This window comes from Echinicola arenosa, from assembly GCF_014841125.1.
GTDB classification, from domain to species: Bacteria; Bacteroidota; Bacteroidia; order Cytophagales; family Cyclobacteriaceae; genus Echinicola; species Echinicola arenosa.
Genome location: NZ_JACYTQ010000007.1, coordinates 1 through 57,671, shown reverse-complemented (window position 1 = coordinate 57,671; position 57,671 = coordinate 1). Strand labels below are relative to the sequence as shown.

General features: G+C 36.6%; 54 protein-coding genes (1 of these 54 running past the window's edge). 24 read left to right on the top strand and 30 right to left on the bottom strand.

The genetic code is table 11. The features are described from left to right. The 15 genes from IFO69_RS17170 to IFO69_RS17100 form a co-directional block, all read left to right on the top strand. A protein-coding gene (locus IFO69_RS17170) for a hypothetical protein (RefSeq protein WP_192011365.1) crosses the window boundary here: on the top strand, positions 1-86 show its end. 1,003 nt of this gene lie to the left of the window's left edge; the window shows 86 of its 1,089 coding nt (coding positions 1,004-1,089); its start codon lies off the left edge, out of view; the stop codon is at positions 84-86. Between the two features lie 53 nt (positions 87-139). Next, positions 140-1,051 (top strand): glycosyltransferase family 2 protein, encoded by a 912-nt coding sequence (locus IFO69_RS17165; protein ID WP_317173483.1) that lies wholly within the window; start codon positions 140-142, stop codon positions 1,049-1,051. Positions 1,052-1,069: 18 nt separating this feature from the next. Continuing rightward, positions 1,070-2,284, top strand: coding sequence for a polysaccharide pyruvyl transferase family protein (locus IFO69_RS17160; RefSeq protein WP_192011364.1), 1,215 nt, complete (start codon positions 1,070-1,072; stop codon positions 2,282-2,284). Positions 2,285-2,352: 68 nt separating this feature from the next. Further along, on the top strand, positions 2,353-3,909 hold the full coding sequence (locus IFO69_RS17155) for an oligosaccharide flippase family protein (protein WP_192011363.1): 1,557 nt from the start codon (positions 2,353-2,355) through the stop codon (positions 3,907-3,909). 60 nt (positions 3,910-3,969) lie between these two features. Further along, a complete protein-coding gene (locus IFO69_RS17150) occupies positions 3,970-5,496 on the top strand; it encodes a GNAT family N-acetyltransferase (RefSeq protein ID WP_192011362.1) in 1,527 nt (508 codons plus the stop codon). Positions 5,497-5,550: 54 nt separating this feature from the next. Continuing rightward, on the top strand, positions 5,551-7,206 hold the full coding sequence (locus IFO69_RS17145) for a GNAT family N-acetyltransferase (RefSeq protein WP_192011361.1): 1,656 nt from the start codon (positions 5,551-5,553) through the stop codon (positions 7,204-7,206). A gap of 11 nt (positions 7,207-7,217) precedes the next feature. Next, positions 7,218-8,126 carry a polysaccharide deacetylase family protein gene (locus IFO69_RS17140; RefSeq protein WP_192011360.1) on the top strand — a complete coding sequence of 303 codons (909 nt, stop codon included), beginning with the start codon at positions 7,218-7,220 and terminating at the stop codon, positions 8,124-8,126. A gap of 147 nt (positions 8,127-8,273) precedes the next feature. Continuing rightward, positions 8,274-9,353, top strand: coding sequence for a glycosyltransferase (locus IFO69_RS17135; protein WP_192011359.1), 1,080 nt, complete (start codon positions 8,274-8,276; stop codon positions 9,351-9,353). A gap of 170 nt (positions 9,354-9,523) precedes the next feature. Continuing rightward, positions 9,524-10,534, top strand: a complete 1,011-nt coding sequence (locus IFO69_RS17130) for a glycosyltransferase family 4 protein (RefSeq protein ID WP_225444183.1) — start codon at positions 9,524-9,526, stop codon at positions 10,532-10,534. Positions 10,535-10,688: 154 nt separating this feature from the next. Next, positions 10,689-12,002 carry a UDP-N-acetylglucosamine 1-carboxyvinyltransferase gene (locus IFO69_RS17125; protein ID WP_192011357.1) on the top strand — a complete coding sequence of 438 codons (1,314 nt, stop codon included), beginning with the start codon at positions 10,689-10,691 and terminating at the stop codon, positions 12,000-12,002. Beyond that, complete coding sequence (locus IFO69_RS17120) at positions 11,987-13,285, top strand: flippase (RefSeq protein ID WP_192011356.1); 1,299 nt, start codon at positions 11,987-11,989, stop codon at positions 13,283-13,285. The genes IFO69_RS17125 and IFO69_RS17120 overlap by 16 nt, the downstream gene beginning before the upstream one ends. Before the next feature lie 53 nt (positions 13,286-13,338). Beyond that, positions 13,339-14,196 (top strand): UDP-N-acetylmuramate dehydrogenase, encoded by an 858-nt coding sequence (gene murB / locus IFO69_RS17115; protein WP_192011355.1) that lies wholly within the window; start codon positions 13,339-13,341, stop codon positions 14,194-14,196. A gap of 187 nt (positions 14,197-14,383) precedes the next feature. Next, entirely contained in the window at positions 14,384-15,370 is a 987-nt protein-coding gene (locus IFO69_RS17110) for a glycosyltransferase family 2 protein (RefSeq protein ID WP_192011354.1), read from the top strand. 194 nt (positions 15,371-15,564) lie between these two features. Continuing rightward, positions 15,565-16,584, top strand: a complete 1,020-nt coding sequence (locus IFO69_RS17105) for a DUF354 domain-containing protein (protein WP_192011353.1) — start codon at positions 15,565-15,567, stop codon at positions 16,582-16,584. 5 nt (positions 16,585-16,589) lie between these two features. Continuing rightward, a complete protein-coding gene (locus IFO69_RS17100; protein ID WP_192011352.1) occupies positions 16,590-17,897 on the top strand; it encodes a UDP-glucose dehydrogenase family protein in 1,308 nt (435 codons plus the stop codon). Between the two features lie 65 nt (positions 17,898-17,962). Here IFO69_RS17100 and IFO69_RS17095 read toward each other — a convergent pair whose 3' ends face one another. Further along, complete coding sequence (locus tag IFO69_RS17095; RefSeq protein ID WP_225444182.1) at positions 17,963-19,102, bottom strand: polysaccharide lyase; 1,140 nt, start codon at positions 19,100-19,102, stop codon at positions 17,963-17,965. An 844-nt stretch (positions 19,103-19,946) separates the two neighbouring features. Next, complete coding sequence (locus tag IFO69_RS17090) at positions 19,947-21,332, bottom strand: undecaprenyl-phosphate glucose phosphotransferase (protein ID WP_192011350.1); 1,386 nt, start codon at positions 21,330-21,332, stop codon at positions 19,947-19,949. Between the two features lie 509 nt (positions 21,333-21,841). Between IFO69_RS17090 and IFO69_RS17085 the strand changes: the two genes are divergently transcribed. From IFO69_RS17085 to IFO69_RS17075, 3 genes are all read left to right on the top strand, one after another. Next, a complete protein-coding gene (locus IFO69_RS17085) occupies positions 21,842-22,198 on the top strand; it encodes a response regulator (RefSeq protein WP_192011349.1) in 357 nt (118 codons plus the stop codon). Between the two features lie 97 nt (positions 22,199-22,295). Beyond that, positions 22,296-22,499 carry a hypothetical protein gene (locus tag IFO69_RS17080; protein WP_192011348.1) on the top strand — a complete coding sequence of 68 codons (204 nt, stop codon included), beginning with the start codon at positions 22,296-22,298 and terminating at the stop codon, positions 22,497-22,499. A 119-nt stretch (positions 22,500-22,618) separates the two neighbouring features. Beyond that, positions 22,619-22,765 (top strand): hypothetical protein, encoded by a 147-nt coding sequence (locus IFO69_RS17075; RefSeq protein WP_192011347.1) that lies wholly within the window; start codon positions 22,619-22,621, stop codon positions 22,763-22,765. Positions 22,766-22,824: 59 nt separating this feature from the next. Here IFO69_RS17075 and IFO69_RS17070 read toward each other — a convergent pair whose 3' ends face one another. Continuing rightward, positions 22,825-24,408: a peptide MFS transporter gene (locus tag IFO69_RS17070; RefSeq protein ID WP_192011346.1), complete on the bottom strand. Its 1,584-nt coding sequence runs from the start codon at positions 24,406-24,408 to the stop codon at positions 22,825-22,827. 300 nt (positions 24,409-24,708) lie between these two features. On the opposite strand from IFO69_RS17070, the gene pckA reads away from it, so the two are divergent. Then, positions 24,709-26,307 carry a phosphoenolpyruvate carboxykinase (ATP) gene (pckA, locus tag IFO69_RS17065; protein ID WP_192011345.1) on the top strand — a complete coding sequence of 533 codons (1,599 nt, stop codon included), beginning with the start codon at positions 24,709-24,711 and terminating at the stop codon, positions 26,305-26,307. 32 nt (positions 26,308-26,339) lie between these two features. Here pckA and IFO69_RS17060 read toward each other — a convergent pair whose 3' ends face one another. Next, positions 26,340-26,609, bottom strand: coding sequence for a hypothetical protein (locus IFO69_RS17060; protein WP_192011344.1), 270 nt, complete (start codon positions 26,607-26,609; stop codon positions 26,340-26,342). A 162-nt stretch (positions 26,610-26,771) separates the two neighbouring features. Between IFO69_RS17060 and IFO69_RS17055 the strand changes: the two genes are divergently transcribed. After that, a complete protein-coding gene (locus IFO69_RS17055) occupies positions 26,772-27,209 on the top strand; it encodes a peptidylprolyl isomerase (RefSeq protein WP_192011343.1) in 438 nt (145 codons plus the stop codon). 229 nt (positions 27,210-27,438) lie between these two features. On the opposite strand, the gene IFO69_RS17050 is transcribed toward IFO69_RS17055, so the two are convergent. From IFO69_RS17050 to IFO69_RS17035, 4 genes are all read right to left on the bottom strand, one after another. Further along, positions 27,439-28,725, bottom strand: coding sequence for a NupC/NupG family nucleoside CNT transporter (locus IFO69_RS17050; protein WP_192011342.1), 1,287 nt, complete (start codon positions 28,723-28,725; stop codon positions 27,439-27,441). A 128-nt stretch (positions 28,726-28,853) separates the two neighbouring features. Continuing rightward, positions 28,854-29,459, bottom strand: coding sequence for a bifunctional nuclease family protein (locus tag IFO69_RS17045; protein ID WP_192011341.1), 606 nt, complete (start codon positions 29,457-29,459; stop codon positions 28,854-28,856). A gap of 11 nt (positions 29,460-29,470) precedes the next feature. Next, positions 29,471-30,436, bottom strand: coding sequence for an electron transfer flavoprotein subunit alpha/FixB family protein (locus tag IFO69_RS17040; protein ID WP_192011340.1), 966 nt, complete (start codon positions 30,434-30,436; stop codon positions 29,471-29,473). 26 nt (positions 30,437-30,462) lie between these two features. Further along, a complete protein-coding gene (locus IFO69_RS17035) occupies positions 30,463-31,200 on the bottom strand; it encodes an electron transfer flavoprotein subunit beta/FixA family protein (protein ID WP_192011339.1) in 738 nt (245 codons plus the stop codon). A 74-nt stretch (positions 31,201-31,274) separates the two neighbouring features. On the opposite strand from IFO69_RS17035, the gene IFO69_RS17030 reads away from it, so the two are divergent. Then, on the top strand, positions 31,275-31,607 hold the full coding sequence (locus tag IFO69_RS17030) for a tetratricopeptide repeat protein (RefSeq protein WP_192011338.1): 333 nt from the start codon (positions 31,275-31,277) through the stop codon (positions 31,605-31,607). Positions 31,608-31,627: 20 nt separating this feature from the next. On the opposite strand, the gene IFO69_RS17025 is transcribed toward IFO69_RS17030, so the two are convergent. From IFO69_RS17025 to IFO69_RS17015, 3 genes are all read right to left on the bottom strand, one after another. Beyond that, the gene (locus tag IFO69_RS17025; RefSeq protein ID WP_192011337.1) at positions 31,628-32,629 is read right to left on the bottom strand and encodes a quinone oxidoreductase family protein; all 1,002 of its coding nucleotides are present in this window, start codon (positions 32,627-32,629) and stop codon (positions 31,628-31,630) included. A gap of 40 nt (positions 32,630-32,669) precedes the next feature. Beyond that, the gene (gene dnaB / locus IFO69_RS17020; protein ID WP_192011336.1) at positions 32,670-34,268 is read right to left on the bottom strand and encodes a replicative DNA helicase; all 1,599 of its coding nucleotides are present in this window, start codon (positions 34,266-34,268) and stop codon (positions 32,670-32,672) included. A 592-nt stretch (positions 34,269-34,860) separates the two neighbouring features. After that, on the bottom strand, positions 34,861-35,031 hold the full coding sequence (locus IFO69_RS17015; RefSeq protein ID WP_192011335.1) for a hypothetical protein: 171 nt from the start codon (positions 35,029-35,031) through the stop codon (positions 34,861-34,863). A gap of 311 nt (positions 35,032-35,342) precedes the next feature. On the opposite strand from IFO69_RS17015, the gene IFO69_RS17010 reads away from it, so the two are divergent. After that, positions 35,343-35,726, top strand: coding sequence for a hypothetical protein (locus IFO69_RS17010; RefSeq protein WP_192011334.1), 384 nt, complete (start codon positions 35,343-35,345; stop codon positions 35,724-35,726). Between the two features lie 791 nt (positions 35,727-36,517). On the opposite strand, the gene IFO69_RS17005 is transcribed toward IFO69_RS17010, so the two are convergent. Continuing rightward, complete coding sequence (locus IFO69_RS17005) at positions 36,518-37,663, bottom strand: hypothetical protein (RefSeq protein WP_192011333.1); 1,146 nt, start codon at positions 37,661-37,663, stop codon at positions 36,518-36,520. Between the two features lie 97 nt (positions 37,664-37,760). Here IFO69_RS17005 and IFO69_RS17000 point away from each other — a divergent pair, with 97 nt between their 5' ends. Further along, the gene (locus IFO69_RS17000; protein WP_192011332.1) at positions 37,761-38,732 is read left to right on the top strand and encodes a GNAT family N-acetyltransferase; all 972 of its coding nucleotides are present in this window, start codon (positions 37,761-37,763) and stop codon (positions 38,730-38,732) included. A 17-nt stretch (positions 38,733-38,749) separates the two neighbouring features. Here the strand turns inward: IFO69_RS17000 and IFO69_RS16995 are convergent, their stop codons facing one another. The 18 genes from IFO69_RS16995 to IFO69_RS16910 all read right to left on the bottom strand — a co-directional run bounded on the left by IFO69_RS16995 (position 38,750) and on the right by IFO69_RS16910 (position 56,806). Then, positions 38,750-38,911, bottom strand: coding sequence for a hypothetical protein (locus IFO69_RS16995; protein WP_192011331.1), 162 nt, complete (start codon positions 38,909-38,911; stop codon positions 38,750-38,752). Further along, positions 38,904-39,884 carry a polysaccharide deacetylase family protein gene (locus IFO69_RS16990; RefSeq protein ID WP_192011330.1) on the bottom strand — a complete coding sequence of 327 codons (981 nt, stop codon included), beginning with the start codon at positions 39,882-39,884 and terminating at the stop codon, positions 38,904-38,906. The genes IFO69_RS16995 and IFO69_RS16990 overlap by 8 nt, the downstream gene beginning before the upstream one ends. Before the next feature lie 92 nt (positions 39,885-39,976). After that, positions 39,977-41,212, bottom strand: coding sequence for a hypothetical protein (locus IFO69_RS16985; RefSeq protein ID WP_192011329.1), 1,236 nt, complete (start codon positions 41,210-41,212; stop codon positions 39,977-39,979). A 661-nt stretch (positions 41,213-41,873) separates the two neighbouring features. Then, positions 41,874-43,004 (bottom strand): glycosyltransferase, encoded by a 1,131-nt coding sequence (locus IFO69_RS16980; RefSeq protein ID WP_192011328.1) that lies wholly within the window; start codon positions 43,002-43,004, stop codon positions 41,874-41,876. Positions 43,005-43,008: 4 nt separating this feature from the next. Further along, positions 43,009-44,124, bottom strand: coding sequence for a glycosyltransferase (locus IFO69_RS16975; protein ID WP_192011327.1), 1,116 nt, complete (start codon positions 44,122-44,124; stop codon positions 43,009-43,011). Continuing rightward, on the bottom strand, positions 44,121-45,236 hold the full coding sequence (locus IFO69_RS16970) for a glycosyltransferase family 4 protein (protein ID WP_192011326.1): 1,116 nt from the start codon (positions 45,234-45,236) through the stop codon (positions 44,121-44,123). The genes IFO69_RS16975 and IFO69_RS16970 overlap by 4 nt, the downstream gene beginning before the upstream one ends. Beyond that, entirely contained in the window at positions 45,233-46,138 is a 906-nt protein-coding gene (locus IFO69_RS16965) for a glycosyltransferase family 2 protein (RefSeq protein WP_192011325.1), read from the bottom strand. The genes IFO69_RS16970 and IFO69_RS16965 overlap by 4 nt, the downstream gene beginning before the upstream one ends. Further along, positions 46,128-47,039: a glycosyltransferase gene (locus IFO69_RS16960; RefSeq protein WP_192011324.1), complete on the bottom strand. Its 912-nt coding sequence runs from the start codon at positions 47,037-47,039 to the stop codon at positions 46,128-46,130. Before IFO69_RS16960 ends, IFO69_RS16965 begins: the two co-directional genes overlap by 11 nt. Beyond that, the gene (locus tag IFO69_RS16955; protein WP_192011323.1) at positions 47,036-47,887 is read right to left on the bottom strand and encodes a glycosyltransferase family 2 protein; all 852 of its coding nucleotides are present in this window, start codon (positions 47,885-47,887) and stop codon (positions 47,036-47,038) included. Before IFO69_RS16955 ends, IFO69_RS16960 begins: the two co-directional genes overlap by 4 nt. An 8-nt stretch (positions 47,888-47,895) precedes the next feature. Continuing rightward, the gene (locus IFO69_RS16950; RefSeq protein WP_192011322.1) at positions 47,896-48,882 is read right to left on the bottom strand and encodes a glycosyltransferase; all 987 of its coding nucleotides are present in this window, start codon (positions 48,880-48,882) and stop codon (positions 47,896-47,898) included. Between the two features lies 1 nt (position 48,883). Beyond that, a complete protein-coding gene (locus tag IFO69_RS16945; RefSeq protein ID WP_192011321.1) occupies positions 48,884-49,870 on the bottom strand; it encodes a glycosyl transferase in 987 nt (328 codons plus the stop codon). Between the two features lie 5 nt (positions 49,871-49,875). Then, positions 49,876-50,691 (bottom strand): glycosyltransferase family 2 protein, encoded by an 816-nt coding sequence (locus tag IFO69_RS16940; RefSeq protein ID WP_192011320.1) that lies wholly within the window; start codon positions 50,689-50,691, stop codon positions 49,876-49,878. Then, positions 50,688-51,650: a hypothetical protein gene (locus IFO69_RS16935; RefSeq protein ID WP_192011319.1), complete on the bottom strand. Its 963-nt coding sequence runs from the start codon at positions 51,648-51,650 to the stop codon at positions 50,688-50,690. Before IFO69_RS16935 ends, IFO69_RS16940 begins: the two co-directional genes overlap by 4 nt. Next, positions 51,640-52,755, bottom strand: coding sequence for a glycosyltransferase family 2 protein (locus IFO69_RS16930; protein WP_192011318.1), 1,116 nt, complete (start codon positions 52,753-52,755; stop codon positions 51,640-51,642). The genes IFO69_RS16935 and IFO69_RS16930 overlap by 11 nt, the downstream gene beginning before the upstream one ends. After that, positions 52,752-53,474 carry a hypothetical protein gene (locus tag IFO69_RS16925; RefSeq protein ID WP_192011317.1) on the bottom strand — a complete coding sequence of 241 codons (723 nt, stop codon included), beginning with the start codon at positions 53,472-53,474 and terminating at the stop codon, positions 52,752-52,754. The genes IFO69_RS16930 and IFO69_RS16925 overlap by 4 nt, the downstream gene beginning before the upstream one ends. Next, positions 53,471-54,742 carry an ABC transporter ATP-binding protein gene (locus tag IFO69_RS16920; protein ID WP_192011316.1) on the bottom strand — a complete coding sequence of 424 codons (1,272 nt, stop codon included), beginning with the start codon at positions 54,740-54,742 and terminating at the stop codon, positions 53,471-53,473. The genes IFO69_RS16925 and IFO69_RS16920 overlap by 4 nt, the downstream gene beginning before the upstream one ends. A gap of 358 nt (positions 54,743-55,100) precedes the next feature. Next, positions 55,101-55,904: a sulfotransferase family 2 domain-containing protein gene (locus IFO69_RS16915; RefSeq protein WP_192011315.1), complete on the bottom strand. Its 804-nt coding sequence runs from the start codon at positions 55,902-55,904 to the stop codon at positions 55,101-55,103. Between the two features lie 86 nt (positions 55,905-55,990). Next, positions 55,991-56,806 carry an ABC transporter permease gene (locus tag IFO69_RS16910; protein WP_192011314.1) on the bottom strand — a complete coding sequence of 272 codons (816 nt, stop codon included), beginning with the start codon at positions 56,804-56,806 and terminating at the stop codon, positions 55,991-55,993. 646 nt (positions 56,807-57,452) lie between these two features. On the opposite strand from IFO69_RS16910, the gene IFO69_RS16905 reads away from it, so the two are divergent. Continuing rightward, positions 57,453-57,671, top strand: a 219-nt coding sequence (locus IFO69_RS16905) for a transposase (protein WP_394354475.1), incomplete at its 3' end; no start/stop codon positions are given.

The following is a 57,671-nucleotide window of genomic DNA, read 5'->3' as shown; positions in this document are numbered from 1 at the left end:
GTGTCAAACTCAAAAAAACTCGCTATAGACAATTAGTTCCTCCTGTGCCACATGAAAAGACTGTCGCAAAAAGCCTTAGTAATTAAATCAATCCCAACTTTTCTAATTAAAAAAATAACTAACCAAAAATTCTTCAAAGGTGCAGTTTGATGGTAAAATGTTCAGTGTAGTAATTCCTTTATTCAATAAAGAACAACATATAGAAAAAACCATAAGGTCAGTTCTCAACCAAACTTATAAGGAATTTGAAATCATCATTGTAAATGATGGATCAACGGACAAAAGTTTAGAAGTATTAAAAAAATTTAATGACAATAGAATTAGAATCTTTTCCAAAGAGAATGGAGGTGTCTCGAGCGCTAGAAATTACGGTATAAAAAAAAGCAGTTATCAGTACATTGCTTTCTTGGATGCCGATGATACATGGTTTGAAAAATATTTGGAAAAAATGCATTCTCTAATCGTTCAGTACCCTCAAGCCGGAATGTTTAATAGTTCTTATGAGATGGAATTCAAAAAAAGGCTCATAACACCTAATTCTCATCTCGAGGAAGGTTTAGTGGCAAATTATTTCAAACTATCTATTTCTAGCCCTATCTCTTGGACATCAGCCACAATTGTAAAAAAAGAAGTATTTGAAGAGGTTGGATATTTTCCAGAAGGTATGATTGGGGGGGAAGATGTATTCATGTGGACCAAAGTTGCAATTTCCTATCCTGTTGTTTTTACTCCTGAAGTATTGGTTCTATATAATAAAGAACAAAGTAATATTGCTTTAAGGGCAGGCAAAAAAGACACTTGTAAGGAATCATGGAGCGACCTCTATTCGGAATCCAATAAAGACTTAAATAAATTCATTGCCCAAAAAGCAATTATGAAAGGGAAGCGATACTCTTGGGGTGGATTTACAAATGAAAGTCGCAAAATTGAAAAAGAGTTTAAATACATAAATCAATATGAGGATATTAGCCATAAATGGAAAACTTTATACATCCTAAACAGAACCCCCAACTTTATTAAAAAGCTGATTTTAAAAATTAAACAAAACTAACTTTATTCCTTATTTTTTATGACCAAGAAAATTTTGATCACACACATTGCCACCACCCTTAATTATGGAAGCGCAATGATGGCAATCAATTTGATAAGCAGAATTAAGCCATTTCTCAATGACACTGAGATATATTGTGAATGTGATAATTACAATTTAGATAGAATAAAAAAAGGAACTCAACTAGAGGATATAAAACCTTTTGAATCTCAGCACAGCAGAGATATTTCTATTGGACAGAAATTCAAAAAGTACATTCTTGGAAAAGATCCATCTATATCAAGTATAACAGACCATTTTGACATGATGATCATTCTTGGGGGAGATGACCTATCAGAAACTTATAAAAAGGGAGCTATTTTAAGAGGTTCAATTTATCACTCAATCAATAAAAAATGCAGAGTGATATTGGCAGGTCAATCATTCGGTCCATTTTCAGGTACAACCAAATTAATCACCAAAAGGCTGTACAAAAATATCCCTATCATCACAAGGGATGACAATAGTTTTGAATTCTCTAAAGGATTGGGGATCAAAGACGTTATCAAAAGTAGAGATCTTGCTCTTTTGGCCCTCCCCAACCAAGGACAGTTTGGTGAAATTATAGAACAATTGCCTACAGAAGGTAAAGAATATATTACACTAGTTCCATCTGGTTTATGGAGCAAATATACCTCAGACCAAAGAGGTTATACTGAAACTTGGATAGGAATTATCAATCTTGTAAAACAAAAGTTCCCTAAGCACATGATCATTTTGCTAGGACATGTCTTAGGGCCACCTAAATCTGATGATCGAGTAAGTATCAATAAAATCCTTCAAGGCCTTTCGAAACAGGAATCCCAAAATGTCGTGCCGATAACCAACGAATTACAGCCAGCAGAAGCTCGACAGATACTAGGTGGTTCTAAATTGGTGATTACTGGTAGGATGCATGCCGCTGTATCTACATTTTTTATGAGAAAACCGGCCATTTCTCTAGCATATAGTGAGAAGTATTCAGGTGTGATCGGAAGAGGACTGGATTTAGCAGATCTCATCATTGAGTCTAGAAACCGCAATTGGGGAAAAAATTCAGAAATCATTGATGAAATAGATGCAAAGGTGGATTATATCTTAAACTCATATGGAGGTTTAGTAAAAAAGATTGACCAAAAAGTTGATGAATGCAGCAAAATGGTTGAAGATCAAATCAACTTTATCCTTAAAGAAATCAATGCACTACCAGCATGATAATTTCTTTCTAACACAATTTCACAAGACGTATTCTTCACCAATTTGCACCTAATAATTGAATCAAAATGAATAACAAGCCTTTTAAAAGACAGTTCCCTAAAAACCTCACAATGAATGTTATTTCATTTGGGGTAAATATCGTCATAGGACTTTGGCTTGTCCCCTATCTCATTAAATACATAGGAGTAGCTGCATATGGTCTTGTTCCTCTGGCTATGGTTTTTACCGAGTACATTAGTATTATAACCATATCCATTAATGGAGCCATTACAAGGTTTATTACCATTGATATTCAAAAGAAAAACTGGATAAGTGCAAATCAGACTTTTAACACAGCATTCTTTGCAATGGTTACTCTTATCCTTGTCCAAATACCACTACTTTTTTATATCACTTTAGATTTGACCAATATTTTTGAAGTTCCTAATGAACTAGTTACTGATGCATACTATTTATTCAGTTTCACATTTGCAGGGTACTTGCTCTCCCTAATGAGTAGCATATTTAGCACATCTATGTATGCTTATAACAGATTGGATTTAAGAAAGATTGTGGACATAAACAGGGTTGTTTTTAGGATAATAACTATCGTACTATGTTTTAGCATATTTGAGCCATCATTAAAGTATGTGGGGATTGCAAACTTTGTGGGAGCAGTAACATCATTCCTATACGCTACAAACTATTGGAAAAAGCTAACTCCTGACCTAATCATTTCAATGAAACATTTCAGGCTTCCAATACTAAAAAAATTGGTTAGCATGGGAGGTTGGCTTATTGTGAATCAAATTGGTTTTTTACTTTTTCTTAAGGTAGACATATTTGTGGTAAACAAATTTTTTGGGGCAGAAGCTACTGGAAAGTATTCAGCCGTCCTGCAATGGAACGTCTTGATCAGAACAATGGCCAGTGTGCTTAGTAATCTAATAGGACCAATGCTTTTAATATCTTTCGCCAATAACCGAATTGATGATGTTATTAAAATAGGGAAATTAGGTGTGAAATTTCTTGCAATTGGCGTGGGGATAATGACTGGGATTATCTGTGGATTATCCAACCAATTACTCACGCTTTGGTTAGGCCCAGAGTATGCTCAATATTCATCATTGATGATCATCATGCTGTGTCATCTAGTCATTAATTTAGGGGTCCTGCCTTTGTTTCCAATTAATACTTCTTTGAATAAAGTGAGAGTTCCTGGATTGGTAACGGCAGGAATGGGAATCGTAAACCTTATTTTAGCAATCCTATTCGTTACTTATTTTGATTTTGGCTTTTGGGGAGTAGCTCTTGCAGGAGCAATAGCCGTTACGGCAAAAAATGGAATTTTCACTCCTTGGTACTCTAGTAAAATATTAAATATTAGCAAATTAGAATTCTACATACCTCTACTTGGGGGTATTTTCCTATTCATTTGCTCTTTTTTCTTTGCTTCGATTGGTAATCAGTTGGTTAACATATCCAATTGGTTTATCATGTTTGTAGTTGGCACAATTGTCTTTTTAATTGTGACAATTATGTCCTGGTTTATTTTTATGAATAGCTCTGACAAAGAAATGGTTACATCTATGATCGGCCCTAAATTGAGAGCAATAACCAATAAGTCAAGCAGCAATTCTTGATAAAGTAGGCCCATAACCTATCGCTAAATTTTATCATCTTAATTTCTAACTTTAATGAAAATGTTAAGTTATATTTTTAGTAATAAGACCAGCATTGAACACCAACCTCAAGTTTACATCCAAGATAACGCTTGTTCACTTTTGAATGACAACATCTTCCAAGAAAAGTGGGACAAACTATATGAAGACTGTGAGTGGGCTACAGTATTTCAAAAGAAGGAATTTATACTTACTTGGTATCAAGTCAATGCAAATGAATATTCCCCAATCATTGTATTCTTAATACAAGATGACAAACTACTAGGTCTGCTGTGTCTTGCTACCAAAAAGAAGAAGAAAGGCATTGAAAAACAATTTCCACTAAGGATTATAGGAGCTGGGGCATACGATGCAGAATATCAAGTCTGGATTTCAAAAAGGGAGGATAGTGACTACTTTATATCCAGTGCTTTAAAAATATTGTTTGAAGAATTTCCAAAGAGTAATTTGTTTCTTCGGTTTATTCCGGATTCTACTATTGTAAATGTAATAACAGAATCAAAAGAATGGAATAACCATGCGGTTCCATTAGCAAATCATAGACCCTTAATGGACTTTAGTCTAACCGATGAACAAAAACTATTTAAAAAAAGGCATCTAAAAGCTAAATATAATCGAATCAGTAGAGTAGGAAAGATTGAGCTTAAAGAAATAACAGATTCTAAAGAATTCGATGGTGTTTTAAAAGAAGTTTTGGTGTTTTTGGATTTTAGACAGGCTTATATGTTTAATAAATTACCTTCCAAAAAAGAGCCCAATAAACCTCTCTTTCTTAAATCTCTCTTTGAAAAAGATCTACTCCATGTATCAGTGTTAATTTTGGAAAACGAAATTATAAGTTCCATTATTGGTATGAAAGATAAAAAATGGGTTCATTTGGCAGGATTGATTTCCTACTCACCATTTTATGCCAAACATTCCCCGGCCTTGGTTCATTTTTTCCTATTGGGGCAGCTTATGAAAGACCAAGGCTTTAACGTCTTTGATTTAACACCTGGCTATGATGCATACAAGGAGCGCATCTCTACTAGCAGTGATGAAGTGATAGAATTAACTATTAGCAAAAACCCATCATTCAAATTAAAGAAGAGTATCAGAAAACTATTACATACTTCCCTTCTTAAGTTTAATATCAGGCCAATGAGCTTTAAACTTAAGATAAAGCGTATGAAATACATGTTAAAAAACAAGCCTATTAAGCTAATAAACTCAATAAATATTTCCTTACATAAGGCAGATCAGCATAATGATTTTTTATTAGAAAATCATGAATTCTCGAAAAATAGCCTAGCTGCTCTACTTTGCTTTTCTGATAAAAATTCTGATTTTACTAAATGGGAATATCTTCAAAAAGCAGCTTCTTATATTGAAGAAGGCCATCATTTTTACACTATATCTTCAAATGATCTATTGGAAGCTTGTGTTTGGTTTGAGGCTCCAAGTGAAGATGTGGAAAAACCCAAAATACTAAGCACCTACTTTCATCCATCAATAGAGCCTTTTAAAGATCAAATCATTTCCCATATCGAGGTAATAATTAATAAATAGATTCACTGCTTTCATTTAGCATATTTTTTTCCAAATCAAATTGAACAGATCAAAATGAAATTAATTAAAAATAAAGAAGCTTTCACTTTATTAGCACAAGAAGATTTCCTAAAAGCTTGGGATAAACTCTATTCGGCTTGTCCTTGGGCTACCATTTTTCAAAGCAAAGATTTTGTTTTATCATGGTTTGAAAATTACCTCGATGATTACCGTCCAATCATCCTGACCGACTGGGATGGGAACCATATGTCTGGTCTTTTCTTACTTACCATTGATGAAAAAGTATTAAGAGTACCTGGAATTACGCAAGCTGAATATCAAACTTGGTTAAGTACTATCGAGTCTAATGATCTGTTTATAACAAAGGCACTTGATAGAGTAACCAAAGAATTCCCCAACTATACTATAAAGTTAAAATATGTTCCAGCGCATACTCCACTAGCATGGTGTCAAAATAAAAAATCTTGGAAAAACAAAACATTTTTAAAAAAGCACCTCCAACCTATTATGATTGGAGATGAAGAAAAAATTGACAAGGAACTCAAAAAAAAGAACAAAAAAGAAAAAATTAACCGACTTAAGCGTAAAGGAGAATTAACCTTTGAACGGATAACTTCGATTGAGGATTTTAAGTCTATATTGGATGAACTCATCATTCAAAGCGACTTTAGAAAAGGAGCCATGTTCGACAAACTCACTTTTCAAAATGAACCCAATAGAAAACAATTTATAATCGATGCATTTAAAAAAGGGATTCTTCATGTAACAATATTAAGACTAGACAAAGAGATCATTGCCTCAAATGTAGGCTTTATGAGTAGCAAAGTAGTTCATCTACAGGGCATAAATACGCACTCTCCTAGCTATGCCAAATATTCTCCAGGAATACTTCATTTTTTCATGCTAGGAAAACTGGTATGCCGAGAGGAAACGGAAATTTTCGACTTAACCCCTGGCGGAGCTGATGGCTACAAAGGAATGCTAGCCAATGCTTTTCTAGAAACTCATGAACTCACAATATGCTCTGAATGGACCAAAAAGAAATTAGAAATAAGAGGATACTTCGCAAGGCATTTAAAAATAATTCTAAAGAAGAACAATATTAATACACAAAAAAGAAAAGCTTTCTTTCTGGAATTAGAAAACAAAAAGGAAAAGGCAAAACATACCTTTCAGTCTGAAGATGACTTTGAAGTGACAACAGATATTATTGATCCATCCAAAAGACCTGAAAAAAATGTCTTTTATAACATCAAGATCAATGAACTACCGCTAGAAATCCCTTGTAAACCCATCCGGCCAAACAAACTTGAGGATTTCTTTCTCTTCGATCCAAAAAAATCATCCATAACTAGAAAAGATTTTCTATGGGATAGCATGAAAAGAATGGAGCTAGGACATGAATCATTCACCTTGATAGATAAAGGTAAACTAGCTGCAGTCCTTTGGTATGTTCCTGCAAATACAAAATCCGGTGAGAGGGAAGAAGGAAAAGACATTATTAGAAATGAAGACATTTTGTTATTTTCCTTACACTCCAAGGAAAGTTTCACTTTACTAGTCGATTTTATAATTTGCATTGCAAACCACGTTAATGAAACTTATTCTTTGGATAAAGATCTAAAACTTCAGATAAGGGAAAATGACAATTATTTATTGAAACTCTGGAACGAGCACAAAATCTATGAATCACATTTTTTTAACCTCTAGTTTTTAGTTTGATGAAAAAAAGCATTAGAAACTTCTTTGCCTATTTTGTAGCAAAATCTTTAATTCTGTCTGGTAAAGTCAATAAAGCAAAGAAAGCGGCACTAAATGGTGATCATATATTATCCATCTATTTTCACAACCCTTCCAAAGATGAATTTGAATTCGTAATTAACTGGCTTAAGAGAAATGGCTTCAATTTTTTAAGCTTGGACGATTATTACAAGATTTTAAACGAAGAAATAAAATTCCCTAAAGGGTCTGTAATGATCACGGTAGATGATGGATGGGCTTCCAATGTTGAAAACATGGCAGCTGTAGCTGATCAACACAAAGTCCCCATTTCCATTTTTCTAGCAACAGAAGCGGTAGAGCAAGGTTCTTTCTGGTTCTCCATTGTAAAAAAAGCTTCAAAATCTAATTTAAATTACCCTTCTTCTGAGGAACTAAAACTTCTTCCAAATGAAAAACGATTGGAAATAGTGAACAAAATAAGGAAAAAAATCTTATCGAAAAGAGAAGCCATGACAATAGATGAAGTAAAAAGAATAATTAAGTCTGATTATGTTACAGTAGGTGCACATAGTCATTCCCATCCTATTTTGATAAGATGTACTGACAAAGAGCTAGAAGAAGAAATTAAAATTTCAAAGCAAAAGGTCGAATTGTGGACAGATTCAGAGATCAAATGTTTTGCCTATCCCAATGGAGATTTCGGATCAAGAGAAATTGATATGCTTAAAAGGCATAATTTTGAACTAGGTTTTGCAACAACTCCTATTCCCATAACCAGAAACCTCCTTAAAGAAAAGTACGCTATTCCAAGAATCGGTTTTTTAGAAGGAGGTTCTAAAGCTGAGAACATTTGTAGAATAACTGGAGTTTGGCATTCAAACACCAAAACTGTTTTTAAAAAAAATTAGTTATTAGAGATTTATAATATATATATTGTAGGTATAATCTGCAAATCACACTTTTTTCGTATTTAACTGAAAACCAACACATTTAAGCCACCACCAACTTATTTGTTTAAAACTACTTTTCCATTACTAACCTTAATAATCAATTGAATGGACCCATTAATTAAAAAAAATGACTATTTGGATGACGTTGTGATAGAAGAACAAAAGGAAGATCTATTTACTGTAGAACTAAGTGAGAGAGCTCTTGTCCAAACTTCGAATGACAGGCCTAAAAAAGTTCTATTTGTATCATCAGGAAATTTAAAAAACTTTGACCTAGCCCCATTTATAAAAGTTCAAGGAGATTCATTGGCTGAAGTAGGCATTCAAGTAACTTATTTTAAAATAAAAGGTAAGGGTTTCCTCGGATATATCCGGAACATTAGAAATCTCAGAAGGATAATCAAGCAATATGATTTTGATCTAATACACGCACATTTTACGCTTTCAGCATGGGTTGCTGTGCTTACCTTCCCAAAAACGCCACTTGTTTTGTCATTAATGGGAACAGACGCATTGGGGAGAATCAAGAATTCTTGGAAAATCCCATTGGTGAGTAACTATTTAACTACCTTAACCTATCTTATTCAACCTTTTGTAACCACAATCATTTCCAAATCTCCCAACATTGATAAGTATGTATGGCTTAAGAAAAAATCCTATATACTCCCTAATGGTGTTGATTTTATAAAATTTGATGGAAAAAGAACTGATTTTAAAAGGGAATTAGGATTGAGTTACAATAAAAAACATATACTCTTTTTAGGTAGTACTCAAGACACAAATAAGAACTTTAAATTATTACAAAGTTGTAAAGACGAACTACAACTCAAGGGTTTTGAAATTATTGCTCCTTATCCTGTAAACCATGAAAAAATAGTTAAGTACCTATCCTCTGTTGATCAACTTGTCATGTGTTCCCTTCAAGAGGGATCTCCTAACGTAGTAAAAGAAGCCATGGCTTCGAACTGTAAGGGAGTATTCACTAATGTAGGCGATGTTCAAAAATTAGTTAATAATACTCCTGGCTATGCAATTACAGAAAATAATAAGGATGACTTAATCAAGAAAATACTTATGGTAGATAAGATGAGCACCTGTGAAGGAAGAAAAAAGCTCCAATCCTTGGGGCTGGATACCAAAAGTGTTGCAAATAAACTTAAAAACATCTACATAAAATCACTTTAAAATTATTATCCCATAATAGCTAGAAACTACTATCTCACCCTGTATCTCTATTGAGTATACCATTTTTTCGACTTTCTCTACTATCATTCACTCTTTTAACTGTTAAGTGATTTCTGTTCCTAACTACAAACATCATGTATGACACTTCATCCCAATCAACACAAGTAACGATGGCATCAATTAATGAGCTAACTCAAGAAGATAATAGAACTGAAAAAAAATTGAAGGTTCTATTTGTCTCATCAGGTAACCTCAAAAACTTTGATGTAGCCCCCTTTATTAAGGTACAAGGAGATTCTTTGTTAAACGAAAATATAGATGTAACTTATTTTAGAGTAATCGGCAAAGGTATCAGAGGGTATGTATCAAATATAAAAAGACTAAAAGAAACTCTCAAAAACAATAAATTTGACCTGATCCATGCTCACTTCACTCTTTCTGCTTGGGTTGCAGTTCTTTGTCAGCCCAAGGTTCCAATAGTATTATCTCTAATGGGAACGGATGCTTACGGAAGAGTTGAAAAACTTTCTCAAGCGAAGCCCAGCTTAAACTATTTAACCATCCTAACCCTAATGATCCAACCCTTTGTAAAAAGGGTAATTTCAAAATCTCCTAATATTGAAAAAGTGGTCTGGCAAAAGAAGAAATCCCACATTCTCCCTAATGGAGTGAACATCGATTCTTTCTCACCTTCAAAGTCCAGTTTCCGAAATGAACTTGACCTAAAAGAAAATGTTCAATATGTGCTTTTTCTAGGTAACCCTAATGATCCAAGAAAAAATTACGATCTAGTAAAAAAAGCTACTCCCATATTAAAAGCAAAGGGCATTGAAGTGTTGGCTCCCTACCCTATTGCGCACAAGAAAATCTATAAATACTTAAACTCTGTAGATGTCCTTGTCATGTGCTCATTACAAGAAGGATCTCCCAACGTAGTAAAAGAAGCTATGGCATGCAATTGTAAAGGCGTATTTACAGAAGTAGGAGATGTCCGATACCTAGTTGATTCCACAAAAGGTTACCGAATTACAGGGTTTGACACAGAAGATTTAGTAAACAATATCGTCAATCTATTGGAAGAGAAGGAATGTCATGGAAGAAGTAGATTGTTGGAGCTTGGTTTAGATCTTCCAAACGTGGCTAAAAAACTTAAAGAAATATACCTAAAAGCTTTGAAATAACCTTATTACCCCTCTTCAATAAGCCCAACTTTTAAATTTTAGTTGAACATTTTTTCAACTAGCCTAGGAGAAGTCTCCCACCAAGAAGGTGTAAATTCTGCATTCTCCACCCCCTCAACCTTTTATTTAAATTATTCACACATAACTACATATCATGAGAAAAAATGTAACCGCAAAAATTACTGGCGGCCAAATTCCACATGGAAGAGTAAAAGTTAGTGGTGCTAAAAATGCTGCTACACGACTTTTAGCCGCAGCCCTAATTTCAGATGGTCAAGTAAAACTAGAAAATTTTCCTACGGAATTAGTTGACGCTAATTATAAAATTGATTTCATACGAAAAAATGGAGGAGAAGTAAAAATTGATAAAATAAATGAAGCTTTGACCATAGATTCTGACAAATTAGTATCTTCTATATTGGATAGTTATAATTATCCAATACGTACAACTTATCTTCTTGTACCAGGTTTGATAAAAAAGTCTGGAAATGCAAAGATACCCTATCCGGGGGGATGTAAAATTGGGAATAGAGGCTACGATTTGCACTTAATGGTTTGGGAAAAACTCGGAGCTCAAATCATCGAAAGGCCTGATTACATTGAAGTTATTGCGCCATCAGGTTTCAAAGCTGGAGAAATTAATTTTCCAATTTCCACTATTGGTGGGACAGAAAATGCGCTGATTTCTGCATCCACTATCGCAGGAGAAACAACTATTAAAAACGCTTATATATCTCCTGAAATCGAATGCTTAATTGATTTTCTTAGATCTATTGGTTCTAAGATTGAAGTAGTCGGTAATAGTTTTATTCGAGTAATAGGCCAATCGGAGTTGAAAGGATCAATTTTTCAAGTAATGCCTGACCGAATCGAAGCGCTTACATGGATCGTTTATGGGATATTATCAGGTGGAGATGTTTTAATCGAAGATGTTCCCTTTTCTTCAATGGAAATTCCATTAATTCATTTGAAAGAAGCTGGCATAGACTTTTATAGAAACTCAACCAATGTCAGGGTATCTCCAGAATGTTTGGTTAATGGTACGCTTCAGCCATTTGAATTAGCGTCTGGTACACACCCAGGTATTATCTCTGACATGCAACCTTTCTATACCCTACTAGGCTTGCATGCAGATGGTATCAGTAGAATCTTTGATTATAGATATCCTGAACGCCTCAAATATTGCGAAGAACTTATTAAGTTTTATCCTGAAAAAATTAATTGGGAAAAAGGCTCTATTACAACTTTTGGAAGCAAAGGTTTCCGGCCATCTAGCTGCTCAGCATATTCCACAGATTTAAGAGGTAGCATGGCTGTTGTCATTGCTGCTCTTTTGGCAGAGGGCACATCTGAAATATACAATGTGGAAATGGCATTAAGAGGCTATAATAAATTAAAAGACAAACTAGAACACTTAGGTGTTAAGATTTTAATTGAGGAAGAAGAAACAGAATGGCAAGTTTCATAAAAGATCTCGCTAGTGTAGCTTTAAGCAAGGGCGGAGTAATTACGTTTTCTCTGGTTAGGACCATCGTGATTGCAAGATGGTTAGGTCCAGAGCTTAACGGAACCATTGCTGCCCTTGCTGTATACCCATCTATATTCATGACCATAGGTTCCTTGGGCATAAGACAATCCACTGCATATTATGTAGGCCAAAAAATCTACGACGAGAAAAAAATACAATCTTCCATCATACAACTTTGGTGGCTTAGTACTATTTTCTGTCTAATTTCTTCCTATTTACTGATTAAGTACTTCTCGAAATCTTCAGAAAACAACTTTCTAGTATTGCTAGCAATTGCTCCCATTCCATTTAATCTATTAACCACATACATCTCTGGACTATTTTTGGGAAAAAATGAAATAGTTAAATTCAATAAGGTTAATTGGCTTCCTAAATTCATTACCATGCTCGCAACAATTCTATTTGTGATAGCATTAAAAATGTCAATAGATGGAGCCATGATGTCAGCTATTATTGGTCCATTGGTAATGTCCGTAGTTTTATTAAAAACTGCAGACTTCAAAGGTGTAAAGTTATTTGATTTTGATTGGAAGATATTGAAATCAATGTTGTCCTTAGGTTCAGTCTATGCCATTGCACTTCTGGTTATAAATTTGAACTACAAAATAGATGTAGTAATATTGGATAAAATGTCATCAGATTTTGAAACTGGGATTTATAGCAAAGGACAGTCTTTAGTAGAATATTTATGGCATATCCCAATGTTACTTAGCACTATAATCTTTGCCAGAAGTGCCACAGCCAAAGATGGTAAAAAGTTTTCCCTCAAAGTAGCGCAATTGCTAAGGGTTTCTTGCCTGATAATAGGTCTAGCGTCCATAATACTAGTGCTCAATGCTTCAACCATCATCAACTTGCTTTATGGCAAAAGTTTTGCACCAAGCGCTGAAGTATTGGTGATCTTAATCCCTGGAGTATTATTACTTACTATTTTTAAAGTACTCAATATGGATTTAGCAGGTAAGGGCAAACCTTGGATTTCTCTTAAAGCCATGGTTCCTGCTCTAATCATAAATGTAATCTTAAATATTTTACTTATTCCTACTTATGGAGCAAAAGGAGCTGCTTTTGCTTCAACAGTCAGCTATACTTTTGCTGCCATTTTGTTTCTATTTATTTATTCAAAATTATGTAAAATCCCAATTAAAGAGATTATTCGCTACAAAAAAGAGGATTTTACATTTATAGAAAGTATAAAAAATAAGGTTTTCAAAAGTACCTGATTTGTCAATAATAATTAAGGGAAAATTGTTCACTCATCTATCCAATAAGTCTTATGAAAATACATGACAACTTAAATCTTAAAGACTTCAATAGTTATAAAATTAATGCTATTTGTAAGAAAGCTATTTTTCCGGAAAATGAAACCGATTTAATCAAAATATTTAAAGAAACACCAATAGATGATTTGGTAATTATTGGAGGTGGATATAATATTATTTTATCAAAACCTTTCTACGATCAAACGTTTATTATCATGGGCGAGACTTTTGCCCAAACATCTGTTGAACAGGACATCGTAATTGGAGAAAGCGGTGTAAGCATGAAGTTTTTAAGTGAACTTGCTTTAACTCATTCACTTACTGGTTTAGAAATATTCTATGACATACCAAGTTCTTTAGGAGGAGCGGTGGTTATGAATGCTGGAGCCAGCGGAGAAGAAATAAAAGATATACTTGTTAAGGTCAGGTACTTGGATCTCGATGACATGAAGGTCAAAGAAATTCTTAAAGAGGAAATCAACTTTGAATATCGAAACAGTTTTTTCCAAAAAAACAAAAACAAAATTGTTCTCAAGACCTGGTTAAAACTTAGAAAAAGTGATCCAATCCAGATCAAGGAAAAAATGGAACGGACTAAAGAAGCGAGATGGTTAAAACAACCTAGGGAGTTTCCCAATGGAGGGAGTGTGTTTAAAAGGCCTAAGGGCTTTTATGTTGGGACAATGATAGATGAGCTTGGTCTAAAAGGCTTAACAATTGGTGGGGCTCAGGTTTCCCAAAAACATGGTGGTTTTATAATTAACCATAGTGAAGCCACAGGTAATGATATACTTCAATTAATTGATCAAATTAAAATTAACGTGAGAGAAAAGTTTGGTATAGACTTGGAAATCGAGCAACGAGTAATCTAGACATTTGAAGCAATTATATTTTAACTTTTTTAAAAGTCTAATTTCAAACTAAGGTCGAATCTAAAACTACTTCAAAAGGAATTATATATAATATTGGATTTCATACCCAATCTTCAATTTTTTAACAAAAAGCCTAAGTAATCAAATCGTCTTCTTTAATCTAACCCTGAATTTAACATATTCTATAATGTCCGAACAACCACTTGTAAGTATTATAACAGGCTTCTACAATAGGAAAAATCATGTAACATCATCTATTGAAAGCTTGATCAATCAAACCTATCCCAATATTGAAATAATCATTTTTGATGATTGCTCAACAGATGGAACTTATGAAGAATTAAAAAAAATGGAATTATCAAGTCCTAGAATAAAACTTATAAAACATGAAAGCAATATAGGCTTTGTGAAGGGAATGATTAATGCCATTAAGTTATCTAAAGGAGAGTTTGTGGCGGTCCATGGGTCTGGAGATATTTCCACAGCTGACAGAATAGACAAACAAATCATTCCTTTCCTTCAATTCGAAACGGTAGGTGTAGTGGGGTGCACCGTCCTTAATACGAGATTAGATAAGCAAGGAAAGCCATTAAGTGAGAAAAAAATCAATCAAGAAAAATTTCATGGGTCCATGGAGAAATCAATTTTAGATAAAAACCCCTATACCCATGGAGAAGTAATGTTCAGAAGAAAATTTTATGATAAAGTAGGAGGATATAGACCCCAATTCAGATTTGCTCAGGATAGAGACTTATGGTGTAGAATGAGTAGAGTATGTGATTTTTATATAGTTCCTGAAGTTCTTTACAAAAGATTTTTACACATGGATGGAGCAAGCACAAAAACAGATAAAATACTTATACAAAGACTTCTATCAGAATTTGCTTGCCAGTGTCATGAACAAGTTCTAAATGGTAGAGAAGACTACATAGAAAAGTATAAAGACCAAGGTTTATTACTTATCCAATATAATAAGAGACTTTCAAAAAAATTCTACTCTCTTTGTATGAGAAAATACAAAACAAAAGAGTATAAAGATGGAAAACAGCTCGCTAAGTTTCTCCTTTCCAAATCATTTAACTATTATTCTTTAAAATGGTTTTTTCTATTTTATATACTTTCCCCTTTTATGAAAATATATGTGGAAAGGAAAAAGAAAAACAGTTTTGAATAATATTTAAAATATATTTTTTTGTTTTTTAAACTTATTTTTATGTATTTTACAATCATAATTGTATTTAACACCTTATTTGATTTTGTAGATAAAAACCAAAAAACATAGTTAATTGGTTTTTAAGTAGCACAATAGATCTTTATAAATTTTAAGATTCTATCAAAAGTACTGCACTGAAGCATTTGACAAACCATATGAACATTCTAATTGACATCAAACATCCTGCCCAGTTAAACCTTTTTAAGGGGCTTGCTAACAAACTAAAAGAGCAAAACTGGAAAGTGATAATTTGCTATTTGGATAGAGGAAAGCTCCCCAAGATAATTGACAAGGAATATCCTGGTTTTACCAAATATAAAATAGGTAGTAGTAGGGGAACAAAGTGGTCAATTTTCTGGCAGGGCAATGTGAAAAGGACTTCCGATTTTTTGAAGTTAATTAAAAAGGAAAAAATTGATATTTGTGCCGCCGCAAGTAGTGCTCCACTTGCTTTGGCCTGTAAGTTATCAGGAACGCCCATTGTCCAGTTTTATGATGACCCTGAAAGAAAAGGAATCAATAAGATCAATGAAATCTTATCAAACAAGCTATTCTTTCCACCAATCGTGGAAGAAAGCAAGAAGGTGGAAGTTTTTAATTGTCTAAAGGAATGGAGTTACTTGAGTCCAACCTATTTTAAACCCAATCCAGAAGTACTAAAATCTTATGATATAAAACCTTACGAATATGTATTTGTCAGGGAAGTAAGCAATAAGTCGTTCAACTATTATGATCAAGAAGATGCCATTGTCTGTAGTATTTCCGGTGACTTGGACAACTCAATCCCCTATCTATTATCACTCGAGGACAAAACAATAAAAGATAAGTTTCCGGATAACTGGACAATTCTTCAAGAACCAATAGAAGACATACACTCATTAATCTATTATTCCAAACTAATCATCTCATCAGGAGATAGCATGGCCAGAGAGGGAGCCATGCTAGGAGTACCTAGTGTCTATTGTGGTATCAGGGAAATGAAGGCCAATAAACTTTTAGCAGAAAAGGGTTTACTTAAGCACGAACCAAGTAAAAGAGCAATAACCCCAATCAACCAACTTGTTGCCAACGGTTTCAGTAAGGAACAACAATCCCAAACAAGGGAGAAATTACTGAAAGAATGGGATGACATGATCTTATTTATGGAAAAACAAATTTTAAAATATAAAAACTAACAACTATGAACATTTCAATTTTTGGGCTTGGATACGTTGGGTGTGTCAGTTTGGGGTGCCTTGCAAAAAACGGCCACAACGTCATTGGGGTTGATATTAATGATTTAAAAGCAGAATTGATCAATAAAGGTAAACCAACCATTATTGAAAAAGATATAGACGTAATCATTAAGGAAGAATTTGATAAAGGAAAAATTTCTGCCACAACTTGTGCACAGGAGGCGGTATTAAACACGTCCGTAAGTATTATCTGTGTAGGAACCCCATCTTCTCCTCAAGGTCATTTAAACCTAAACTATATTTATAAAACAGCAGAACAAATAGGTGAAGCACTTAAGGAAAAAGATGATTTTCATGTGGTGGTGGTAAGGAGTACTGTGATGCCTGGCACCAATAAAAAGCTTGGAGAAATTATTGAGAAATTCTCTGAAAAGAAAAGAAATGTCGATTTCTCAGTAGTTTCAAACCCAGAATTTCTGAGAGAGGGGTCAGCAGTAAAAGATTATTATCATCCAGCAGTTACTGTAATTGGAGGGGACAATGACAAGGCATTAGGAATTGTAGCTTCCTTGTACCAAGACCTTCCAGCGCCTATAGAAAAAACTGATATAGAAGTGGCTGAAATCATTAAATATGTGAACAACTCATTCCATGCTTTAAAGATTTCCTTTGCCAATGAAGTAGGGAATATATGTAAATCACTCAATATAGATTCCCACAAAGTGATGGATATATTCTGTAAAGACACACATTTAAATATTTCTCCGGCATACTTTAAGCCAGGTTTCGCTTATGGAGGATCTTGCCTTCCTAAAGACCTTAAAGGAATGGTTACATTGGCCCATGATCACTATTTATCCACTCCTGTTTTAGGAGCAGTTCATGATTCTAATGAAACTCAAAAAAGATTAGCATTTGAACTAATCCAAAGAACAGGGAAAAGAAAAATAGCCCTAATGGGACTTTCGTTTAAGGAAGGTACTGATGATTTACGGTATAGCCCATCTGTTGATATGGCCGAAAAACTAATTGGTAAAGGGTTTCAACTGACAATTTTTGACAGCAATGTTCATATTTCAAAACTAGTGGGAGCAAACAAACTTTTTATTGAAGAGCATTTGCCTCATTTATCTGACTTGATCACTGATGACCCGTCCAAGGCAATAAATGAAGCAGATGTAATTCTGCTCAATCACAAAAATTTCAATCCAGACCCTTTCTTAGAAGAACTTTCCCAAAAAGAAAGCTTAATAGACTTGGTGAGAATTCCTAAATTAGAAACCATGCCTAATTACATAGGGCTATGCTGGTAAGTTTAGACATACTAAAATTAAAAGTAAGGGCAGGTTAATTAACCTGCCCTTACTTTTAAACATTATTATTTATATATTTTAAATGTGGAAGTATAAACATCTCCAACAGGGATGGTTTCTCTTGTATCCATATAAGTTGTTACAATAATCTTGTACTTTCCATAATCTAATTGCCGGCTTCCATAATAATAATTACCTTTACCATCATCATCAAATAGTGCGAATGGAGCATTTATATCCACATGCGAATAAATTTTCTCATAGCTTCCATTTTTCTTTTCTTGGTATAAATTGAATCTAACGCTTTCAATTTTGGAATCTACATTGGCTTTTATATTAAGCTTTGTTGTTCCTAAATCATGAAACCTGATAATTCCCCCCTTATCCAGTTTTCCAAAAATAGTTTCTTCTTCCGCATTTACAACTGAAAGGCTGATATCATTGAAGTCACCAGTAAGAGATGGCAATTGTGCAAAGCTAAAATCAGATATCATTTGAGATAAACTCCCTTCTTTACCTGATATTTTTATATTGTCATAATATACCACTCTTTTTCTTGTATCAGTAGTCCCAGAATTCCACTTAGACTTATAGATTCCTAGTTTCCAAGTTGGTAATTTCCCTTCATCATAATTATTTGGTCCATTGTAGGTCAAGACCTTCTCTCCATTTCTCCATATTTCTATCAATCCTTTAGAAGATTCCGCATGAACGACGTGGATCACAAACTCATTCCATGTATCTTTTATTACGCTTCCAAAATACAGGTTCTTCCAATTGTCTCCTTTTTCAGTAGGAAGGGTTCTAATATAGAATTTGTCTTTTGCAATTCTCAAAGAAAGTGCTGGGCTCCCCATTCCTTGATGCCACTGACTAATACATTCATTACCTGCATCATATTTAAAATCTTCTGATGGGAAGTAGGCGGCAAAACTATACCACTTTTCTCTTCCTTCAGGTACTCTTGCAAATAACATTTCAGCCCTTGTCCCATTAGAGGCAAGTTCATCATCAGATCTTAATTCAAATCGAGCCGCTTTGTTTCCAAGAAACGGATTTGATGATACTACTTTGTACCCATAGCCAGTACTAGTTTGAACTTTTACTGTTCTCAATGGATTGCTTCCTTCAAAATCTTCTGAAAACAACAAATTAGAAAGCAAAGTAGTCGCATGTATTGCATTATCTTCTTCTTGAATTTCCATATTCTGAGACTCATCCAATTGGCAAGAGGAAATTAAAGACACTGTGGTAAGTGCTAAGAGCGTACTCTTAAAGCAATTTTTGATTGTAGATTTCATTAAATTAAATAAATTTTTGGTTAGGTGATTTCAATTTCAAGTGTTGTGTAAATCTAGCTTTTTGACCAACAATTAGGTCCTTCTCTTATTTGTTCAAACATTTCTGTGATAATAATGGTTAAGGTGTTAAACAGATCTTATTGGAAAGCTTAAATATTAGGGTGAATAAGCTATATCCATCTCCATGTTGCCAATTACCATACCACCAAAAACTAGGATGTTATTGCAATTTTTAATAAAAGGTATAAACAGTGTATTTTTGTAAACAAACAATTCGAAATCATAAACAAAACAAAAAAATTTAACATATATAAAAAAATAATATCTTTAATTATAAAAAAAACTACACACCACTAAATTATTATATATTTAATTAAAATATTGTAATAATTAAAATTTAAAAAATTGTATTAATCACAAAAAACAATTTAAGTTATTCAAATAATTAAAATTTACTTGTAAGAAAATTAGGATTTATTTAAAAACTAAATTCAATAATCAAAAAAAATTGTGGAATAAAATCCACAAAGTGAGTGTTTGTTCCACACTTATTTTCTATACTAAAACCATATAGAGCCTTGCTCTAGGAAGAACAAGGCTCTATATGAATGGAAATTATTTGTTAACCAACCCACACTAAATTATACATAACTGGCATTTAGGTCGATTATATGAAAATTTCATAGCTCAAACACCTCTTTTATTTACATCTAAAAATTTGACTATTTCCAATATTATAAAAGTATTATCAAAAAGCGCTCCCATGAGTTTTCTTGCCAAAAACAGTTAAATAGATTATTTTAATATCTAATTTCATTGACCAGTTCTCCAAGTACCATAAATCATGTGAAATCCTCTGTTGCTTTTGTTCATCAGTCTCTGTTGGACCTCTCCAGCCATTTACCTGAGCCCAACCAGTCACACCTGGCTTAAAGTAGTGCCTAACCATAGCTTTATCCACGCTTTCCTGAAATTCTTGATTTAGAAAAGTCCGATGAGGTCTTGGCCCAACTACACTCATGTCCCCCATAAATACATTGGCAAACTGAGGTAATTCATCTATACTATACTTCCTCAAGATCTTACCAATTCTTGTAATCCTCGGATCATCTTTAACTGTGGAAGCAGTACCTGAAGTATCGTTGACACTCATTGTTCTAAATTTGAAAACTCTAAATGGCTTTCCACCCTTGCCTATCCTGGTGGGGCAAAAGAATACAGATCCCGGGGAATCCAATTTTATCAATATAGCTATAACCAAGAAAACAGGAGACAAAAACAATAAAACCAAACTAGAAAAGCACCAGTCAAAGCACTCCTTAATAAAGAAAGACAATCTATCATCTAAAGGCATTTGCCTGAAACTAACCATGTCCAAACCACCTCTTTTGGTTACCTTATATCCAGTCCCTAGCAAATCCTGGTAATCTGGCACAAATTTCACTCTAGTACCATGATAATCCGCTGTACTCAAGATTTTCTTTATTTCCTCAGAACACTGAACGGGCAACGCCACTATGATCTCATCCACTTGGTTATCTTTAATGTAATCCCCCATCCTGTTTACATCACTTACATAGGGAACACCGAGATCAGTTGCCTCAGCTTCTGCCAGGGTATTATATTTCACCAGACCTTTGATATTGTAACCCATGCTCGGATGTTCATTATAATAAGTGTTTACTTTTCCTACCATGTCCCCTACTCCAGTCACTAAAACATTCTTGCCAGTTCCTCCATTATTTTTAAGCCTATTTATCACACTTAAAATAAAAAAGTTAGTCACAATACCTATAAGCGGGAATCCTATTGAAAAAGACAAAACTACTTTCCTAAAAGTAGGTGGAAAGGTAAACACCAGATATATTATACCCAACATAATTACCAAAATCGCACTCGATTTCAAGTAATTCATTATCCGACTACTAAAATCACTGTTAAAGTCAAAGTAGTACAATCTTCTCCACATAACAATTACAAACCATAGTGAAGTTAATGCAAAAAACATAACCCAATCCAAGGTTTGAAAGCCATTTTCTTTATATAAGTAAATGGAAACAAGGAATGTCAATCCTAGTGTGAGTACATCCCAAATCAAGAAAAAACCCGCGACAATTTTATTAGAACTATTCATAATAATGTCTGTAAAAATTTATTAATCCTTTAAACAAATTCAGTTTTAAACATTGAAAATAAAAGACAATCATAGCTACTGTTAAGTAGAGCAGTTTAGCTTAAACTATGCTTTCATTACCGTATAAATCTATTCATACACGTTTTTATTACGTTTGTAATGGTTATCTCGTAGTTTACCTAAAGCACAACATACTGACTAGCAGTACCTTATATCTTTTATGCTAATTTAAATGATTGCAAGCTACAATGCAAACAAAATACATATTAATTATTTTAAAAAGCATTTTTTAATATTTAAAAATGAATGAACCAAATATGTAAGTGTATTACACCAGAATCAAAAGCAATTCAATTCCAATTATTGATATCATATACTTTTAACATTCGCTTCACATGAAATCCATTGATTGGCTTGAATAAACTTGACTTAAAGCCATGGTTTTTAGCCAATAAACACATACTTTTACATATATCTTTTATTCTTTCAGATTATATATTTTGCACATCATGGTAAAAGTAGTCTTAATAGATGATGACCCTATCAGCATTTTTGTTACTGAAAGTCTTATCGCCCGACATATAAAGATGCCCTGTCAAATTTTTAAATTTGGTGGAGCAGCTGAAGCATTGGGTAAAATCAATACTATCAACCCCAACTATTTGTTTTTGGATCTGAACATGCCAGAAATGAGCGGCTGGGATTTTCTGGAAAGATATAGCTGTGATCAACAAGAGACTGAAATTTACATTCTATCTAGTTCCATAGACCAAAGAGATATCAATAGGGCCCATTCTTATAATCAAGTCAAGAGGTTTTTAAGCAAACCATTGGTATCGAAATACCTAAGTAAAATATTCAATTGACTTTCAGCATTTTTGAAAAACACCTATTGTATCGAATAATTTTTTATTGTAAATAGCACAAACAATCCTGCCTAAATTCATTTTAAAATATAACATTATGGCAAGAGCATCAGACAACTATTATGACGAATTCGACGACTTCGAGGAAGACGAAGAATTCATTACCGACTTTGAAGAAGATGTTTTCGAAATTGATGATGACGAAGACCTGGTAGATGAAAGTCTTATTGACTTTGATCAGGATGACCTAGAAGATGAATTCGAAGAAGACTTTGACGACTTCGATGACGAAATTGACTAAAAACATTAAACTGGGTTGTGTAGCTGACACAATCCAGTTTTTTTATTGATCCCTTTGTACTATGTTTTTGAGGTGTTAAATTGCGCAAAAATTAAGACCATCATTTAAACATTAATAACATGTTGCTAGAAATATTCAATTCTCCTTTGGGCTCTGGAGCCCAACTGTTTTTATTAATTGTATGTGTACTTATTGGAATTGGAGCAGGTGTTTCCTCTGTGGATGTTAGGAATACTCTTTTCAAAGGAGGAAAAAAAGGCAAATAATTCAGCTTAATAAAAGCATAAAGAAAAGGGAGCCAATCACGATTGGCTCCCTTTTCTTTTTATCTCACATTCCCCATCAATTTCCTCAGTGGTCTGCTGATCAATAGCAATAAAACACCAGCACCCATTACGGTCATGACAATCATCATATATTGGTCTGGCATTTGGGAAATTGCTTCTTCAGTTCCACCGCTGGCCTCCCCAGCTATAATACCTGCAACCAGATTTCCCAAAGCCACAGAGATAAACCACATTCCCATCATTTGTCCTTGGAATTTCTTAGGAGCCAATTTTGTGGTCAAACTTAAACCAACAGGACTTAAACTTAATTCACCAAAAGTATGGAACAAATAGGTAAACATTAGCCAGCTTGGAGCAGCCATTTCTCCTGATGCCGCGATTTTTGCGGCAAAATACATCACCAAAAAACCTACGCCTAAAAGAATTAACCCAAATGCAAACTTCATCGGTGAGCTAGGCTCCAAATGTTTTTTTGCCAACCAAACCCATAAAGCTGCAAATACAGGAGCAAAAATTATTATAAACATCGAATTTGCCGATTGGAAATAACCTGTAGGAATTTCCCAACCGAGTATTGTTCGGTCTGTAAATCTTTCAGCAAATAAGTTCAAAGTAGAACCAGCTTGTTCAAACCCGGACCAAAACAATGCTCCAAAGCATAATAGAATAGCAATAGCAAGCACTTTCCTCTTTTCATCCTTACTAATTCCACCAAAAAATATCACATAAATAAAGAACAAAACAGTTACGATGCCAATAACGGTGTAAGATGCCTCTGCAATAGCTGATGCATTTATGGAAATCACATCTTGAAACATCAAAAATATGAGTGCTGCTATAACAACTACTGTAATACCAGTAAACAAGCCCAATCTTTTCCTGCTGGCTATTTCTTCGGGTGATTCTGCAGGAGCCAACTCTCCCTTGCCCTCCAAATTTCCAGCTGTGAGCTTATACTGAATTAGCCCTAAAACCATTCCAAAACCGGCCACCCCAAAGCCCAAGTGCCAATCTACCTCTTTGAATGAGCTACAAATAATAGGAGCAATAAAACCGCCGATATTGATTCCCATATAGAAAATTGAAAAGCCCGCATCTCTTTTGGAACTTCCCTCATGATAAAGTTGACCTACAATAGAGCTGATGTTCGGTTTTAGAAGGCCTGTACCGACCACGATCAAAATTAAGCCTAAAAAAAATGAAGTCGTATCTAGTGGTGTCAGTGTCAAAGAATTTCCATGTCCTTCGCCAAACAAGCTTAAAATACCAGGCAAGCCCATCGTAAAGTGACCCAAAGCTATGATGATACCACCATACCAAACAGATCTTTTCAAGCCAAAAAGTCTATCTGCTAACCAACCTCCTGGAAGTGCCAAAAGGTAAACACCCATGGTATACAAGCCGTAGATAGCTCCTGAAGTCTTATCATCAAAACCAAGCCCTCCTTCTACTACCGCAGTGGTCATAAATAATATTAAAAGGGCCCTCATGCCATAATAACTAAAGCGTTCCCACATTTCTGTGAAAAACAAAGTCATTAAGCCTCTGGGATGGCCAAAAATTGATGGACCATCAAATCCTCTTTCTAAATCCGTATTGCTTGAATCTTCGTTTTTTAACATTTGGGTATATAATTCCTGAATTAAGTTTATTATTAGAAACTACAATGATAAGAGATTTTTTCATAATGTATTCATAAACTTAGTCCTGAATTACTAAAAGAGTTAATCGTTTTAGACATCAATCAGGTGCAAATCCCACTTGTTTCAAGCATTCACAATTACTTCTTTACCGCATTAAAAACCCCTTCGAAATCGTTTGAAAAAGCACATTTTTAAACGATTTCTAATAGTGAGTCAAACAAATCCTCCTATATTTGTACCAATACCTTTTTAGTATAACCCAAATAGCTTTATTGATTTATGATTAACGCGAGCCAAACCCTTAGCAAGGATTTATCTATTTCAAAAAAGATAAATCAAGGACTAATTAAACTTAATCTCAGTCCATCTGAATTAATTGAAGAGGCCTTAACCAACCACGAAGGTAGCCTCACGGATGTCGGGGCACTGATGGCTGACACAGGCCAGTACACCGGCAGATCACCCAAGGATCGGTTTATTGTTGAAGATGAACTAACAAAAACCTCCATTTGGTGGGGCAATATCAATCTTCCAATTTCTGAAGAGCACTTTGAAAGCATCTACCATAAGATGTTGGATTTTCTCCAAAACAAGACGCTCTATGCCAGAGATGCTTTTGCGGGAGCTGACAGTAGATACAGGTTGAACATCCGTGTCTACAATACATTGGCATGGCACAACCTTTTTTGCTACAATATGTTTTTGCGACCAAAAAAAGAAGAATTAGATGATTTCGATCCTAATTTCACAATTATCTGTGCCCCGGAATTTGAAGCAGATCCTTCGGTAGATGGAACAAGAGGGAAAAATTTCACTATTATTAACCTAAGCCAAAGAATTATTCTGATTGGGGGAACCGCTTATGCAGGTGAAATCAAAAAAGGAATCTTTTCCGTTTTAAACTATTTGCTTCCACTGGAAGAAAAAGTATTGTCCATGCACTGCTCAGCGAATATAGGCAGTAAAGGCGATACGGCAATCTTTTTTGGCCTTTCTGGAACTGGTAAAACCACGCTTTCGGCGGATCCGGAACGGCAATTAATAGGGGATGACGAACATGGATGGACCAACAATGGCATCTTTAATTTCGAAGGAGGTTGCTACGCAAAAGTCATTGACCTTTCCCGAGAAAAAGAACCTGAAATTTGGGATGCTATTAAGTATGGTGCCATCATAGAAAACACCAGGTTCATGCCTGATACCCGAAAAGTTGATTATAGCAATAGAAGTGTCACTGAAAATACCAGAACGGCCTATCCGCTTTTCCATATAAAAAATGTTATCAATCCCCCATTAGGGACAATCCCCCAAAATATTTTCTTCTTAACAGCAGATGCATTTGGGGTCATTCCACCGATTTCCAAACTCAACCCTAGCCAAGCCATGTACCATTTCATTTCAGGGTATACCGCTAAAGTAGCCGGGACAGAAATGGGGGTTTCTGAACCTCAAAGTACCTTTTCAGCTTGTTTCGGGGCAGCATTCCTGCCCCTTCATCCGACCTATTATGCTTCGCTTTTCGGAAAAAAGATGAAAGACCATAATGTAAATGTATGGCTTGTCAATACAGGATGGACAGGTGGTCCTTATGGCATAGGAAGCAGAATGAAGCTTTCCTATACAAGGGCCATGATCACAGCAGCATTAGAAGGAAAATTGGATAATGTATCTTTCAAAACTCATGACACCTTCAAAGTAGCCGTACCTCAAACATGCCCAAATGTACCCGAACAAATCCTGAATCCACGGGATACTTGGGAGGACCAATTGGCCTATGACCAAAAATCGGCTCAACTAGCAGCCGAATTCATCAAAAACTTTGAAAAATACGCAGATAGTGCCTCACTGGATATTCTAGCGGGTGCACCTCAAGCATAAGAAAGAAAGCCGGCAGTGCCGGCTTTCTTTTTTTAAGCCTCAGGTTTATCCAAGCCATTCTCCCTCTCAAATTTATTTCTTCTTATTTCAAACCGTTCCAATTCTTCGTCCAGCATATCAAGGGATTCACTATACCGCGAATATAGGTCTCCCATATTTTTTTCCATATTAGAAAAATTAAACTCCATTGCATCGAGCTGTAACTGCGATGCCTTCTCAATCAGTGCCACTTGACTGTGTTTCAGGTCATCCAAAAGTCTCAATGCCCTATCCATTTTCTCTAATTTCTCTCTGTTATTCATGATTAAATTAGTTTGGTTGAATTTAATTTAATCAAAAAAAAGACCAATTTGAAGATTTTATAATTTTACCCCTAATCATATTGTACATTTTCATTAGGCATTTTTGGTCCATACCCTGCTTAAATGCCAAGTTTTGCTATATTTGCATCAAAAAATAACAATATGAAAACGGCTGAAATAATCACAGAAAAAGGCACGATGAAGGTAGAGTTTTATGAGAAAGATGCTCCTAAAACTGTAGAAAACTTCATCTCTCTATCTGAAAAAGGGTTCTATGATGGACTGACTTTTCACAGGGTAATTCCAAACTTTGTCATTCAAGGAGGTTGCCCCAACGGAACTGGAGCGGGAGGACCTGGCTATAGCATAGATTGTGAACTCACAGGTGACAACCAATACCATGACAGAGGTGTTTTATCCATGGCTCACGCTGGAAGAAACACTGGAGGATCCCAATTCTTTATTTGTCACAGCAGGGACAACACCTCCCACCTGGACAGAAACCACACTTGCTTTGGTAAAGTCGTTGAAGGTTTGGATGTAATCGATCAAATCAAACAAGGTGATAAAATCGAAAAGATTACTATTTCTGAAGATTGATATTAACTTTCTTTAGAAAATGGCGCTTTCAAATAATTATTTGAAAGCGCCATTTTTTTTAATCCGGAATACCATAAAATTCGTTATGAGGACTGAAAATGCAAGAAAATCAGGCTGCTTGGAGACTTAGGCATAACATCGCTATGATGATGTCGAAAACAGCAGTACAGCGACTGATTTTAAAGCCGTTTCAGGATGCAATAGATTTTCTCCATTGCATATTTCGGGTTTAACTAAACAAGATACCTGCAATGGTGGCTGTCATCATGCAAGCCAAAGTAGCGGCCATTAAGGCATGCATCCCCAACTTAGAAAGGTTTCCCTGTTGATTGGGAGCTATACTGCCAATACCTCCCACCTGAATGGCAATAGAACTAAAATTGGAAAAACCACACAAGGCATAGGTCGCAATAACAATGGATTTTGGAGAAAGGGAATCAGCATTCTTCATTTCGGAAAGCCCTGAATAAGCGACAAACTCATTGATAACCGTCTTCTGTCCCAGCAGGGACCCCACCTGAAGCGTATCCTGCCACTCCACTCCCATTAGCCAAGCAAAGACTCTAAAGACTTGACCTAAAATATACTCTAGAGAAAACCCTTCAAACTGGCCATTGGTAGAGTTTACTACATACGCATTAAGCCCTAAAAAGTCTCCAATAACACCTGAGAGAATATAGTTCAATGCTGCAATCACAGCAATAAAAGCCAATAACATCCCCCCCACATTTAATGCTAGCTTAAGTCCATCAGCCGCACCAATCGACATGGCGTCAATTAAATTCACCCCTAAGCCTTCTTCATTGACCACCAATTTATCATTCAATCCTTCTTTATTGGTTTCAGGAATAATGATCTTGGAAATAACGATCGCGGCAGGTGCGTTCATGATACTTGCTCCCAATAAATAGGAGGCAAAACGACTTTGTTCCGCTGGATCATCACCTCCCAGAAAAGCCACATAAGCGGCCAGTACCCCTCCTGCTATGGTGGCCATCCCTCCTGTCATCAAACACATCAGTTCTGACCTGGTCATTGCCGGGATAAACGGCCTCACCAAGAGTGGAGCCTCGGTTTGACCCAAAAAAATATTTCCTGCAGCGGACAAACTTTCCGCACCGGAAAGCCGCATGGTTTTGGACATCACCCAAGCAATCCCATATACAATTTTTTGAAGAACCCCGAGGTAATAAAGTCCAGCCGAAACAGTAGAAAAGAAAATAATGGTAGGCAAAACCTGAAAGGCAAATATTGTCCCAAAAGAGTCTGTGGCCAGATCGCCAAACAAGAAGATAGCTCCAGCTTGGGCAAAACTCAAAAGCTTGACAAAACCTCTGCTAATGGTTGAAAATATATTTTCAACAAACTCGACTTTAGTGATCAAAAAACCAAATACAGCCTGTAAGATCACCCCAATCCCGACAAGCTTCCAGTCTATTGCTTTTTTGTTGGTGGAAAAAAGGAAGGCTACTCCCAAAAGTGCGATGATTCCTATCAAGCCCCTGATATAATCCATAAGCAAATAAAGTATTCCAGCCTAAATAACTGGCAGTAAAACCAAACTACAAACAGTAAATATAATCGTTTTATAAAAGGATGGGCAATAAAAAACCTGAGCATAAAACCCAGGTTTAATTTTTAAATTTAATTTCTCCGATTTATTTCATCTCTAATCCTTGCAGCTCTTTCGTAATCTTCACTATTGATGGCTTTGTCCAGCATCTGGTTCAGTTTATCCAAACTATAATCTTTCAATGCCTCATGTTGCTGTGATTTTGCAGGGCTGTTCTTGCTCTTCTTGCTCGCTTGGGTCTCAGCCTCTTTGGACTCATCTTCTTCATTGAATTCAATGGCTGCCTCTGACATCACTTTTTGTTCGCAGTAAATCGGTGCATCAAACCTTACCGCGATGGCAATCGCATCAGACGGCCGAGCATCGATTTCTACGGTCTTCTTTCCATCCTTGCAGACAATCTTGGCATAAAAAACCCCTTCCCTCATGTCAGAAACAAGAATATGATCAACAGAGAACTCAAAATTAGAAGCAAAAGACTTGAATAAATCATGCGTCATTGGCCTATTGGGCACAATCTTCTCAATTTCAATGGCAATAGCCTGGGCTTCAAACATACCGATCACAATAGGTAACCTTCTGGTACCTGTGGTTTCGCCCATGACCAAGGTAAAAGACCCTGACTGAGAGTGATTGGATGAAAGACCTAATATTTCTAATTCTACAGTATTCTCCACTAGCTAGCTATTTACTTTATCGCCTTGACAGCTTCAGTTAATTTAGGCAAAACTTCAAAAGCATCCCCTACAATTCCATAATCTGCTGCCTTGAAAAATGGGGCTTCAGGATCTTTATTGATCACCACAATATATTTAGAAGCATTGACACCTGCAAGATGCTGAATAGCACCTGAAATTCCAACCGCTACATACAAACTCGGTGCAACTTTCACACCTGTCTGTCCAACGTGTTCATGGTGAGGTCTCCAACCACTATCCGAAACTGGCTTAGAACATCCAGTTGCCGCTCCCATGGCCTTCGCCAAATCTTCAATAAGATTCCAGTTTTCTGGCCCTTTCATGCCCCTACCACCAGATACAACAATATCCGCTTCAGGTAAGGAAATCTCATCAGTGGCTTTATCTGTGGAAGTGATTTTAGCAGCAAAATCCGAATCTGACAATGTCACTTCCAATTTTTCAACACTCGCATCCGCACCATCAGCCTTTAAGGCAACTGCATTTTTCTTTACAGCAAGAATTTTGTTGGCAGTGGTGATTTCTGAATAAGCAAACGCTTTTCCAGTATAGATGCTTCTCTTCACCTTATAACCACCATCTGTTTCGGGCAATGCCACCACATTTGAAACCAACCCGGCTTTTAGCTTGATCGTCAACCTAGCGGCTACAGCATCTCCCAATGAAGACTTGGCCAGTACCAAAGTGTCTGCACCTACTTTTTCAAAAGCCTGAGCCACAACATTGGCATGGGCCTGAATAATGCCTGCATTAAGCTTATCATCCTCTACCTGCAATACTTTAGCAGCACCGGCACTACCTGCCTTTGCAAGTGCCCCTTGATCTATTGTCCCCAAAGCCACTGCTACAACTTCTTTACCTTCTTTTTCTGCTAAAGCTGTAGCATAAGATACCGCTTCCAAGGATGTTTTTTTTATAGCACCATCCGCATGCTCGATATATACTAAAATAGACATATTACGCTCTTTTAAAATAATGGGAATTAAAGCACTTTCGCTTCATTTTGTAAAAGTTGGACCAATTCTTCAACATTGTCCTTATCAATCAGCTTCACTGCTCCTTTAGCAGGAGGAAGTTCATAAGAAATGGTTTTAGTGGCAGCGTCCTCACTGACAGCTTCCACCACGTTCAATGGCTTGGTCCTAGCAGACATGATCCCTCTCATATTAGGGATTTTCCACTCAGCAATAGGCTCTTGACAGCCAGCCACAAAAGGGAGATTTACTTCCAAATATTCCTTCCCTCCTTCTATTTCTCGGGCAAGCTTCGCTGTTTCTCCCTCTAGGTCTAGTTTCATCACTGGTGAAATAGATGGCATTCCCAGCATTTCTGCTACCATACCATGTACCATACCACCATTAAAGTCGATAGATTCTCTTCCCATTAAAATCAAATCATAGCCACCTTCTGTGGCATAGTGAGCGATTTGGTTGGCCACAAAAAGTGAATCTGAAGGAAATGCATTGACTCTTATGGCTTCATCAGCACCAATCGCCAAAGCTTTTCTTAAGGTCGGCTCAGTTTCGGCCTCTCCCACATTCAACACAGTAAGGCTTCCTCCCGTTTGATCACGGAGCTCTACCGCCCTAGCCAAGGCATAGTCGTCGTATGGTCCAATTATAAACTGAACACCTGTTTTATCGAATTGGGTATTATTGTCAGTAAATTGAATCTTGGATGTTGTATCCGGTACGTGGGTAATACAAACCAGAATTTTCATATATATTATTTTATTTATTTTCTATAAATTTCCCGTGAATTTAAGGAATCCAACTATAATTAAAAAACCTATTTATGAGCAATTCCTCCCGAATTGAGCAACTGTTACAATTTGCAAAAGAAGAACCAGACAACCCATTCAACCTTTATGCTTTGGCCCTGGAATACCAAAAAACAGATCCTGACCAGGCGGTTGGTTATTTTGAAAAACTGCTGTCAGACCACAGTGATTACCTACCTACTTATTATCACGCCGGAGCCTTATTCACTGAATTAGAGGAACTTGAAAAAGCAAAAGCAACCTATGAATCTGGCATCCAACTGGCTGACAAACAAGAAAATCAGCACGCTTTAAGAGAGTTGAAAAATGCCTACCAAAACTTTCTGTTTGAAAATGACCTGGACTAAACCAGGCATTTTACTTGGATTCAATCAATTTTAACTACCAATTTCCCTGTTTGTTTTCCCGCTTTCATTAATTCAAAAGCTTCCAGAGATTTTTCAAGTGGCCGGACGGAATCTACCAATGGAGTGATTTTTTCTTCGTTTACGAATGTCACCATATCCTTGAAATCCTGATCACTCCCCATCGTAGTCCCTTGCAAGGTCAGTTGGTTCCAAAAAATCCTTCTAGCGTCCAACATCGGTGGATTCCCTAAAGTAGCACCATAAAAAACCAATTTCCCTCCTGGTTTCAAAAGTTTAATCAAATCAGGAAGTGTATCTCCCATAGCGGAATCAACAATCAGGTCCATCCCTCCTGTTTGGGAAAGAGCATCCTCTATCCAAGACTCATTTTTATAATCAAAGCCCTCCTTGACCCCAAAGTCTTTTGCTCTATTTATCTTAGCCTTATCACTGCTACTCACATATACTTCTGCACCGGCCGTAACAGCAAACTGGGCAGCAAACTGCGCTACACCTCCACCAATTCCAGTCACCAATACTGTCATCCCAGGCTGTAACTGACCATGATAGAAGCAAGCCCTGTAAGCCGTCAGTCCTGCCAATGGTAAAGACGCCGCTTCTTCAAAGCTTAAATGGGAAGGTTTTTCACATAACCTACTGGCCTCTACATGTACATATTCTGCTAAGGTGCCATTGGATGGCATCCCTAGGATCTGAAAATCTTTTGATTGAACCTTCTGGTCCTCTCCCCAAAAAGTAGCTGCATTGATTATCACTTCTTTTCCAAGCCATGACGATTCAACATCTGAACCCACTTCCACCACTATTCCAGCCCCATCAGAACCTAAAACCACCCCATTACTGATATTCGGATACCTACCTTGTCTGCACCATTCATCCCGGTGATTCAAAGCTGCTGCCTTTAACTGCACTTTCACTTCATGTGGTTTCAAGTCAGGCAAACTTACTTCTTCCAATGAAATTCCTGTGGGTTTATCAAGGTTAAGGGTGATGGCTCTCATTGTATCTATGACTTTTATGTTCTAATTCTTTCAGCTTTTCTTAAAATGGTGCAGGCTCATTGCTGCCCAATCCTCCTGGGAAAGCATCATCTTCATCCGGTCCATTGGCTTTACTTTGGATTCTGATCATATTGGAATCATCAAAGCCTTTTCCGCCTGCTGCTGATGGGAATTTATTACCATACATGGCTTCCTGGGCCTGTGGCTGATATGGAACATTGAGCTCAAGATCAGCAAACTTGGTGTATTTACCTATAAAGCGAAGCCTTACCGTTTCCAAAGAACCACTACGGTGCTTGGCAATAATTACCTCGCCAGTTCCCAAAGTACTGTTTCCTTCCTCATCTTCATTGATACCGTAATATTCAGGACGGTAAAGGAACATTACAATATCCGCATCCTGCTCGATCGCTCCAGATTCCCTCAAATCGGAAAGCTGTGGCCGCTTATCTCCTCCCCTGGTTTCTACTGCCCTGGAAAGCTGGGAAAGTGCAATCACCGGAACCTCAAGTTCCTTGGCAATTTTCTTCAATGCACGAGAAATACTCGAAATCTCCTGCTCCCTGTTGCCACTGGCGCTTGACTTTGAATCCCCAGACATCAGCTGCAAGTAATCGATCACAATCATTTGGATATCACTTTGCGCTTTCAAACGACGGCACTTGGCCCTTAACTCCAAAATGGATAATGCCGGGGTATCATCCACAAACAAAGGGGCCGATGACAGTTTGCTGGTTTTATGGATCAACTGCTCCCACTCATAATCAGCCAGATTACCCTTTTTGATTTTTTCTGAGTCCAGCTCAGCTTCTGAGGATATCAAACGGTTTACCAACTGAACTGCTGACATCTCCAGAGAGAAAATCGCTACAGGACGGCTATGGTCCACCGCGGCATTTCTAAGCACCGAAAGGACAAAAGCTGTTTTACCCATGGCAGGACGAGCCGCTATAATCACCAAATCGGATTTTTGCCACCCAGAAGTTACCCTGTCCAAAGCTGTAAAGCCACTTGGTACCCCTGTCAGTCCATCTGCCAAGTCTTTCTTGCCCTCCAACTCAGTAATGGCTTCCCGCATAATGGACTTCATGTCCGCATAGTTTTTACGGATATTATTTTCGGAAATTTCGAAAAGAGAGGATTCCATCGTATCCAATAGTTCAAACACATCCGTAGTTTCCTCATATGCTTCACGCTGTATCTCTGAACATATCCGGATCATATGCCGTTTCATGGCCTGTTCGGTGATGATTCTGGCATGGTATTCAATATTGGCCGCAGAGGATATTTTGGAGGTTAGTTCCGTAATATAAAAAGCGCCACCAGCAATTTCCAGTTTACCATTTTTTCTCAGCTTATTCGTAACAGTCAAAAGATCGATCGGCTCACTTTCGTTAAAAAGCATCAAAATCGCATCATAAATCTCTTTATGGGCATCCTTGTAAAAACTGTCCGGCTTTAGAATATCCACCACAGCCGTGATGGCTTCTTTTTCAAGCATCAAAGCCCCCAAAACCGCCTCTTCCAAATCAATTGCCTGAGGGGGGATCTTCCCTACCCCATTGACCAAGCCAGCCTCTAAACTGTTTTTTCTTCTGTACGATGTACGTTCTCTTCCTGTGGTATTTCCTTCTGCCATAGTAACAAATGTAGCTCCTTTGAACCAAAGATTTTAAACAATTTATTCACTTGCTTATCAACAGGCTACTTAAACCATTTACGTTCAAACACTTGCAATTATTACACCTATCAATTTAAAGTTTTAAATGTTATTTTCCGGAAACCGGAAACCACCTGATCGAAGTAGGCCCATAACCAAAAAGGAGTCCTATTCCTATTTAACTTTGTCCATAGTTTACAGATCTCTTTATAATAAAGAATACGTAATGAACCAATCTGATAGATAAACAAAAGCCATTGGCTTAATATTCAATCAATAAGGCAAGATTTAAACAACAAATTCAATTTGCGACAATAAGATCAAAGAGTGAAAAGATAAGGCTGAAAGTGCCCATACAAGAAAAAGCTTTGAAATATATTAACCTTTTAATATTTAGTTAACCAAGAACATATTATATAGCCTGAATTTCCGAACCTTTGAACATTAAATTACCTAAAGTAGTATGAAATTTATAATAAAAGGCCCTTGGAGCATATGGTTTTGAAAAACTGCAGAAGGTGTTAAGAAAATGAGTTAGCTTGCGAAGTGGACAAGCAAGATCCACTCATTTTTAGCCGACAGCAACTGGCACAAAATCAAATTGAGTCAAAAGAACCGTAATCGAAAGCAAAATTTTCTCTATTTGAAGAACCTCTCCCGACCACTGTACGGGATGCTCCACAGGCCTAGTCCCGATAGCTATCGGGATTTGCTTCTTTTCATCAATGGAAATGCGAAGCATTCATGATGACCTTTAAAAGTCTATATATACCTGAATAAAAGAACAGAATACACCAAACATTCTCTTAGAAGCCGAATGACTAAAATAGACCTCAATTCAAAATAGCATTCATCTAATTAAACCATATTCACTTATAGAACCTCACAACCATTACCTGCGAAAATACCGCGATACTGGTATTTTATTACCCGTTGATTATCAATACCTTTACAATATCAACATTGATAAACATGGCACATTAATGAACCACCAAATGAATTGATTGCTGTACAAAATTTTTAACAGGGCCTATGCCCATTTATGATTGAACTATGAAAACCTTAACTAAAATTAAATTCCTAATCATTGTTTTAATTGGAGGATTTGTTGCTGTCTTTCCACAAGAAGCCAAAAAGCTCACCTATAAATCCCACCAAGCCACTTACGCCATTGGTAACCAGTTTTTAGAAAACACACAATTGCTTTCCGCATCTTATGAATCAAACAGTGATTGCTTAAAAGAGGATCCAAAAACGCTCTTTAGTGCCATCAGCTTCTCAAAAGCTTCTAAAAACAAGCTGTTTCAAAATGAAAAAAGCACTAAGTGTGTTATAAAAGCTCCTTCCTATTATTCATACGAATCAAAACTTACTCCACAAATCAAACTGCTGTTCAAAAATATTTGCAGCCAAATGCACCTTAACCTTCAATGCTAATTTTTTTAAACCAAGAAAAGGTCTTAGGTTCACTACTTTAAAGTGATTCTAAGACCTTTTATTTTGTCTATATCTCAGCTATATCCATCTTTTCCAGCTAAACAAAAAACTATTGTCCTAAAACGCAAAAAGCTATGAAACAATATCCCATAGCTTTAGTCAATTAACAATAAACCCAAAATAACCTGCTGTAGGGGAAGGACTCGAACCTCCACGGGGTAGTTAGGCAAAACACGAGCTCGATATTTGCTTTTTCCATTGACCCCCACCCCCGAGACAGGAGGGCTTGTCTGCCAATTTCAACACCCTACAGTGTAGTATAAATACAAAACTTAAAATCTTTTACTGTAGTGCGAAAGTCAAAACAAGTATTTTTTGACCCCGAGACAGTCCCGATAGCTATCGGGATGCCAATTTCAACACCCTACAGTATATAAAGACCTTTTGTCTTTCTGTTTACATTTCAAAGGTAATACATTGATTTATAAATTCAAATTTCAGCAACAAAACAGCAAAATATTTACATATTATTTAATTTATTAACTAATTTATTGAATAAACACTAAAACAAACGAAAAATATCAAGCCACTATTGCTGATATTTTAACAGGAATATATAAATAGCCCTAAACAAGCGCTTAACCACCTTTTTCAGTAAATCAAAACTATACCTATGTTCATAAACCAGCCCAATCTCCTGATGTATAGTAGAATTGTTTTTAGCCTTATGGTAGTTTTCTTAATTTGGTAAAGCCTATCAATACACTTTCCTAAAATCCAAAAGCAAATGCTTAAACACTTTGTTCTCTCTCATGCATACTTCCTATCAAAATCAAGGGAAAAAGCATATACAGACTTTTCATCCGCATCATAATTCCCAAGTTACTTAGGGTATTCGCATAAAGCATCGTGGTAACTAAAAATACTAAAATGCCAAACTTCATCCAGAAAGGTACCTCTGTCCAATTGGCTAGCTTTGCTCTAAAACTCACAGCCACAAGCATTAAAATAAAAACTGCATTTTCTATAGAAGCGATTCGGGTGCTCCAATTATAGGCATCAAAAAATAATGGCCTAAACCAATATGTTCCCAATCTTTCTACTAACGAATAATTGACCATAGGCACCCTGGATCCCACGCTCTCACTTGAAAGCATATTGAACTGTCTTCCAATAAAAGAATAAACACCCTCAATATCAAAACTATCCACTCCCACATGCACAAAAAGTACAGGTATTGCCCCTAGTGAAAGAAGCAAAAGTCCTCCACCAATTAATTTACCTTTCTTAAAGCCAGAATCAAAGAAAACAGCGGCCATACCCAGACAGAAAATAAATACCCAAGCCAAATAGGGACGCACCATGAAAACAAGGGCCGTTGATAGTACTAGGTAGGTAAGGTTCTTTCTATCCAAGCCCCACAAACATAAGGCTAGGCTAAAAAAACACAAAGCTTCTTTACCAACTCCAGCAGTCCAAAAATGTAGATTGGGAAGGTACAAAAGGAGCACAGCCCAAGGGACACCAAAAATAAATTTGGCTGTTTTGAAATGCTTATAAAGTAATATAAACAAATACCTAAAGCCCAAAAAGCCAACCAAACTGTACAATAAATTCCCTGTCAAAATACCCCAGGACAGGTAGGAAGAGGGGATATAATTGAGCCAATACATAAAAGGATAGCCTATCCCAAAGTAATCCCACCACCCTTGGGCATCAGGATTGGCCAGTGGACCATTTAAATTCCAATACGCAACAGCATCACCACCATTGGCCTTGATATATTGGTGATAGATAAAGGCGAAAATCAACTGGACTACAAGAAGTAAATGTAAATGCCCAACTGCTTTTCTGGGGAGAATCCCCTTTTTTCCCAAACTCCAATTTGAAAACACCAATAACAGCAGAAGCAGAAAAACAAAGAAGTACTGTAGCATATTGACTTAGGGTATCAAGAACAAAAATGAACTTTTAGATGAATAAAAAACAGGACAAGCTAGAAAATAATCATAGAAATCGACTTATTTTGGACCTATGCAGATTAGAGAAGCCAAGGCCTCAGATATCCCCACAATCGTCAATTTATTAAAGGTTTCCCTCGGTGAAAGCTTAATTCCCAAAAGCCAAGCATTATGGGAATGGAAGCACCTCCAGAGTCCTTTTGGGGTCTCACCTGTTTGGGTAGCGGAGGACAATGATAAATTGATAGGAGTCCGGGCATATATGCCATGGGAATGGACAAAAGATGAAATACAACTTAAAGCATTGCGTGCTGTAGATACCGCAGTCCATCCCCATTACCAAGGAAAAGGTCTTTTCAAAAAACTTAGTTTGGGATTAATGGAGGACTCCAGCAAGAAAGGTTTTTCATTCGTATTCAACACCCCTAACCAAAAAAGTTTGCCTGGTTACCTGAAGATGGGATGGCAAAAAAAAGGAAAATTACCGTTAAGAATTGCTATTGTTAGGCCTATTCATTTATTAATGGGCATTTTAACCAAATCTGTTCAGCCTATTGATTTAACTCCAATGGATTGGTCCAGACTAAAAGCAATACCCTTAGAGGATATTAAAAAAAGTAATTTCCTTACCACTAGAACTAGCTTGGAATTTCTTCAATGGCGTTACGCCCAAAATCCACTGTTTAATTATGGATACATAAGCGATGAAAAAAGTTACCTATGCATTTTTAGAATTAAATCTTACCCTTGGTCAAATGAATTGCGAATCACAGAACTTTATCCTTTAAAGAAAGAATCTTTGATCAACCAGAAACATTTGCAGTCCCAATTGAAAAAGCTATTAGCAGAATTCCCTATTGACTTTATTTCTTATTCTGCCGGATCCGCCGTTCCAATTCGATCTTTTGGAAAGGTCAGGTTCTTCAAAGCCAAAATAGGCCCTTTGCTTACTTTGAGAAATATGACCCTAGAGGAAAAGGAATTCAATGACTTTTTTAAGGAGGAAGCTTTCTCTATGAGTTTGGGAGACCTAGAATTATTTTAGTAAAACAATAACAGTTTCTATTCTGTCAATAAGAGGATAGAAACTGGAGTAGCTTCGTCTTTGAGCTTTCTCTGGTTACCGAAAAGCCCTGACCAATCCCATAAAGAATTTGGGTTATTGATCTTTTTGGAGGAAACGGATAATCGAAATATTTTTGAATCACCTGCAGACTTACTCATTATTTCGTTCCACTCCATGAAGCATTTCCGTCAGCTGCCCCATATTGACAGATTCCATTCCATATTTTTGATGAAGAGATTGATAATGCTCCAAAATAATGGTGAGATCCTTTAAATTTTCGGTGGTCTTGTACCCAAAATTATGAGGGTGCCACCAAAGGTGATATATTAGATCATTTTGAGCGGCAAAGGTCATTTCGCTTATAATTCTTCCCAATCGTGCTTTCTGAAGTGTCTTATACCCTTTATGAATAGGCCTTAAAAACCTAGATGATGGTAATTGAACGGGAAGTTCTTCATTGACCTGAATGGAATCGAGTGAAAATGAAGTTTGATTCCCAAGAGGTAGTAATGTATCAGCCGTACGAAAAGTCTTTCGAATGATCCCCGCACTTTGAGGTGACCTCCAAAACCAATCAGATGGATTAATCCTGACATTGGTAAACCCTTCTTCCTTACAAACTTTTAAGTATTCCAAACCATATTGATTTCTTGGAAACACCAAAGATCTGGGAACAAGGCCTGCCTTTTCAAGAAAAACCCTTTGATTTGCCTTTAGATCAGCCCGAAACTGTTCTAAATTTTGTCCCTCCTCCATGGTATAATAGTGCGAGTAAGTATGACTGCCTAACTCCTGACCAGCAGTATTTAGAATTCCTTTTACTAGATCCATAGCAGAATGATAGGCGGGGAAATAACCGTGCTGCTTCACCCATTGATAAGGAGAGTTGGCCATATTGGAATATGCTGGTTGTAAATCCGGACTGTAATGCCCCCACTCTTCCAGACTCTCCGTCAGAAGCATCCCCACGGTAGCCCAAGTTACAGCCACCTGATATTGCTCCAATAAGCTCAGTTTTTGAGGGATCATCTTTCTGGTCTGTTGGAAATAATCACCCTTATCCTCCAATTTGACCTTGTCAAAAATCCCCCAATGCAGTTCAAAGTCAAGCGATATCACTAAATAGGACATGGTATATTCTTATTAAAATTATCCGAATGGGCTAACTCATCAGCAATCGAACATTGAACGATAGAAATGATCACCTCCTCTATCCTCATCTCTTAAACGCCCTGACCTTTTCTCATTACTTCCCATTTCTTTTCAAGCTCTCTTTTCCTTTGTGTCCTGAGCTGGGCATACTTCATCCGTCTTTTCAACCTTTTTGTTTCTTTCCAATCCAAGAAGGCTACCACCACAAAAAACATAAAATACATGATCATGCTTTTTTGACGGATAATGATACCCAAATTGGACATCACAAATGTCATAGAAAACGAAATACTGATAAAAACCACGGCAGACATCTTCACCATAGCAGAAGCTTGACGGATAAAACTTAAAAAGTCCCGCTGAAAGATCTTGGTGAAATAAACCAAACAGAATAGGTTTTCTACTGATACGAAGATGCCCAGGAAATTGGGGGCGTCAATAAACAAAGGCCGAAACCAAAAAGTAAATAGTTTGACAGGAAGACTATAGCTCCGCATATCCACTGAAGAACCAGCATGCTGAAGTTGGCCCGCGGTAAAACCAGTCTGACTCACAAAGCTCTCCCAGACATTGTCCTCATCCAACCGGAGGTAAATAAGCAACTTATCATATATCAACACCGAAATAGTAATCCCTATAATTACAGAAAGGACCTTTTGGTATAGTGGCATCTTCTCCCTTCCCAATAAAAAAGACAATCCCATTCCGATCATGATCGCAAAGAAAATATGGGGCCTGATAAAATAAGTCAAAAAGCCACCCACTGCCAATATCACCTTCCTATGGCCCGGATAAGAAAGCCCATACACCAACATGCCTATTCCACAAAATATGGCACTTCCCTTTCCCAAAGAGGATGTCCAAAAATGCATATTGGGAAGAAACATCAACAAGGTAACAATGTCATAACCTTGGAACTTGATCCTCAGGTTTAGGTTCTCTTTGAAGAATAGGTAAAAAAATAAAAAACCGATATACCCCAACCAGCCAAATAAAACCATCATCATTTCATAATTGAAATGCAGGTATTGGACAAAGGGAAAAGCCAACCATTCAATAAAATGTGTTCCATTGGAAAACAACTCCATCCAACCTACTTCTGGAAATTCGGCATTATGATAATAGGCATGGGAATCTGAGTTTCTAAACTGACCATAAGTATAATAAATAGCCACAAAAAGCATGTGGTACCAATACAGGTTGTTCAGCACTTGGAGATTTACTGCCTTTTGCTTTCCCTTTAAACTGGTCAACAAAGGCTGTGTCACCCCATAAAGTATCAAGATAAGTACTATCCCGCCTATCATTTAAAACTAATTTTCATCCCATAATTTGAACATAAATACAGAGAACTACATGAGAAAAAGTATTTATGTTTCTCAAAATTTGTTTTACAGCTATCCCGTTTATTTCCAGTAAATCAATCAAAAGAAGTATTTAATAAAGAAAATCATATGCCGGTGGAACAATCTTTTAAAATTAAATTTAGAAAAAGAATTATTCAACTGAATTCATCTGGCTGGCCTTTGGAGAATTCGTTTTTGGGACAGTTGATTTGGGCGTTAAGAAAATGAGTTAGCTCGCGCAGTGGAGGGGCGAGCGTAAAGAAAACAGTCAATGACTGTTTTTAGCGAGTAGCCAGCTTGCGGGGAAGGCCCACTCATTTACCAGGTCGGTTCCTCATCCTAAAGAGCCGATCCCAATCACTATCGAGATCTATATCCACTCATTTTTAGCCTAAAGCGACTGGCACAAAATCAAATTGAATAAACAAGAATGTTTTCGAATCATAGCCTGCTCAATTTGAATATCTTGCCCGCCAGTGGCGGGAGGCTCCATGGCCTAGTCCCGATAGCTTTCGGGATTTGGCTCTTTTCATCAATGGAAATGCGAAGCATTCATGAAGACCATTAAAAACTATTTTATCACTGAATAAAAGAACAGGAAATTTAAAGTTAGATTGAACACTTATGTCCTCAAAGCGCTCTGATACACTTCCTCCACCTTCGACACCATCTGCTCCAAGCTAAAGTTCTCCTCTACCCTTTGGCGTGCTCTATGGCCCATTTCACGACACTGAGGGTGATCTTCGATCAATTTTTCAGCGCCCTCCACCAATTTTTCAGGCTCATCTTTTGGGGCCAAATAGCCTTCCACTCCCTCTCTGATAACCTCTCCAATCCCCCCTACTTTAGTACCAATAACCGGAAGGTCACAAGCCATGCCTTCCAACATGGCTACCGGAAGTCCTTCAAATGCCGAGGTGATCATGTAAATATTCATGGCTGATAGATAAGGCAAAACGTTGGCCTGCGTTCCTACCAAGTGAATTCTCTGGCTCCATGCTGCTGTTCCTATTTGAGCTTTCACTGCCCTCATTTCACTACCATCTCCAACCAGTATAAAATGAACACTGCTAAACTTCCGGGAAATGGACTTGGCCACTTTCACCCAAATACCCAATCTCTTTTGCACCCGAAAAACTGCCACCTGACCAATTACAATGGCATCCTTTGGAATTCCCAACTTCTTCCGGATAGCCTGCCCCTTCTCTTCTGATCGTTGAAAAGTATTTGTATTTACCCCATTAGCAATGGTTAGAATTTCTGGGCTTTTGGAAGATACGTGGTAGCTTTTGAGTATACTAGACTTCACTTCATCAGAAACAGGAATAACAAAATCCTGCTGATCGAACGTCAATTTATTCATCCAACGTGAAAGCATATTGTACCTCTCCCACATATTATGTTCGGTATATACCACTGGAATCCTGGACTTTACCCCCACCAGCCTTCCCAAAACCCCAGCCCAAGGAAGGTGACAATGAATGAGGTCTATTTGGTGTTCACGTACATATTCGGCCACTGGCCGGATCATTTTTGCCAGCCCCAAATTACTGGAGGGCAAAAAAGTTACCTGAATACCAGCTTCCTCCAACTCATCTTGAATATTGCTTGGGCGCCTATAAAAATAAATACAGTGAAACGCATACTGTTCTTGATCATGTAATGCGGCTGTTTCAGGAATCAACTTTTCCGCACCTCCTCTTCCCAAGGACTTGATCAAATGGAGCACACGGGTCTTTCTATTTTGTTTCACTGGTTTATCCTTTCGCTTTGATTTCCGACAGCACTGTATTATAAAAACCTAAAAAGCTATTTGCTAAAACTTCTATATTAAAACTTGAAATCACTTCAGTATAAGCATTATCAATGTAAATCAAATGACTCCCCCCTTCATCAGCAAGAAGCTCTTGTAATTTTAAAAAATAATCCTTTCTATTTTCAAAAGGTATTAAAAACCCTGTCTCGCCGTTTCTAACAACCTCCCCAATACCTCCAACATCATATGCCAAAACCGGAGTTTTACAGTACATCGCCTCTAGAATCACACCAGGTAAACCTTCTATTTTACTGGGGACCAATAATGCTTGAGCTTTTTGAATGATTGGAAAAACATTTTTAGAATTACCCAAGAAGATTACATTTTGTCTGCAATCCATTCCTTCAACTTCGTTCCTAATCTCTTGCTCTAATCCTCCTGTCCCTACTAATACCAAATACTGAGCTGGGTAGCTCTTATGGATTTGATCAAATATGGGAAGAATTCCCTTATGATTTTTCTCTTCCACAAAAGCCCCTATCATTAATACATACTCTTTTCCTCTAAGGATTTCAGGAAGATGACCAAACATTTTATGGTCTATTTCTATGGTTGAAACCCCATTATAAATTGTACAATCTGGAATTGATAGTTTCCCAAAAACCTCTTTGAAATCTTGATTACATAATTCGGAAACAGAAATTACTCCTTGAATTCTTTTAACAAGGAATTGGTTAAACCTATAATGCCAGCCTGACCTTATAAAATCACCCATCTTATTTGCATTCCTATAAATAATTGGGACTTTCCATTTATAAATCACCTTACTTAATACTGAAAATTTTAAGGTGTCAGCAGCATTGGCTTGGATGATCTCAGGATGAAAATCATTAATGATTTTTTTGATCTTTTTCCATCCTGAAAATTCCCAAAATCTATTTTTTTTAAGACAGTTTAAGTAAACTATTTCTCCATCAAATGGAAGCTGGTCGCTCCCTTGAAAAATACAGACCAATAGAACATCATGACCGCTTCTCATTTGGAATTGTGCCAATTGGGCTGCAAACACCTCTGCGCCACGGAGCTGGGGCTTTTGGATCAAATGAAGAATTTTCATTTTTTCAGAGCGCGTTTTTCCAGAAGTAGTTGATATGCCTTTTCATATTGTGTAGAAATAGCTCGTACATCTAATAATTCTAAAGCATGGCGATGGGCTTCATTGGTCATTGACTCCCATCTATCGCTTTCAATGGCCTCCTCCATTTTATATGCCATGTCTTTCCAGTTAAATACTTCAAACCATAAGCCTAAATCTGATGGAACACAAGATTTATTTTCTGGAATAGCTGAAGCAATGATGGGAATTTTGGAGAACATGGCCTCTATCAATGCACCAGGAAAGCCCTCATAATGGCTTGGAAAAACGAAAAAGTTTGCTTCTGAAAGTAGTTTCGAAACTTGGTTGCTATTTCCCCAAAAAGTAACTGAGTCGCTGATTTGCAGCTTCTTTGCCAAAGCTGTTAATTTATTCAAATCAGGTCCTTCCCCTACTATCCAAAGCTGGGATGTAGGATATTTTGTAGATATACTTCTAAAAGCCCGCAACAACTCCGAATGACCCTTTCTTGGAATTAACCTTCCTACAGTGATAAAGATAGCACTGTCTTGATGCTTTTGTTTTCTAAGGATAAATTCTTCACTTGACCTTCCTCTAGGAATGGTGGTTATTTTGTCGTTTGGAATACCTAAAGTCTTTTGGTGTACTTCCCCCAAATAACCAGAATTGGAAAACCAATAATCTACTCTGCGCGAAGTAAAATAATCCCTAAAATGAACCAATAAGAGAGAAAGAAAGGACTTTACCGATAGCTTTCTGTACCTTCTCCAATGATAGGAATTATTGACCAAACTGTTTACCAATAAAAATTCACCTTGCAATTTCCGGGAAATCATTTCTGAACGAAATAATGAGGCATGGACAATATCTGGCTTCAATTCTGCAATCTGTTCATTCAATTTCTCCGCAATCATTCTGCACGAACTTGAGGTCGAAAACCCCCAAGTCTTTACAATAATTCCAGCTTCAAGGAATTCATTTAGTAGACGATGATTCCCCTTGAAGATCACCCAAAAAACGGGCGTAACTTCTTTAAATCCCCTTGTAATGGATAGCAAACTTTTCTCAGCCCCACCTGTTTGCAAGGTATCTATAAGGTAAAGTACTTTCACTGTTGAATACCTTTACTTCCAAATTTTTGATGTATTTTTTTCCCAAGCGGAATTGGAAGAAAACTAAAAACCAGAAAGAGAAAGGTAGAGGTAAAATTAAAGGGAACTTTAAAGAAATAAACCATAGCTCTTAATCTATTACCTGCATAAAAGTGGAGCCACATGCATTTATGAAACCAATTTTTCTTCCGTGAGAGCTCACTTTTTATCACAGAATTGTGTTTTTGTACAATTACATGATAAGCATTGGCTTGATTCTCATAATTCTTCCTCACCGAATCATGTTCGCCAATGGTGCAATTAACCAAAAATTTCTTGAGTCCAACTCCTGAGAAAGATTTAGAAACTCTCAGAAGGAAATCACGATCAACAGCTGCACGGATGGATTCATCAAAATATCCAATGGAATCGAACACCTTCCTTTTGAAACAAATGCCATTGTTTGTACCAATTTGTAGCAAATCAAAGAAAGTATTGCTGGGCAAAGTATCATTGGGAGTCCAAAATCGCTCTCCAAACTTCCTTGCTGATTCATCGACCAAGTTTATCCCACACCAAAAGAAATCGTGTTCCCCATGTACATGAATAAAATCAATCATTTCTTTTAGATAATTTTTATCATAAAAATCATCACTATCCAAAAAGAAAATAAGGTCACCTGATGAGTTCCGCACTCCTTCATTTCTGGCCACAGCATTCCCCCCATTCTTAGAAGTCTGAATGACTTTAATCCTTTCATCAATATGACGTACTATTTCTCCAAGCGTATCATCAGAGGATTGATCATCTACAACTATCAACTCAAAATCCTGAATACTTTGGTCAAGTACACTTTCTATCGCCCTACCGATGAATTTCTCTCGGTTATACGCAGGAATGATGACTGAAATTTTAATGTCCATTCTTTAACGTCATAGTCTCCCCCTTTTTGTCAATCAAAAAATGAAATAGGCCCATTAATACATATTTGGCATTTTTGGTCCCATATTTTATTCCATATCTAAACCCAAAGAGTGATTTAGCCATACACTTTATAATCAATCTTGTCTTCATCTCTTTATAACCATTTGTGGACGCAATGAAGAGTAAATTGCGCACACTATAATATTCTCTTGGAAGACTATTAAAAGTCTTTTTCTTATAGATGCTCCTGTTTGTATCGGTTTTATTAAAGTGTTTTCTTAGTTCTCTATATTGTGCTTTATCAACATAGATTCCAAAGCCCTGTTTCTTTACTTGAAGGCAAAAATCCAGTTCTTCAAATCCAAAAAACAAGTCAGGATCCGGATAAACTCCAGCCTCTAAAACCCTTTTATTTACCATCATGGTCATATTTCCTGCAATGCAGTCTACTTCCAATAAACCATTTCCCAAAAGTAAATGAGAAGGAGTCTTTTTGATAACCCCTAAGTTATTATCAAAGAAATGTCCTACCGTACCAATAATGCCAATTGAACATTTTGCAGCTTCCTTTGATACTTCTCTTATCAGCCTTTCTAATGAGTCAGGAAATATTGGCGGATCATTGTCATCTCCCCAGTAAATCCAATCTACATTCTCCTTCAAGCACTCCCGCAGCCCTATCTTTGCTCCTCCTGCAGGACCAGCATTATAACCAACTCGGTAATAGCGAATTTTTTTATTATTGAGTGCACAGATACTCTCTTTTGTTTCATTATTGGTGGAATTATCAATTACCCAAATTACTTCAAGAGGAATCGTTTGTGATTCAAGTTTTGTTATGGTATCCACTACGACTTGTGGTCGGTTATAGGTGATTAAAAAACCTCCGATCCGTGTCAATCTTTCATAGTTTTAACCCTCAAAATTTGAAGCGGTTGTTTTATGTAAGATAGAATAATTCTAACAACGCATTTCCAAGCCAACGGACGAAGCTTCAAAGACCTAAACAAAAATTCTCTAGAAACCTGGTAATCTCCCTCTTTAAAACTTTCAACCCCAATGATTTGGCTATAGAGAAATTTCACCCTGCTATTCAATGAATCGACATGTTTTTCTAAAATATACCTTAAGCTGGCTACTTTATTTGCTCTATTCTTCGAACCTCCATGGTCATTATTGTAATATTTTAAACTAATAAATTGCTCTACTTGAATTTTTGCTTTCTGTAAAACCAGTCTATGAAACAACTCTGTATTCTCGCTGTATGTCAATTGTTCATCATATCCCGATACTTTCTCAAAAGTTGATTTTTTAATACAAAAACTTCCAGGCAATTTACTTATAAACTTGCCTTTCTCCGGCATTTTTAGAACAACTTGGTTTGTATTTATAATAGCATACCCAGCTTGAACTATATCAGCATGGTGCATGGCTGTATTAAATTTCCGCAATGCCTCCTGTTCCAATTCATCATCACTATCCAAAAAAATCAAATTTTCTCCCTTTGCCATTTTGGCTCCTTTGTTTCTAGCAACCGAAACTCCTGCATTATTTTGAAAAAAATATCTAACCCTCTCACCTACAAAATCTTTCACCACCTCTTTAGTATTATCCTCTGACCCATCATCCACGACGATCAGTTCAAAATTTTGAAAAGACTGATTTAGCACTGATTGTATGGCACGACCAATAATATATGCCCTATTAAATGAAGGAATAATAACCGAAAAAACAGGTTGGGATTCCATAGAATACACTAAAGAAGGATAGATTTTAACTGATCATAATGTCTTTTGGTACGGAAAGCGTCAACCAGATATGCCTTACACTGGGCACTAATGATCCGATGAGCTAATTGTCGCTCAGAAGATATCTTAAAAGGAAGTAACACTATCAATGAGGATTTTACCCAAACCAAAAAACTTTTAACCATTCGACCCAAATAAGCCTTCCAAAAAGAAGGCGTGTTGGCTATTTTAGTATCCAAAAACAAACCATATGGATATAATAAACCGGCTCCGGATGCAATTCCTGCTTTAAGATTTAGATAATACTCCCATGTCAAACGGGATGCTGGAATATAATGATCAAATCGTAACCTGTCATCAAACCAAATCTCGTAACCCAGTAACTGAAAGATATAGCACCATTCCACATCATCCCCTGCTCCCAGTTTCTTTCCAGACCTTCCCTGCATGGCTGTTTCAAAACCTTTCCGGAACAACTTCTTTATTGGCTCCTTTCGAACAATGGCTCCTGCCCCATATACTTCTGCTTTAGAAGAGCTTATTTTACCGTTAGACATTGCCTGTTTCCCCACCGCATAACTGTGGCTGTACTGGTCAAACCACTCCGGCTTTTCACCCTCAATGACTGCCGATCCAAAACCGCCCAATATTCCAATCTGAGGATTTTTTGCCATCACCTCAAAACTATGTTGTAAATACCTGTCAAACAACGCATTATCATCATCACAGAAAAGAATAAAATCATACTTACTATTTTCCAGCCCACACCGCCTAGCATGCACCAACCCCTGTTTAGATTCGTGGACAATTACCCAATTTATTTTCTGCTCTTTAAGAAAAGATGTGCACACTGCTGTAGTATTATCTGTCGAACAGTTGTCCACTACAATCAATTCCCAACTATAGGCACACTTCTGCTGGCAAATGTGCTGCAAGGTAACTGGTAGACGACTGGCTCCATTATGGGTGCATATTACTACACTTATTCCCTCCATATTATACTTTCCCCAACAACCCTTTTTTTATCCATCCGAGTCGTCTTTTTATCTTGATTGTCATTCCATTTGGCTCCTTATAAAAAGCTAGTTTTGGAACTAACTTAGAGATAGCATCGTAGTCGTTTGCCTTTAGTTCTGCTGAATAATCCTTGAAAATCCCTTTTAACTCACCATAATCTTCCAATTTAAACGAATGGTTATTCATTCTTACGGTAGTCTGATTGCCATTGGGATCAAACCCACTAAAGTGGAAAAAAATCAGCCTTTGGTCAGCATTGTTTACATAATAGCCTTTTTGGTCCTTTTTTAAGTCACGTTCGGAGAAGTTCCACCAAGCCATATTACAGCCTTGATGTTTTAAAGTGTAAATTCCTTTGAAGAAAAGCGGAGCCAAATCAACCCATTTTTGATCCACGAAAATGCCTCGGCCCTTATCTATCTTACAATGGCTTCGAAGCCTATCGCGCCACCAGTGAACAAAGTTCTTCGATTGGTTTGAATGTTTCAATCCAATAAACCCCAGATTAAACATTCCATGCCGTAATGAGGCCAGCTCACCTGTCACCACGCCCTGGGGAGTAACTGTGAGGTTAGGAGTTAGAATGATTGGATACTGATCAAGGTGCTCATGTAAGGAATCTAGGCTATGGTATAGCTTTATATCTGGATCGATATAATACACTTTGGTATCTTCTCCATGCTTATTAAAGAAATACTCAATGTAATATGGCTTTACAGCAGTATTGAACTCGATAATATTATAACGCGCAAGCATTTCTGGGAAAGCTTCCACACCTAACTGATCAAACTTCAGTACTTCATCAGCTCCCAAAGACTGGTAATCAACCTCGTCGTCCCAATCATCCACTAGCCCAATTATAAATTTGCATTCAGGAGCATGCTCTTTAATGGAGTCACCCAAAGTCTTTGCATGCGCCAAATAGTTATTGGAACAAAGGGTGAAAATTATCCTATGATTTTGCATATATTTTATGGCTTATACTCCTTGCGAAGTATGTATTTACTAAAGATTATTTTAGTAAAATAGAGAAGCGGGTTTTCATTGAACCGCTTATTTAGCCGATAATAGTATTTATATCTTTGATATATAAATTCAGAATGATTTGAAGCAATTTCTTTTTTAATCTGGTCTTTATAAAATGTATCCACTAAGACTGTATGGGAGGAATCTCTAATTCTATATTCAAAAAGAAGTTCATCTATAAAATGAAATTTCCAGTTAGTTTGACCTACTTTTAGCCAAAAATCCCAGTCTTCACAACCAGCTATTCTTTCATTAAAACCATTAACCTCCTCCCATACTTCTCGCCTTATCATGGAGCAGGTATCTATATAATTACCGATCAACAATTTATCTAAATCAAACTTTCCAGTAATAAATCTCTTTTCTGAATTATCACTAATAAAGGTTACATTGGAGTAAACGACCCCGACTTCTTGAAATTGGTTTAGAATTGAAATGGACTTACTAATAAAATCAGGTGAAATTTTATTATCACTATCCAATAATAATAATAATGAACCCGTCGATTCTTTTACTCCTACATTTCTTGCCGAGGCAGGTCCTTTGTTCATCTGGGTAATCACTTTAACGCTTTCCAACCTACCTATTTCTTCGAGACACTCTATAGAATTCTCTTCATCTGATCCATCATTGACAATCACTATCTCTATTTTATCGCTATTGTAAGTATTAGATAAGTAAACACTATTGATTGCTTCTCTCAGAAATTGTCCTGTATTATAAAAAGGGATAATTATAGAAATATCATAAGTTTTCTTCATATGTCCCATTTTTGTAATTCATTAAATTTTCTTTCTCCTATAATTTTCCTGTAAATTCTTTGGAACAAATTCAGTGACCTCAATTTTTTTCTTTTTAAATAATTGACACCTGATTGATAAAAATTAAAACTTAAACCATTTTCCATAAGTTTCTGTGAATACTCCTTTAAAAAAGGGATTAAAACTTTATCATATTCTACCAAATAACCAATGTTACTAAAATGAATAAATATGATAGGAAATTCATTATTGATAAGTAGCTTTCCCCCATCCATAATCCTTTCACACTCAAAGCGATTCCATTCACCAACATTACAGCCCCTATGTTCAATGATTCTAGAATCGGGACAATAAATAGGTATTATATCTAAATATTTTTGATCATCATAAAACCCTTTAAGCTTGCTTTTCTCACAAGAATACAGACACATTTCTCCCCACCAATTTAGCGCGTGAATCCCTTTCATAGTAGCACCAATAAAACCTGCATTGTAAACACCATCTGTAAGTAATCTTGAAAAATAAGATTCTGATTTTTTTGGATCCATACATCCCCAATGTGGAGATAGCAAAATTGGGCAATTATTTAGAGTATCGTATAGAAATTTAAAACATGAATAAAAATATATATCACTGTCAACATAAAACACCATTTCAGTTTTTTTATATTCAAGTAAATACCTCATTAGGTAAGGCTTTAACGACCACCTTAACTCATCACTTGATGGTGAATACTTTTTTTTCAGTACATTAACTTGAGGAAAAAATGACAATTCATCTAAACTAATACAATCGAAATCATTATGGATACTCCTACCTTTCCTCTCATCAACAATCAATACTACAAATTTGGCTTTTTTATCAAATCTGTTAATTGATTGAAAAAGAGTTTTGGCGAAGGGCATGTAATTTAGTGTCACAATTGTACAAAATGACACCTGATTCTGACTATTTCTCATGAACAGTCAATTTTATAGAATTAAAGTCAACCCATTTTACCCCTGTCAACCTTTTAAAGTATGGCTCTAAATGATCCTGCTGGACAGGAAATGGGATCCTCTCGACTTTCAATAAATTGATATCTTCATATTCAAATGATTTTAAAGTTTTCCTAAAATTATACTTTGCCCCAAAAAATCTAAAAATGTAAAAAATAATTATTTCATTAAAGATATAAATTGTCTCTTTTAAAGAAAATAATCCTTCCATAAATAGGGGGAAAATATAAACCCTAAACCAATAAAAGCTAAATCTCTTCATTGTTAAGTAAAGTAACTCATGAAAAACCAATTTAAATGCCTCATGAATTTTATTACAGTTTAGTTTTAAGCGGATTGAATTAAATTTTTTGAGAATTCTCGTTAATGTTTTAAGCTTGACAAAACTAGTATGATTTCTACCTGCTCTATTTTTATCTTCGTATTCTCTCCAATAAAAATCGTAATAATTAACTGAGATACCTATTCTAGAGGAAACCATATAACATGACAAGCTAAAATCGACATCTTGAAGTCCTAATAAAGAATCATCCCACTTTAAGTTTTTTGATTCTAAAAATTTTCTCCTATACATACATGACAATGTACACCAAGGTGGATTAAGCAGAATAAAATATTTAACAAATGAATTTAAACCAATGATCGGCTCATTGATACCAATTTGCCTGATTACGTCTGCATTGAATATTACTCCTCCAAAAACAGTAAATTCTAAGTTGAAATTTTCTATAACTTTTACACGATTTTCAACTAATTCTTCTTTCATCAAATCATCACTGTCAAACCAATTGATATATTCCCCTTTTGACAACTTAAAAGCATAATTCCTACATACATTCCCTCCCTTTGGCAAATCGTCTGGTCTTTTATATATTTTGAACCGTTTATCTTTCGCTGCAAATTCCTCCAAAATCTCCCATGAATCATCTGTACTGTGGTCATCCACCACGATGCATTCCCAGTTTTGATAAGTCTGGTTAAGCACAGAATCCAATGTGTCCCGTACATAGGGAGCCTTATTATAGTTGGGAATCAGGATGGAAACTAAAGGATTTGTACTAATCATGAAGGTGAAGTATGTAATTTATCCACAAAAGAGTAGCGAGTATAATTGAATCCTATCGTCTTCCCTACAAATGCCGGAATGGTTTTCATCAAAAACTGACCAATTTCCTTTTCATCTTGGCGGTGAGTGTCATCCAAATAAATGATTGGGGCGTTTGATAGTTTATCTTTCACAAAAGGAACAAACCCTACCCTTGACTGCTTACCCAATCCTCCTTTAGGAGCATCTACAATGACCAAATCAAATTCCAGTGAATTGATGGGATGATTAACCGGAATATCAAACCATTTCCCCTTACCACCGTAAGAATAAGGATGCTCATCCTTCAGGGGAAAGGTATGGAAATCCACCCCTTTACAAACCTGCATTAAAGCGTTCTGCCATTCTTGATTATCATCAATACTAATAATTTTGATATCGAGCTGATGTTTGTTGATATAATTGCTGAGTATTTGGGTAGAAAGTCCTGAACCAAATTCAAGAATAACCTTAGGCTTATAAATGATTAGGTCATTGATAATGTGCTGTATCGTCTGGAATGAAATTGAAAAGCCCGTTTCAAAAAGGAAACCCTCAGGAAAATAGCTTTTTAAGAGTTCAATCGCCTTAAGCTCTCTCATATTATAACTGGAAAGTTCCCTATTCCGCTTTCCCTCTGCGGCGATCAAATAGCCTAGTTTATTTATTCCAAACAGTTTATCTCGTATCTTTTTTATCATTTGTGGGAGTTAATCAATTCAAATGGATAAATAAAGTTGGTTTGCCCATTGGGAATAGTCATGCCTGAATCAAAATATGTATCGTCTTCTACCTTAAAAATCATTACATGAGGATACCAATTGGCCACGTCGTGTCCATCGTGAATAAAAACTGTAAGCACATATTCATCGGGAACCAATGGACATTGGGGAATTTTGAACGTCAATTTTCCGGATTTCAAGTCAAGCTTATTATCGGCCTTTGTACTGCACCAGATGAGTCGTTGTCCCAGGCGATTATCAATACGGATATCAATCCGCTCTCCTTGGTTTTTAAAGCCTTCTATAAAATCAATACCCAATGAAATAAAAAGTTCTTTCATTGGAAACACCGGTAATTCTTCGTCCAAACTTCCAGAAATTGTAATGGCTTTTAAATCTATTTTTTGATTCCCTTCACCTTTGATTTTATTCTTTTCAAGATCTAAAAAGTTGGTACTAGAATTGCCTCCAATATAATTTTTAAGTACATCTTCTGTTATCCCTTCCACATATATTTCTCCTTTCCTCAGCAAAATCCCCCTACTGCACAAATTCTGCACCGCCGACATATTATGACTCACAAAGAGCACCGTCCTGCCCTGGTTTTTGCTTACATCCTCCATTTTACCGAGGCACTTCTGCTGAAATTCATAATCCCCCACGGCTAGCACCTCATCGATGATCAAAATCTCCGGCTCTAGATGGGCCGCCACGGAGAAACCCAAGCGTACTTTCATGCCCGAGGAATAGAACTTCACCGGGGTATCGATAAATTTCTCTACACCCGAAAAATCAATGATTTCCTCCAGTTTACGGTCGATCTCGCGTCTTGTCATGCCGAGGATGGTCCCGTTCATATAGATATTCTCCCGGCCAGTCAGCTCAGGATGAAATCCCGTCCCCACTTCCAGCAGGGAAGCAACACGGCCATGAAGGGTGATTTTTCCGCTGGTGGGTTCGGTGATCTGGGAAAGGATCTTCAGCAAGGTAGACTTACCGGCACCATTCTTCCCGATAATGCCCAGCACTTCCCCTTCCTTCACCTCAAAGTTTACATCTTTCAGCGCCCAAAAGATGGATTCATCCTCTTCCCCAAATCGGCTTAACTTTCGGAGCCGTTGGTAATTATCATAAGGAGACTTAAGGATATTGGCCACCTGCCCCGCCAAGGTTTTGGATTTCTTTTCCTTTAATCCTAAACGATACCTCTTGGACAGGTTTTCTACTTTAATGATGGTTTTTGACATCAAATTTTCCTTTAATTGGCCTATTGCATAGATTTATTTTTTCCATCACAGTTTTGTCAAACACTACTCATTTTTAGCCGACAGCAAATAGTACAAAATCAAACTGAGTCAAAAGAACCGTAATCCAAAGCAAAATTTTCTCTATTTGAAGGACCTGTCCCGACCACTGTACGGGATGCTCCATGGCCTAGATTTCCTGCCTGTCGACAGGCAAGTTTGCCTACTTTTTCATAAATGGAAATGCAAAGCATTCATGATGACCATCAAGAATAAATATTACCTGAATAAAAAGTAGAAAAGATCAATAATGGAAAAAAGTATTGAATTTGGTTACCTGCAACATTGCGGATAGTCAGTTTTAATTTTTCAAACTTCTTAATTCACAAACGTAATCGTAAATCAAATAATCCAACCAGTTTTTTTCCTTAAAGTCTTGGACAAAATCTTCTGGTAAATCTTCCTTTTTAATATTCTTCTCAGTCCTATTTGAATGAGGAATTCCTTTGGGAATTTTTCTATTTAGCATCATACTTAATTCAAAAATAGACTTTTCAAATTCTTCGACAGTCCCAATAAAATAATAACTATCTAAAACTTCTCTATAGTTTCCAATAGTACATCCTAAGCTTTTTGATATAAAGTTTAACTCTCTATTTAAGATGTACTCTTTTAAGTTTGTACCTTTTAAATAAGAATGCCCTTTTCTAATACCGAAGTAATAATGGGATATCCGATGTTCTAATGGATCTCTTATAAATGTTATCATTTTAACATTCTTTATTTCCCTCCAATTAGGAAACCTTTCGAAAACATTAAATTCAGGTTTATGATAATGCCCTATGGTTATTTCCCAAGGCATTTGCGACAAATAATTGGGCCTTTTATTAATAAAGGCAGTCAAGGCTTTTCCGTGTTCTTTGGGATCAGGATAAGTTAGATCATGCGGGGGATAATCTGATATGATGTAAAACCATCGGTTTAGTATTTTTTTTAAGCTTGTACCTCCACATTTAGGAATATGATTGAATAGATATATTGACTTATCCTTTTCTTTCTTAAAAAATTTTCGTCGGCAATATTGTAATCTTCGAAGCTGAAAAATTATTTTTGATTTTAAGTTTTGAAATTCCTTACCTCTTCTTAGCTTTCCTAATAGTTTCATTAATTTTAAAAGTTACAAGGACATAGTTCCATCGTAATATGATCCAATTTTATATCTAAAGTCTAAATTCTAATATCTACTCTCCCCTAAGCCACATCCGCAAACACCTTTTCCATCCTGCGGAAATAAAACATCCCAAAGACAAAAAAGAATACTGCTACTATACTTCCCGGCCAGATCCACTCCCAAGGCATGGGGCGATCTAAGAATGCAGCGCGAAAGCCTTCAATCACCCCAACCATCGGATTCAAAACATACAAAGACCTATAGGCTTCTGGAACCGCCATGGTACTGTACACTACGGGGGCCGCATACATCAGCAGTTGCACTAAGAAACTCAAGGCATGCTTTACATCACGATACTGAACGGCCATGGCTGACAAGATCATCCCGATTCCCAATGAAGTCAGAAGCAATTGGATAATCAATAAAGGAAGATACACTATTCCCCAACCAGGCATCACCTGAAAATAAACCAGAAAGCCAATCACCACCAAAAAGGCAATGATAAAGTCCAGTAACTTCGAAAATATCGATGCCAGAGGGAGTACCATCCTGGGGAAATAGACTTTGGTGATCATACCCGAATTGGCGATCAAACTGTTGGCAGACTCCGTGAGCGTACCCGAGAAATAATTCCAAGGCCACAAAGCCAAATAAGAAAACAACATATAAGGCATTCCATCTGAATCCACCTTCGCAAGGTTACCAAAGACCACCGTAAACACCAAAGTGGTAAACAAAGGCTGAATAATCGCCCAAGCCACCCCAAGAATACTCTGCGCATAGCGCGCTTTGATCCCCCTCAAGGTCAGAAAATACAGCAGGTCCTTGTACCGCCATAGTTCTTTAAAATCTACCAGTTTCCAGCCCTTGGAGGGTTCTATTACTTTAGTTTGCAAATCTCTTAAATATTTATCTTAGGCCCTGGCCTTAATAATCAGCTTCGACCATTCAGTCCCATCATTTGAGTCAAAAGCAAATTACTGGAGGCTGAATGTCAAAGGGCTAAAGCTCGTTGTCTTTATTCACCTAGCTTTTATCTTCCCCAAGGCTGATCTCCCCTTCCAGAGCCAGGTTGCGCGAAAGATGCAGTCTCAAGACTCCCTACTCACATCCAATGACGCTTGACACAGCTCCGCCCGGTCAGCCCCATCATTTCTTACAGATAGCACTTAGCAAAACTGAGTAAAAAAATTACTCATGAGTAACAAAATTACTCGTTTGGATAAGAAATACAAGAAATGTACAGCTATTCATCAGTGGTTTATTGGATTCGATAATTCATTGCAAGAATGCTGTTTTTCACACTAAAATTATTGTAAATCGAAAACAGACATTTACTCCAGACTCTTCATACATCTGTGTCCATCCATTTTATCTGTGGGCAATTTCCTATTTCGGATTGATCTTGAGCCCTAGAGCTGGTCCAAATTTGAAATTTGGACCTCTAAATAATAGAGGCTGTCTCAAAAGTAGATAGTTTAAAAGGCTAGCTGATTTCTCGGCTAGCCTTTCCTGTTTAACTCAAAATGGATATTTTGAGGTGTGAAAAAACAAGACTTAAATATAGCTTTTAAAGACTACAATCCCAACCAGCTGATGTTCCTTCCCCCAAGTTTGGACGAATTGATTCCAGCCCACCATCCAGGCCGTGTTGTTCACCAGATCATTGAGCGGATAGATCTGAGTGAGGTGTATAGCCGATACTCAGAGAACGGGTCCAGCAGCTATCATCCCAAGATGTTGTTAAAGGTGCTGGTTTAT

What these genes read in the sequence shown, in the direction of transcription:
- IFO69_RS17160 (WP_192011364.1), top strand. Translation starts at nt 1,070, where the DNA reads ATGACCAAGAAAATTTTGATCACACACATTGCCACCACCCTTAATTAT.
- IFO69_RS17155 (WP_192011363.1), top strand. Translation starts at nt 2,353, where the DNA reads ATGAATAACAAGCCTTTTAAAAGACAGTTCCCTAAAAACCTCACAATG.
- IFO69_RS17150 (WP_192011362.1), top strand. Translation starts at nt 3,970, where the DNA reads ATGTTAAGTTATATTTTTAGTAATAAGACCAGCATTGAACACCAACCT.
- IFO69_RS17145 (WP_192011361.1), top strand. Translation starts at nt 5,551, where the DNA reads ATGAAATTAATTAAAAATAAAGAAGCTTTCACTTTATTAGCACAAGAA.
- IFO69_RS17140 (WP_192011360.1), top strand. Translation starts at nt 7,218, where the DNA reads ATGAAAAAAAGCATTAGAAACTTCTTTGCCTATTTTGTAGCAAAATCT.
- IFO69_RS17135 (WP_192011359.1), top strand. Translation starts at nt 8,274, where the DNA reads ATGGACCCATTAATTAAAAAAAATGACTATTTGGATGACGTTGTGATA.
- IFO69_RS17130 (WP_225444183.1), top strand. Translation starts at nt 9,524, where the DNA reads ATGGCATCAATTAATGAGCTAACTCAAGAAGATAATAGAACTGAAAAA.
- IFO69_RS17125 (WP_192011357.1), top strand. Translation starts at nt 10,689, where the DNA reads ATGAGAAAAAATGTAACCGCAAAAATTACTGGCGGCCAAATTCCACAT.
- IFO69_RS17120 (WP_192011356.1), top strand. Translation starts at nt 11,987, where the DNA reads ATGGCAAGTTTCATAAAAGATCTCGCTAGTGTAGCTTTAAGCAAGGGC.
- murB (WP_192011355.1), top strand. Translation starts at nt 13,339, where the DNA reads ATGAAAATACATGACAACTTAAATCTTAAAGACTTCAATAGTTATAAA.
- IFO69_RS17110 (WP_192011354.1), top strand. Translation starts at nt 14,384, where the DNA reads ATGTCCGAACAACCACTTGTAAGTATTATAACAGGCTTCTACAATAGG.
- IFO69_RS17105 (WP_192011353.1), top strand. Translation starts at nt 15,565, where the DNA reads ATGAACATTCTAATTGACATCAAACATCCTGCCCAGTTAAACCTTTTT.
- IFO69_RS17100 (WP_192011352.1), top strand. Translation starts at nt 16,590, where the DNA reads ATGAACATTTCAATTTTTGGGCTTGGATACGTTGGGTGTGTCAGTTTG.
- IFO69_RS17095 (WP_225444182.1), bottom strand. Translation starts at nt 19,102, where the DNA reads ATGGAAATTCAAGAAGAAGATAATGCAATACATGCGACTACTTTGCTT.
- IFO69_RS17090 (WP_192011350.1), bottom strand. Translation starts at nt 21,332, where the DNA reads ATGAATAGTTCTAATAAAATTGTCGCGGGTTTTTTCTTGATTTGGGAT.
- IFO69_RS17085 (WP_192011349.1), top strand. Translation starts at nt 21,842, where the DNA reads ATGGTAAAAGTAGTCTTAATAGATGATGACCCTATCAGCATTTTTGTT.
- IFO69_RS17080 (WP_192011348.1), top strand. Translation starts at nt 22,296, where the DNA reads ATGGCAAGAGCATCAGACAACTATTATGACGAATTCGACGACTTCGAG.
- IFO69_RS17075 (WP_192011347.1), top strand. Translation starts at nt 22,619, where the DNA reads ATGTTGCTAGAAATATTCAATTCTCCTTTGGGCTCTGGAGCCCAACTG.
- IFO69_RS17070 (WP_192011346.1), bottom strand. Translation starts at nt 24,408, where the DNA reads ATGTTAAAAAACGAAGATTCAAGCAATACGGATTTAGAAAGAGGATTT.
- pckA (WP_192011345.1), top strand. Translation starts at nt 24,709, where the DNA reads ATGATTAACGCGAGCCAAACCCTTAGCAAGGATTTATCTATTTCAAAA.
- IFO69_RS17060 (WP_192011344.1), bottom strand. Translation starts at nt 26,609, where the DNA reads ATGAATAACAGAGAGAAATTAGAGAAAATGGATAGGGCATTGAGACTT.
- IFO69_RS17055 (WP_192011343.1), top strand. Translation starts at nt 26,772, where the DNA reads ATGAAAACGGCTGAAATAATCACAGAAAAAGGCACGATGAAGGTAGAG.
- IFO69_RS17050 (WP_192011342.1), bottom strand. Translation starts at nt 28,725, where the DNA reads ATGGATTATATCAGGGGCTTGATAGGAATCATCGCACTTTTGGGAGTA.
- IFO69_RS17040 (WP_192011340.1), bottom strand. Translation starts at nt 30,436, where the DNA reads ATGTCTATTTTAGTATATATCGAGCATGCGGATGGTGCTATAAAAAAA.
- IFO69_RS17035 (WP_192011339.1), bottom strand. Translation starts at nt 31,200, where the DNA reads ATGAAAATTCTGGTTTGTATTACCCACGTACCGGATACAACATCCAAG.
- IFO69_RS17030 (WP_192011338.1), top strand. Translation starts at nt 31,275, where the DNA reads ATGAGCAATTCCTCCCGAATTGAGCAACTGTTACAATTTGCAAAAGAA.
- IFO69_RS17025 (WP_192011337.1), bottom strand. Translation starts at nt 32,629, where the DNA reads ATGAGAGCCATCACCCTTAACCTTGATAAACCCACAGGAATTTCATTG.
- dnaB (WP_192011336.1), bottom strand. Translation starts at nt 34,268, where the DNA reads ATGGCAGAAGGAAATACCACAGGAAGAGAACGTACATCGTACAGAAGA.
- IFO69_RS17015 (WP_192011335.1), bottom strand. Translation starts at nt 35,031, where the DNA reads ATGCTTCGCATTTCCATTGATGAAAAGAAGCAAATCCCGATAGCTATC.
- IFO69_RS17010 (WP_192011334.1), top strand. Translation starts at nt 35,343, where the DNA reads ATGAAAACCTTAACTAAAATTAAATTCCTAATCATTGTTTTAATTGGA.
- IFO69_RS17005 (WP_192011333.1), bottom strand. Translation starts at nt 37,663, where the DNA reads ATGCTACAGTACTTCTTTGTTTTTCTGCTTCTGCTGTTATTGGTGTTT.
- IFO69_RS17000 (WP_192011332.1), top strand. Translation starts at nt 37,761, where the DNA reads ATGCAGATTAGAGAAGCCAAGGCCTCAGATATCCCCACAATCGTCAAT.
- IFO69_RS16995 (WP_192011331.1), bottom strand. Translation starts at nt 38,911, where the DNA reads ATGAGTAAGTCTGCAGGTGATTCAAAAATATTTCGATTATCCGTTTCC.
- IFO69_RS16990 (WP_192011330.1), bottom strand. Translation starts at nt 39,884, where the DNA reads ATGTCCTATTTAGTGATATCGCTTGACTTTGAACTGCATTGGGGGATT.
- IFO69_RS16985 (WP_192011329.1), bottom strand. Translation starts at nt 41,212, where the DNA reads ATGATAGGCGGGATAGTACTTATCTTGATACTTTATGGGGTGACACAG.
- IFO69_RS16975 (WP_192011327.1), bottom strand. Translation starts at nt 44,124, where the DNA reads ATGAAAATTCTTCATTTGATCCAAAAGCCCCAGCTCCGTGGCGCAGAG.
- IFO69_RS16965 (WP_192011325.1), bottom strand. Translation starts at nt 46,138, where the DNA reads ATGGACATTAAAATTTCAGTCATCATTCCTGCGTATAACCGAGAGAAA.
- IFO69_RS16955 (WP_192011323.1), bottom strand. Translation starts at nt 47,887, where the DNA reads ATGGAATCCCAACCTGTTTTTTCGGTTATTATTCCTTCATTTAATAGG.
- IFO69_RS16950 (WP_192011322.1), bottom strand. Translation starts at nt 48,882, where the DNA reads ATGGAGGGAATAAGTGTAGTAATATGCACCCATAATGGAGCCAGTCGT.
- IFO69_RS16945 (WP_192011321.1), bottom strand. Translation starts at nt 49,870, where the DNA reads ATGCAAAATCATAGGATAATTTTCACCCTTTGTTCCAATAACTATTTG.
- IFO69_RS16940 (WP_192011320.1), bottom strand. Translation starts at nt 50,691, where the DNA reads ATGAAGAAAACTTATGATATTTCTATAATTATCCCTTTTTATAATACA.
- IFO69_RS16935 (WP_192011319.1), bottom strand. Translation starts at nt 51,650, where the DNA reads ATGAGAAATAGTCAGAATCAGGTGTCATTTTGTACAATTGTGACACTA.
- IFO69_RS16930 (WP_192011318.1), bottom strand. Translation starts at nt 52,755, where the DNA reads ATGATTAGTACAAATCCTTTAGTTTCCATCCTGATTCCCAACTATAAT.
- IFO69_RS16925 (WP_192011317.1), bottom strand. Translation starts at nt 53,474, where the DNA reads ATGATAAAAAAGATACGAGATAAACTGTTTGGAATAAATAAACTAGGC.
- IFO69_RS16920 (WP_192011316.1), bottom strand. Translation starts at nt 54,742, where the DNA reads ATGTCAAAAACCATCATTAAAGTAGAAAACCTGTCCAAGAGGTATCGT.
- IFO69_RS16915 (WP_192011315.1), bottom strand. Translation starts at nt 55,904, where the DNA reads ATGAAACTATTAGGAAAGCTAAGAAGAGGTAAGGAATTTCAAAACTTA.